This window comes from Aeromonas ichthyocola (assembly GCF_046087985.1).
Taxonomy (GTDB): Bacteria; Pseudomonadota; Gammaproteobacteria; order Enterobacterales; family Aeromonadaceae; genus Aeromonas; species Aeromonas rivipollensis.
This window is the reverse complement of sequence record NZ_JBJSWH010000003.1, coordinates 512,595-569,101: the sequence shown is the minus strand read 5'-3', so window position 1 is coordinate 569,101 and position 56,507 is coordinate 512,595. Positions and strand designations below refer to the sequence as shown.

Below are 56,507 nucleotides of genomic sequence, written 5' to 3'. Positions count from 1 at the left end.
GGCTCGCGCACAATGCGGGCCAACACGGGGCGGCAGGGCCGTTTCCATCATGTGAGGAGGATGAAATGAGAGTCAGTGAACTGGCATCGCGGGGGGGCGTGAACTGGCTGATGCCCCCGGCGCGGCGCTTCTACGGGGTCATGATCTGCCTGCTGCTGGCGAGCCTGGGCACTGTGGTGGCCGCGCTCTTGCTGGGGTATCCCGAGATGGGGCTGCTGCCCTGGGTCGGTCTGGTGTTTGGCGGCATAGTGCTGGTGATGATGGTGTTGCCGCGCAACTGGCAGCGCTGGCGGTTGGCGGAGCTCGCCTGGGACGACCATCACCTCTATCTGCTCAATGGTGGCGAAGACAGGGCCCTGGCCCTGCCGAGGGCGGCATTGGTGGGCATAGAGCGGGATCGCAAGGTGGGGCACGACGGTCAGTGGCTCGACTTCAGCCTGGATCTGGGACTGGATGGGGAAACCCTGGCAGACGCCACTGCCTTGCTGGGGCTGACCCGGGAAGGCACCCATGAGGTGGCCCCCGGTGTCTATCGCTTTGGTTTTAAACGGGCCTGGCACAGCCGCCGCGCCCTGAGCAGCTTGTTGGCCGTGCTGCAACCAGTCTGACTATTTTCTCGACAATTTATCGCAAAGCTCAGATACTCCCTCTGATTCGAATTGATCTTTCCTGCTCCGATAGTCCAAGAGATCAACGACTTGGGCCTCGAGGCAGGGAGTGCCACGGCATGATGCCATGGCTGGTCCGGCAGGGGGGTTGTGCCCTTACTCCAGGTCGGTGGATGCATAGAGAAGGCACCTTGAATCGAGAGTGGATGGCATGAAGATTTACGTAGGTAATCTGTCGTACCGGATGACGGCCGACGAACTGACAAATGTGTTCAGCCAATTTGGGCAGGTAGACAAGGTCGATATCATCATCGATCGCGATACCGGTCAGTCCAAGGGGTTTGGCTTCATTGAAATGCCTGTCAACGGGGATGCCGAGAAGGCCATCGCCGAGTTGCACGGCACCGAAATAGGTGGCCGGACCATCACAGTCAACCAGGCCAAACCGAAGACAGATGCACCTCGTGGTCGCCCCCAGCGCCATCGTTGAATCGTCTCGATAACGAGAAACGGCATGGAGCAATCCATGCCGTTTTTGTTTGCCTCGCGCTCAGTGGCGGGATCAGGGCACATCGTAACCCAGGGCGGCCTTGCGGATGCGGAACCACTGCTGACGGTTGAGCTGGATGGACTCGGCCGCCACGGCGGCGGCGATCCGCTCCCGCTTGCCCGAGCCGATGAGCGGCAGCGGCTGGCTCGGCAGCATCATCACCCAGGCGTAGACCACCTGCTCTATGTGCTGAGCGCCCACTTCATGGCGGATCTGCTCGAGCTCGGCCCGCAGCGGGGCATAGGCGGGATCGTTGAACAGCCGTCCGCCACCGAGGCAGGACCAGGCCATGGGTTTGATGCCCAGTTGCTGGCACTGATCCAGGGCGCCATCCAGCGTTCCTTCCTGGTGCAGCGGCGAGATCTCCAGCTGGTTGGTGACCAGGGGGAAGGGCAGGCGGGATTGCAGCAGCGCGAACTGGTGGGGCGTGAAGTTGGAGACACCGGCGTGCTTGATCTTGCCCGCCTGCTTGAGACTGATGAAGGCCTCGGCCACCTCGTCGGCATTCATCAAGGGATCCGGGCGGTGGATCAGCAGCAGATCCAGGTGATCGGTGCCGAGCTTTTGCAAGGAAGCCTCGGCGCTGGCGACGATGTGGCCCTTGCTGGTGTTGTAGTGATTGAGGGCGTGTTCCGGCTTGGCGGTGAGGGCGATGCCGCACTTGCTGACAAGCTCCATCCGGCTGCGCAGGGAGGGCTCCAGACGCAGGGCCTGGCCGAAGGCCTCCTCGCACTGGTAACCGCCGTAGATGTCGGCGTGATCTATGGTGGTGACCCCGAGATCCAGGTGGTATTTCATCAGATCCAGCAGGGCGGCCGGGGAGAGTTGCCACTCCATCAGGCGCCAGTAGCCCATGATGAGGCGGGAGAAGGTGGGGCCTTGATGGTGCAGGGCAAGACGGGATACGGACATGGTGACTCCTCTACGGATAAAGAGACGGACAAATAAAGGCAGAATCAATGCTGCCAGCATCTTGGTCTCTTCTGGCGGACAAGGCAATAATGCCCCCCTCGCGAATTCGAACTATGGTTCTGACCGACACAGGGGCCCGGGCGCAGAGACGGGCCAAAAAGACGATGGAGGGGTTGTGATGGAAGGATTTGCCGCCAGGCTGCAGAGCCTGATCGGGGAGGGCAGCGTCAGCGCCTTCGCCCGCAAGGTGGGGCTGAGTGAGGCCCTGATCCGCAAGTATCTGAAAGGGGCCGAGCCCGGTCTTGGCAAGGCGAACCAGATCGCCATGGGGGCCAACTGCTCCCTGGAGTGGCTCGCCACCGGCTGCGGTTACCTCTATCGCCAGGCCGAGGTGGTGGACAGGGACGCGCTGGCGGCGGCGGGGGCGCTGGTGCAGGAGACGCTCCCCGGCCAGCCGCTGCCGGACGAGCAGCATCTGGTGACCCTGCTCGCCTATTACCAGTTCCTGCGCAGCCACAAGCAGGCGGACGGTTTTCTGGATCTGGCGCGGGCGCGGGAGTTCGGCCGCCATCTGGCAGAGGCCTGAGGCCGCCGGGGTCCCCGGCAGGGCGCCATTCTTCTGATACCCTCTAAGCAATGGACAAATCCAAGGACACACAGATGAGTTATCTGATCCTGGGCAGTGGCGGATTGGGGGGGGGCCTGGCCCACGAACTCGCCAGCCGTGGCGAAGAGTGGTTGCTGGCGGGCAGGCAGTTGCCAAAAGGGCTGGATCCCGCCTGCTATTTCCCGTTGCAGGAGGTGGACCCGCTCTCCTTCGAGGCCCTGTTCACCCTCTATGACGCCACCACATTGCCGAGGGTGGTGATCAACACCATAGGTCTGCTGCACGATCTCAATCACATGCCGGAGCGGCGGGTGGAAGAGGTGAGCCCCCAGTGGCTTGGGGAGAGCCTGCAGGCCAATGCCTGGCCCCACCTGGCCCTAGGGGCCAGCCTGAGCCGGCTCATGACCCCCGAGAGCCAGCTGTGGCTCTGCTCTCTCTCGGATCTGGCGGGCAGCCTGGGGACGGGCAACCTGGAGGCCGTCGGGCGCTACAGCTACCGGATGAGCAAGGCGGCCCTCAACATGGGGGCCAGGATCCTGGCCGCCGAGTGGGCCGAGCGCTTCCCCGGCGCCGGTGTCATCACGGTTCACCCCGGGCTCATGGACACCCCCATGCAGCAACCCTTCCGGCAGGGGCTTGACCCGGCCCTGTTGCAGGATCCCGCCCTGGTGGCGCCGCAGTTGCTGGATCTCCTGGCCTCGCTGACCCAGGCGCACTCCGGCCGTTTCGTGGACTTGCATGGCCAGCCGCTGCCCTGGTGAGCCGCCGGGCTCACATTCCCGCCCCCCATCCCTTGCCAGCATGATGCCGGCTGGTTAATGTCATGCTCCTGCATCAGGAGGATGACATGCGCTATATCGATTTACGAAGTGATACCGTGACCCAACCCACGGAAGCCATGCGCCAGAGCATGCTGCATGCCGAGGTGGGAGATGATGTCTACGGGGAAGATCCCAGCATCAATGCGCTCGAGCACAAAGGTGCCGAACTGCTGGGCAAAGAGGCGGCCCTGTTCGTGCCATCCGGCACCATGTCCAACCTGCTGGCGATGATGAGCCACTGCCAGCGCGGGGAAGGGGCCGTGCTGGGTTCTGCCTCCCACATCTATCGCTACGAGGCGCAGGGCTCTGCCGTGCTGGGCTCGGTGGCCCTGCAGTCTGTCCCCACGCAGGCCGACGGTACCCTGGCCCTGAGCGACGTGCGGGCCGCCATTGCCCCCGATGACGCCCACTTCGTCCAGACCCGGCTGGTGTGCCTTGAAAATACCCACAATGGCAAGGTGCTGCCGCTGCATTACCTGCGCGAGATGCGCGACTTTGTGGATGAGCACGGCTTGCTGCTGCACCTGGACGGGGCCCGCCTCTTCAATGCGGTGGTGGCGAGCGGCGAGCCGGTCGCGGCGATAGCGGCCCCCTTCGACAGCATCTCCGTCTGCCTCTCCAAGGGGCTGGGGGCGCCGGTCGGTTCATTGCTGGTGGGCTCCCATGGCTTTATCGCGCGGGCCAGACGGCTGCGCAAGATGCTGGGGGGCGGCATGCGTCAGGGGGGGATCCTGGCCCAGGCCGCCCTGTTTGCCCTGGATCAGCACGTCACCCGGCTGGCGGACGATCATCGCCGCGCCAGGCGCCTGGCTGAGGGGCTGGCCCCCTTGCCCGGCATAGCGCTCAATATGGAAGAGGTGCAGACCAATATGGTGTTCCTGCGCTTGACTCAGGGGGATCCCGCCACCTTGCTCGGCTTCATGAAGGAGCGCGGCATCCTCTTCTCCGGCTATGGAGAGCTGAGGCTGGTGACCCATCTGCAGATCACCGATGACGACATCGACGAGGTGATAGATGCCTTCACCGAGTTTCTGAACGGCTGAGTCTGATCGGCATGAAGCGAAGAAGGGCGCCTGATGGCGCCCTTCTTGTGTCTCTGTACCGAAGAATCACCCCTGGCGCTGGCCCGTGATCAGCATGGCCTCGTCGGTGGCGTCGTAGATCATGATGGCCAGATGGGTGACCTCGCCGCCAAAATCGGCCAGGGGCACCAGGGTCAGGTTCTGGTACATGTGGGGTGCCGAGCCCGTGATGGGGCGATAGTTGGAGAAGCGCAACAGATAGGGGCGCTGCTCCCAGGTGCTGAAGGCGCGGTTGTTGAGCTTGAACACCATGTTCGCCTTGCGTTCCAGCCAGGCGCGGTCAACGTCGGGGAAGAGATCGAACAGCACCTGATCGCGCACCTCGCCGGCCAGTCGGCCGCTGTGGCTCTCCATGAAGCCGTTCCATACCTGAACCCGGTAGCCCTTGTCGAGCACGACCAGCCCCACATCCAGGTTCTGGACTATGTTCATCAGCCAATGAAATTCCCGGATTTCCATGGTCACTCCTGGTGCCTGAGTCTATGTTGTTGATGCTGCAAGGTGCTGATTGGCAACCGTTAAAGCATATGCATGATCTTGTTGTTCATGGTGGCGATGGAGTCTTCGGTGAACAGCAGCAGCAGGTCGCACTGCACCGCATACCCCTGCACCCGGTAGTTGATCTCGATGGCCAGGGTGCGGCGCCAGCGGCTCTGGTTGGTGCGAATGAGATCCCTAATGGGTCTGTGCTGACCGAGCACCACGGGATGGCCCTGGCTGAAGGGGGTGTCGAGCTGGTTGGCATAGCCGCGCAGGAAGGCCCCGATCAAGACGTTGGCGGTATCCATCAGCAGTTCCAGTTCGGCGTTGTGATCCAGCACCCCCTGATGGTTCATCAGGCGTGCCAGATCCTGGAAGCTGGCATCGTGAAACAGCAGGAGCGCCTCGCCGGCGATACCGGCCCCGATGAACCCCTGGCAGACGGCGGAGAGGGTATCCGACTCGGCGGCGGCCGAGAGGGCCATGTGCAGCTCGGAGACCTCCAGCACGTTGACGTTGGGGATGGGCAGCAGCACGAAGGCATCCAGCAGGCGAGCCAGCAGATCGGCCCCCTGGCCCATGGCGACGTTGGCGAGCTCCTGATAGACATCCCGCAGCTCTGGGGTGAACTGGATGGTGCTCTCGAGGGGGGCGTGACCGGGGACGGCAAGGGCGGGTGCGGCGGCCGGGTGGGGCGCCGCTTGCCACAAGCCGTGGCGGCTGAGCAGGGCGAGCAGGCTCTCCGGTGAGGCCGGTTTCTTGATGAAATCGAGGGCCCCGAGGGCCATGACGCGGGCGTGGGCTTCCGGCTGGATGTCACCGGAGACCACTATCACCTTGCTGCGCAGCCCCTCGCGCTTGAGGGTCTCCAGCACGCCATAGCCGTCCATTTCTGGCATGGTCAGATCGAGAAAGATCAGATCGCCGTGGCCCATCAGGATCTGCTCAACCCCTTCCAAGCCGTCAGCGGCCTGGTGCAGGGTGACATTCCAGCCGGCAGGCAGGGCGCGCATCAACTGCTTGCGAGCGAACCCCGAGTCATCACATATCAATACATTCATAGTGTTAGCCGACCTGTGCAACGAGGATTGCGCTAAGTGTGGGCGATCAACCGTCAGATGCAACGGGCAGCGGCATGGCCGGCAAAAATTGATCGTCCCGCTGATGATGGCGATAGCGTGCGGAGTATTTCTCGACGAAATCGGCAAACATCTTAACACGCAACGGGGTGAACTGGGGCTGGCAATGGAGCATGTAGAAGGGGCGCTTGCCCGACTGCCAGTCCGGCAGCACGGCGACCAGCTGCTCATCTTGCAGGAAGGGGTGCACATAGTGCAGGGGGGCATTGACGATGCCGAGGTGGCGCCGGGCTGCCCGCACGGCGGCCTGGGTCTGGTTGACGTTCAGGCGCGGTGTCCGCTTGACCTGCACCGTCTGCTGGTCCCGCCCACTCAGCTGCCAGTGCTGGTGGGGCCAGCAGTAGATGAGATCGTGCTCTTCCAGCTGCGCCGGGTGGGAGGGGATGCCCATCTTCTCCAGATAGAGAGGGGAGGCAAACAGGCCGTACTCGATGTAACCGAGGCAGAGGGCATTGGGCAGGGTCTGGGAGAGCTCGCCGTTGAAAAACACCAGATCCCTGTCCTGATCACAGAGGGGGGCGTGATCGTTGGTCTGGCTGATGTCGAACTGCACCCCGGGATAGCGCAGACCAAAGTCAGCCAGCATGTCGACCAGTATGGTATTGGAGAGGGCGATGGGCGCGGCGAGGCGGATGAGGCCGCTGATGTCCCTCTCCTGGCCCTGGATCTCGCCGGTCGCCTGCTCGATTTCGGCCAGCGGCGTGCACAGGCGCTCGTAATAGCGCAGCCCCTCGTCGGTGAGGCGCAGCTTGCGGGTGGATCTGTGCAGCAAGGCGCACCCGAGCTGTTCTTCCAGTTGTGAAATGCGTCGACTGATGGTGCCGGTCGGCATGCCCAGCGCGGCGGCGGCGTGGGAGAAACCGCCCTCTTGCACCACCTTGACGAACAGATAGAACTCTTCGATGTACTTCATAAGCGGCTTAGGGGGTGTTTGTAACAAGCCCGTGACCTTATGAAGAGTCGCCAGGCTTGGCAAGCGCAATCCGGCGTTTAATTGATCTGGATTAGATTCGACTCGCGCTGGTACTGATTGAGCAAATGGACGAAGTCGGCGGGGGGGCGGTCCAGGCTGTTGTCCGGCACCAGGAGATCATAACCCAGCAGATCCCGCAGTCTGGCCATGCGGTTGCCCAGCATGGCGATCACCCCATCGTATTGCTGGCCTGAGGGGGAGCGAAAGCGGCTCTCCTCCAGCAGCCCCTCGCCCAGCAGCCCGCTGCCGCAGCCTCCGGTGAGGCAGTCGGGGCGCTCGCTGCTGATGGCCTGCAACAGCACGGCGCGCTGCTCGGTCAGCAGGCGAACGGCCAGCCTGGGTGTGATCAGCGTCAAAAAATCGTCGTAATCCTTAATCTTCAAACCTATGTAGGGCAGGGGCACCAGATCCCACCCTAAATGGATACGTGGTTGGTCAATTCGCTGAATATTTCTCCATTTCAGGATCCAGCCACCGTACTTATGGTGATATTGCAGACAATCCTGACACAGGGAGAGACTAAAATGAGGCTCAGCCAGTTTCAGCGCCCCGACAAGAATTGTCATCAGACCAGTCAGCAGGAGGAAGATGACCGGCATTAATAGTTGTTCAGGAAAGAAAAAAAGTATAAAAATCATAGCAATGGTTATGACCATGCCCAACAATACCAGTGTGAGCCCATTTCTTCTGACCATGGGGATCACATGTAGCGTTTTCATATGATTTCGGCCCTTTTTCACCTGCCTGTTTCCAGATTATGGGTCGGAACGGATTTTGTACCAGCACGGACGCCTTTGCCAAAAACGGGCCCTGGCTGGTTCTGCCATGAGCTTTCAGCATGAATCATCACGCAACATGAATACGCTAGACGAACGCCTGCTTACCGCGATGGACGTGCTCCATACGCCCATCTGGGTCTATGACATCCAGCGTCACCACATTTACTGGGCCAATGGCTCCGCCCTGGGGTTGTGGGAGGCGAGCTCCCTGGCCGAGCTGCAATCCCGCGACTTCTCGGCCGACATGGCCGCCGCCATCGATCTGCTGTTGCAGCGTTATCTCGGTGATTTTCAACAGGATCGCAGTTACAACGAGTGGTGGACCCTCTCCCCCAAGGGGGTCAAGAAGCAGGTCTATCTGCGCCTCTCCGGCATCCAGCTCGCCGGGCGCCAGATGATGATGACGGAGGCGGTCATCGATGCCGACACCCTCTATCAGGAGTCCTCCCTCGCCACCGGCGATACCCTGGCCTGCCTGTTCGACAACGAGGGGGCACTCGAGAGCGGCAACCACCACTTCGACATGTGTTTCGGCACCGGCATCACCCGGCTGGCCCAGGTCTTCTCCGGTGACGATGAGGCCTTCTACACCCGGCTCTCCCGGGTGGGGGAGGTGGTGGCCGAGGGGGAGTGCCGGACCCAGAAGGGGATGCGCTGGTTCCAGTATCAGTTCCGCCACATCCAGCAGGGTGCGCGGATCTTGCTGACCATGCGGGACATCACGGATCGCAAGCTCGAGGAGCTCGAACACCGTCACCTGGCCTGGCACGACTCCCTCACCGGCCTGCTCAATCGCTATGGCCTGATGAAGTCCCTCGAGGCCTATTGCGGCCTGGGGGGGCGCTTTGCCCTGGTGTTCATGGACCTGGACAACTTCAAGCTGGTCAATGACAACTATGGCCACAAGGCGGGGGATCGCCTGCTGGAGCGGGTGGCCGGCCGGCTCAAGCAGATCTGCCCGCGGGATGTGGAGCTGGCGCGCCTCGGCGGGGACGAGTTCACCGCCCTGGTGCCCCTCAGTCAGGCCAGCGAGCGGGCGCAGGAGGTGGCTGATCTCATGCTCTCCCAGATGAGCAAACCGCTGCAGCTGAGCGGGGTGCCTGAGGTCACCATAGGCGGCAGCATCGGCATCGCCATCTATCCGGACGACGCGGACGACGGGGACAACCTCATCACCCGTGCCGACATGGCCATGTACCAGGCCAAGCAGATGGGGCGCCTGCGTTGGCAGCGCTTCACCCCCAGCATGCAGCAGAGCCTGCACCGCAAGCTGACCCTGAAGCAGTTTCTGGCCAAGGCCGTCGGCAGGGGGGAGCTGAGCCTGCGCTATCAACCCCAGGTGGACGTGGCCCAGGGGAAGCTCATCGGCCTGGAGGCCCTGCTGCGCTGGTACAACCCCGTGCTTGGGCACGTCTCGCCGGCGGAGTTCATCCCGCTTGCCGAAGAGATGGGGCTCATTCGTGAAATAGGGAGCTGGGTGCTCGCCACCGCCTTGGCCCAGATGGGGGAGTGGCAGCGCCAATGGCAGGTGCGGGTGCCGGTGTCGGTCAACCTCTCCGGCTTCCAGCTCTCCGCCTCCCTGCCGGGACAGGTGGCGCAGCAGCTCAGGGAGTCCGAGGTCGAGGCGGGCCTGCTGACGCTGGAGCTGACCGAAACCGTGCTGATGCTGGACATGAAGGGTTGCATCGAGATCCTCGACGCCCTGAGCGAGCAGGGGATCAAGATCGCCATCGACGACTTTGGCACCGGCTACTCCTCCCTGGCCTACCTCAACCGTCTGCCCATCGACACCATCAAGCTGGATCGCTCCTTCGTGGTGGGGCTGAACCTGCCGGTGATCCGGGCCACCGTGGCCATGGCCACCAGTCTGGGGCTCGGGATCCTGGCGGAAGGGGTGGAGGACGAGCACGAGCTGGCGGCCCTGCGGGCCCAGGGCTGCCACGTCTTCCAGGGCTTCCTGTTCAGCCCCCCCATGACCCCGGAGGAGGTGGCGGCGGCAGGCTTCGGGATCCGGTGCAAGCTTGGTCACTATCCGCTGATCGGCGGCTGAGCCCGCCGCTGACAATGTGCGGCATGTCCCATTTCAGGAGCGCGACATGCCAAATTAAACATAATTAATCGAATTTTTGTCTCATATCATGGGATTCATTAGACGTTATCGCTAGTATGCGCGCTCATTCCTTGGTAATGGAGTATCACCATAATGAGTCAAGCCGCAGTGAACGAGCGTCCGGCCAGTCCCAATGGCTGGTTGAACCGCTTCCTGAACGGGGTCGAGAAGGCGGGTAACAAGCTGCCGGATCCCGCCATGTTGTTCCTCTATGCCTTGCTGATCGTCTGGGTCGGCTCCTGGATAGGCTCCCAGTTCTCCTTCGATCTGGTCAATCCCCGCACCGGGGAGGCCGTGGTGGTCAACAACCTGTTGACCGGGGCAGGGCTGGCCGAGTTTCTCGCCAGCATGGTCACCACCTTCACCGGCTTTGCGCCGCTCGGCATAGTGCTGGTGGCCATGCTGGGGGTCGGGGTGGCCGAGCAGTCCGGCTTCATCAACACCGGCCTGAAGAAGTTGCTCAAGGTGACGCCGGCGCGCTTCCTGACCCCCATGCTGATCCTGGTGGCCATCGTCAGCCATACCGCGGCAGATGCGGGCTATGTGCTGGTGATCCCCATCGGCGGCATCATCTTCCACGCGGCGGGCCGTCACCCGCTGGCGGGCATAGCTGCCGCCTTTGCCGGGGTCTCCGGCGGCTTTGCCGCCAACTTCCTGCCCTCCGGCGGGGATGCCCTGCTGCAGGGGTTCACTCAGTCGGCGGCCCAGCTGCTCGACCCCGACTACATGGTCAACACCCTGTGCAACATCATCTTCACCGGCGCCTCCTCCCTGCTGATCATCTGCGTGGGCTGGTTTGTCACCGAGAAGATAGTGGAGCCGCGCCTCAAGCAGGTGCCCCTCAACGAGGATCTGGAGAGTGCCGACGAGATGGGGCGCTACAGCGCGCAGGAGAGCCGGGCCTTCAACTGGGCCGGGTTTGCCATGCTGGCGGCCGTGGTGCTGCTGGGGCTGGCCCTGTCCCCGGACGACTCGCCGATGCGGGCACCGGATGGATCGCTCACTACCTTCGCGGCACCCGTGATGAAGTCCATAGTGCCCCTCATCTTCCTGCTCTTCATCCTGCCCGGCATCGTATACGGCTTCGTGGCGGGGAGCTTCAAGAGCGGCAAGGATGTGATCGATGCCATGTCGGCCACCATGAACAAGATGGGCTCCTACATGGTGATGGCCTTCTTCTGTGCCCTCTTCATCAAGGCGTTCGGTGACTCCAACCTGGGAACCCTGCTGGCCCTCTCCGGCGCCGAGGTGCTCCACGCCCTGGCGCTGCCGGGGGAGGTGACCATAGTCGGCATGATACTGCTCACCGCCAGCGTCAACCTGGTGGTGGGCTCGGCCTCGGCCAAGTGGGCCCTCATCAGCCCCATCCTGGTGCCCATGCTGATGGCGGTGGGGATCTCCCCCGAGCTGACCCAGGCGGCCTATCGGGTGGGGGATTCCGCCTCCAACATCATCACCCCGCTGATGGTGTTCTTCCCCCTGGTGGTGGTCTATTGCCAGCAGTATGTGAAGAGCACCGGCATCGGCACCCTGGTCTCCATGATGCTGCCCTACTCCCTGGCCTTCCTGGTGAGCTGGACCTGCTTCCTGCTGCTCTACTGGGCGCTGGGCTTCCCGCTCGGGCTGCAGGCCCCCTATGTGTATCCTGCCCCTTGAGGGTGTGCGAGGGAGCCTTGGGCTCCCTCGTTTTTTTCGCTATGGTGTGACCTCATTTTGGAGGTGCCATGAATCAGACCATCGATCTTATCCTTTCCCATCGCTCCATTCGTCAGTTCACTGCCGAGCCGATCGCCCCGCAGCAGCTGGATGCCATTCTCGCCGCCGCCCAGTCCGCCTCAACCTCGAGCTTCATGCAGGTGACCAGCATTGTGCGGGTGACTGCGACCCGAGGCGCGTCAGCAGTTGGCCATGCTGGCGGGCAATCAGCCCTATGTGGTGCAGGCGGCCGAGTTTCTGGTGTTCTGCGCCGATTACCATCGTCACAGCCAGATCGTGCCCGAGGCCCAGACCGGCTATGCGGAGCAGTTGCTGATCGGTGCCATCGACGGCGCCCTGATGGCGCAAAACGCCTTGCTGGCGGCCCAGTCGCTGGGGCTGGGCGGGGTCTATATCGGCGGCATTCGCAACCATCCGGCCGAGGTGAGCGAACTGCTCGGCTTGCCCCATCAGGTGATCCCGCTGTTTGGCCTCTGCCTTGGTCATCCTGCCCAGCAGCCGGAGCAGAAACCCCGTCTGCCCAAGGGATTGGTGGTGCATCAGGAGCGCTACCAGCACGAGCTGGATCGCGACCTGCTGGCCCGGTACGATCAGCAGATCGCGGACTACTATCAGGCCCGCAGCAGCAACAACAAGCAGCAGACCTGGAGCGGCCAGATCCGCGCCATTCTGGGCAAGGAGTCCCGCCCTTTCATGCTGGGCTTCCTGCAATCGCGGGGCTTTAACCTCAAGTAATGGCGCTGATGGGCGATACTATGGTGAGGTGACCGTCATGGTCATCATCCCCTGATCCTGCAATCTCTCCCTGAGACCGGGGGCACAGCTTGGTGACAAATCGTGGGCAAGGGGGGATCTGCAGGCTACCTTAAGTGGGTAAGCTGTTGTAGGATCACGCAATTGGATAGGAACAGGGGTTTGGACATCCTATGATTTTAACTTTGGTATTGCTGTCTATTGGCGCACTCCTGTTTTTGGTTATCGCCTATAACGTGGTGCAGCAATATAAGCAGAAGGCAGAGGCGGACAAGCGTCACGCCGTTGCCAGACACAAGACGGTGGCCGACGAGACCGAAGAGGTGCTGCTGAACGTCAATCTGGTGCCTTTTTCCAAGAACATGGTGTTGCTGTTGCAGCACCGGATCCTCGATGCCTATCGCGCCATCGCCCAGGTCATGCCGAACCCCCAGGTCAAGCAGCGCATCATCGACGTCCAGACCCAGATCAAGAACGTGCAGGAGAACTACAGCAGTCAGGACGAGGGGCACTTCAAGACCCCGGAGTCCGACCGTCAGGCGATCCAGATGCTGCAGCTGGCCAAGAAGATGCGGGCCGTGCTGCGGGTCGAGCACAACAAGGGCAAGATAGATCCTCAGGGGTTCGCCCAGGAGGATCGCCGCCTCGAGCTGATGCAGCTCAAGATCAACATCGCCAACCTGATCAAGCGGGCCATGGATGCCCAGATCCAGGGGCAGTACGGCACCTGCCGTCAGCTCTATACCAAGGGGCTCGGCGCCCTGGCGAGCGTGGGCGACAAGGATCCCTATCTGCTGGCCCGTGAAGAAGATATGCGGCAGGGGCTCAAGGAGCTTGAAGAGCTGCAGCAGCAAAACAGCGCGCAGGATCTGCAAAACATCAAGGACAAGGAAGCCGACGAGCTCGATGTCCTGTTTCAACCCAAGAAGAAATGGTAAGCATGTCCATTCACTCGATTCCACACTGGGGCCAATGGCCCCATTTGTTTCTCAGCTGCTGGCCGAACTGGCCGCCACTGGCGTCATAATTTCACAGCCAACGGTCGATCACCTCTGTTATCGGGCAGGCTACCCTGCAGGAGTACCGCGCGCTATGTGCTGTGCTGGCTGAGGCAGGCACCTTGCTGGTGGAGGGTATGATTGGCGGACGTCCCATCGCCACTTATCAGTTGCATCAGCCGCTGTTGGCTGGCGAGGTGCAGGTACCCTGTATCGAGCTGGCTGCACCGAAACCGGGTCGCGTCCATCAGGCGGGGCTGGAACATATCGAGCTGGTGGTCGCCTTCGCTGCAAGATCTGGTAGCGCGCTATCCCGAGCTGCCATTCAAAACCGGCAACATGCAGGATACCCGCAACCCGATATCGGCCTGATGTTGCCCTCCGGACAGATCAAGTTTCACCTGCGCTCGCTGGCTGAGGTGATCGCCGAAGAGGTGGCGACCGGCGCTGTGGTCGCGGTGCCTGCGGATTATTTCGATCAGGAGTGATCCTGCTCGCAAATGCGGTGCGAGCCTGACAGGCTCTTGAATAACGCAGCAAAAGGGGTCACCGGTGTGACCCCTTTTGTTATCTGGCGGTGCTTGGTTGCGAGAGCGCCATCTGCTCGTGGGTGACCCTGTTTGGGCTGAGCCTTTTACCCGTGTGGTGGGGTTGCTGGGCGGGCAGTGGCGATTGGCTTCGCTGCTTGAGACGGCCGAGCCAGAGGCTCAAGCCCGCTGTCAGGATGAGGACCAGTTCAATCCCCATGACCAGACCGCCCAGCTCACCCTGCTCCCAGAAGGGATGCAGGTAAAGCCCCCCCAGACTGGCTCCCAGATAGTAGGCCACCAGATAGAGGGAGGAGGCGAGGGCGCGGTTGTGTTCGACATGATGACCGACCCAGGCACTGGCGCAGGCGTGTGCCAGGAAAAAGCCGAAGCTGGAGATCAGCAAGCCACTCAGGCATCCCAGCAGACTACCCAGCAGCAGCCACAGGCTCCCGATAGCCATCAGGGCGATCCCCACTAGCAGCATCCGTTGTGCCCCCCAGCGGTTGGCAAAGCGGCCGCTCAAGGAGGAGGCCACCGTCCCCGAGAGATAGGTGAGAAACAGCATGCCGAGCCACTGGGTGGGCAGGGAGAAGGGGGGCTTGGCCAGCAGGAAGGTGAGGTAGCTGAACTGGTTCAAAAAACACCATAAAGTTGAGTCCCCCGATAAGGTAAGCCCCTACCAGCAAGGGATTGGTCAGGTGTTGCTGCAAGGCGCGAGCAAATTGGCCGCGAACGGGGGCGCTCGCCACAAAGCGGGTCTGATGGGGCAGCAGCCAGAAGACCAGCGGCAGCAGCAAGACAGGCTGATCACACCAATCCCCAGAAAGGTATGCTGCCAGTCGCCAAACCAGCCTGCCAGCAGGCCGCCGACCACCCGACCGGCAATGCCACCGAGGGAGTTGGCGGCAATATCGACCCCCACCGCCGAGAGCAGCGCCCGTTTGCTGAACTCTTCCCCATATAGGCAATCGCGGTCGCGGGCAGCCCTGCCAGCAGCGCCCCTGCAGGATGCGTAGCAGCAGCAGGGAGCCAAACTGCTCAACCAGCGGGATTAACAGTGAGAGCAGGATCGCCAGGGTGAGTGTCCCCAGCATGACCTGCCGACGGCCATGGCGATCCGCCAGTCTGGCGCAGATCAGCAGGGAGGCGGCGAGGCCTGCAGTGCATCCTGCCAGGGTCCAGCTGGCCGAGAGGGCGTTGACCGAGAAGACCTCGGCAATCAGGGGTAACAGGGGATGGGTCTGGTAGAGGTTCAGAAACACCAGAAAAGAGCCCAGGCTGAGGGCCAGGGTTGCACGTATCCACTCGCGACTTCCAACTTCAATCATTGCGTATTGTCCTGACTACTTTTGGTCAGGGTAGAGTCCTTGCGGTTATAAATATAATATATTTAAGTTATCCATCTCATAAGATGAATTGATACATGGATCTGAAACAGCTCACCTATCTGCTGGCGGTCAGGGATGCCGGCTCATTTACCAAGGCAGCCAACAGCTGCACGTGGCGCAACCGGCCATCAGCATGGCCATCGCCAAACTGGAGCAGCAGCTCGAATTGCGGCTGTTTGATCGACAGGACCGGGCGGTACGGCTCACCCCGGAGGGAGAGGTGCTCTGTCGCCATGCCGAGCGTCTGTTGCTGCAGATGCATCAGGCCGAGGCCGAGATGGCCGAGCTCAAGGGGCTGGAGCGGGGGGAGGTGCGGATCGGGATCCCCTACATGATGGGCTCCTACTATTTCCCCCCTCGTCTGATGGCCTTCAAGCATCGCTACCCCGGCCTCAAGATCCGGGTCGAAGAGGCCGGCACCCGCGAGCTGCTCAGCCGGATGGTGGATGGCTCCCTCGATCTGGCCATTCTCATCACCAGTGACTCTGCCGCCCGCCATCGAGGGGGCCATCTGCTGAGCGAAGAGATGTTGATGGTGGTGGGGGACGAGCACCCCTGCGCGGCGCATCAGCCGTCACCCTCTCGCAGTTCTTTGCTCAGGAGTTGGCGCTGTTTCGCCGTGGCTTTTATCACCGGGAGCATATGGAGGCGCTGGCCCAGAGCCTGGGCGTTGAACCCGATATCGCCTTCGAGAGCAATCTTATCCCTCTGCTCAAAGCGGTGGTGCGGCAAGGCTTTGCGGTGACCACCTTCTTGCGGATGGTGCTGGAAGAGGAGCCGGATCTGAGTGGAGTGCCCTTCGACCCGCCCATCTACCTCGATCTCTGTGTGGCGTGGCGGCGTGGCGATCCGCTCTCCATGGCCAACCGTGCCTTGCGTGATTTTCTACACAAGGAGCCCCCTGCTCATTGCTGAAGGCGGTGGGTGCGAGGGCTACACCATGAAATTGCAGCAATTGCGCTATATCGTCGTGACCACAGGCTGAATCTTCCCACCGCGCATGGCGCTGCGGAGGAGGAGACTGGGGATCGCTTCGAGCGCAGCGGCAAACACTTGACCCAAATCACCCCCATAGGTCGGGATCCCCTGCTTGCCACCATCAAGGTAATGGCCAGGCAGCATGTGCATCCGCCCATCTTCCAAGCCCGTTATATTCTGCCTGCCATCCTCAAGGGTTTTATGCGTGGCCTGGCGGGGAGTGCGGCGCAGTGCCGCGTAGCCTCTGGCGCTGCCATGGCCAACCGGGCGCTGCGGGATTTCCCCTGCTGGCACAGGCCAAGCATCCGTTGGCCAGCAGTCAGCCCCCGGCCGAACTGGTGGAGTTTGCGCTGGTGACTGACGGTGCCTTGATGGACAAGCAATAAGGCAGCAAGCGATGTGCTCAAGACCTATGTCACAAATGGCAACGCCTCCCGATGGCGATCTGGTGCGTTGGCTACCAGGCGGTGTGGCCGCTATCGGGTTGCGCAGAGGGGCATTTTTATGTGGCTATCTCTACGATCTGATAGAACGTCTCGCGCCGCAATTGACCCACGAGCGGGTCGAGGCACTGGCGAAGAGCTTGAAGGGGCCAATTTGACCGTACCACAGCGATAGCTAGGGTTGATGTGTGGTCATCCCATTCCCAATGGGAGGCGTTTGACTATCTGGTATTCGTCACTTCTTGAACAGGTGATCCAGCTTGTTCGCCTTGGTGGAGAGATAGAACTCGTTGTGGGGATTGCGACCCTCCTGCAGGGGGACGCGCTCGGCCACCGGAATGCCAAAGGATTCCATCGCCTTCAGCTTGCGCGGGTTGTTGGTCATCAGGCGCAGGCTCTTGACCTCCAAGGCCTTCAGCATATCGGCACAGATGGTGTAATCGCGCATGTCGGCGGCAAAGCCCAGTGCCACGTTGGCCTCGACGGTGTCGGCGCCCTGATCCTGCAGATGATAGGCACGGATCTTGTTGAGCAGGCCTATGCCACGGCCTTCCTGGCGGACATACAGCAAGACGCCGCGACCGGCCTTGGCGATCTTCTCCATGGCGGCTTGTAGCTGGAAGCCGCAGTCGCAACGCAGGCTGAACAGGGCGTCCCCGGTCAGACATTCGGAATGAATTCGGCCCAGTACGGGTTCACCGTCCGCGATATCGCCCATCACCAGTGCGGCGTGATCCTTGCCTGTACCGGTTTCCTGAAAGCCAACTAGCGTGAAGGTGCCCCAGGGGGTTGGCAACTTGGATTTAGCCACCAGGCTAATGCTGCTCATAGGGTTGCTCCTGACTACAACTGCTTAAAAAAGGCGGCCAGTTTAGCGCGCCTTGTCCATAACAACCATAAGAACAAAACCTTGCAGGAGGGATGGTTTACCGGATTGGTCATAATAGGCGCAATCGCGACGACTTTTGCGCAATTGTGCGCCCTGACAACTGCCAGCGCCGGTGCATTCGGGTATAATCGGCGCCCATTACCCCATCCCGCCAGGGATGTGTGCAACCAGTCAACACGCCGAGTGCGCAGGAGAAAAGTTATGCCTCAGATGGCCCCCGTGATGACAATTGATGGCCCGAGTGGAGCCGGTAAGGGCACCCTGTGCCAGCTGTTGGCAGAGAAACTGGGATGGCACCTGCTCGACTCCGGTGCCATCTACCGGGTGCTGGCGCTGGCGGCCTTGCACCACGATGTGGAGCTCGACGCCGAAGCCGCTCTGGTGCCCCTGGCCGCCAATCTGGACGTGCAGTTCCAGGTCGACGGCGGACAGGTCAAGGTGGTGCTGGAAGGGGAGGATGTCTCCCGTACCATCCGCTCCCAGGAAGTGAGCGATGCCGCCAGCAAGGTCGCCGTCTTCCCCCGCGTGCGCGAGGCGCTGCTGCGCCGCCAGCGTGCCTTCCGCCAGTTGCCGGGCCTCATTGCCGATGGCCGCGATATGGGGACTGTGGTTTTCCCCGAGGCCGAGGTGAAGATTTTCCTCGATGCCAGCGCGGAAGAGCGGGCGCAGCGCCGCTATAAGCAGTTGCAAGATAAGGGCTTTGATGTTAACTTTGAGCGTCTTTTAACCGAGATTCGGGAACGTGACGATCGCGACAGAAATCGCGCCGTTGCCCCCCTGAAACCCGCGGAAGATGCTCTTGTGGTAGACTCAACGTCTATGACCATAGATGACGTACTGGCAACGGTGCTCGCCTATGCGGAGCAACAACTTGGTGATGTCAGCACCAGCTGATGTCAGTCGTCTGCACCATGGATGGCGCAGATAATTTAAAACAACCCCGCTTGTGCCGGATTGCGAGTGGATGTTTCATTTGTGACACAAACAATGATCGAATCTTTTGCTCAACTCTTTGAAGAGTCCCTGAACGCCGTTGAAACCCGTCAAGGTTCCATCGTCAAGGGTACCGTCGTTGCTATCGAGAACGGTTTTGTACTGGTTGACGCCGGTCTGAAATCCGAGTCTGCCATTCCTGCTGAAGAGTTCAAGAACGCCCTGGGCGAACTGGAAATCAACGTAGGCGACACCGTTGACGTGGCTCTGGACTCTATCGAAGATGGTTTCGGCGAAACCAAGCTGTCCCGCGAAAAAGCCAAGCGCCACGAAGCCTGGCTGCAGCTTGAGAAGGCATACGAAGAGCAAGCTACCGTTATCGGTATCATCAACGGCAAGGTCAAGGGTGGTTTCACCGTTGAGCTGAACGGCATCCGTGCCTTCCTGCCGGGTTCTCTGGTTGACGTGCGTCCGATCCGTGACACCGCTCACCTGGAAAACAAAGAACTCGAGTTCAAGGTCATCAAGCTGGACCAGAAGCGCAACAACGTTGTCGTTTCCCGTCGTGCCGTGATCGAAACCGAGAACACCTCCGAGCGCGAAAGCCTGCTGGCCAACCTGCAAGAAGGTCAAGAAGTTAAGGGTATCGTCAAGAACCTGACCGACTACGGTGCATTCGTAGATCTGGGCGGTGTTGACGGCCTGCTGCACATCACCGACATGGCGTGGAAGCGTGTTAAGCATCCTTCCGAAATCGTCAACGTTGGCGACGAGATCGCAGTCAAGGTTCTGAAGTTCGACCGCGAGCGTACCCGTGTATCCCTGGGTCTGAAGCAGCTGGGCGAAGATCCCTGGGTTGCTATCGCCAAGCGTTACCCGGAGACCACCCGTCTGTCTGGCCGCGTGACCAACCTGACCGACTACGGCTGCTTCGTTGAAATCGAAGAAGGCGTTGAAGGCCTGGTACACGTATCCGAGATGGATTGGACCAACAAGAACATCCACCCGTCCAAGGTTGTTAACGTTGGCGACGTGGTTGACGTGATGGTTCTGGACATCGACGAAGAGCGTCGTCGTATCTCCCTGGGTCTGAAGCAGTGCAAGTCCAACCCGTGGCAGCTGTTTGCCGAAACTCACGCCAAGGGCGACCGTGTTTCCGGCAAGATCAAGTCCATCACTGACTTCGGTATCTTCATCGGTCTGGACGGCGGCATCGACGGCCTGGTTCACCTGTCTGACATCTCCTGGAACAACCAGGGCGAAGAAGCAGTACGTGAATTCAAGAAGGGCGACGAAATCGAAGCCGTTGTTCTGCAAGTGGACCCGGAGCGCGAGCGCATCTCCCTGGGTGTCAAGCAGATCGAAGAAGACCCGTTCAACAAGTACCTGTCTGACAACAAGAAAGGTGCTATCGTGAAGGGTAAGGTTACCGAGGTTGATGCCAAGGGTGCCGTGATCGAACTGGCTGACGGCGTGGAAGGCTACCTGCGTGCCTCCGACGCTGCTCGTGACCGTGTAGAAGACGCCACTCTGGTGCTGTCTGTCGGTGACGAAGTTGAAGCCAAATTCATGGGTGTTGATCGCAAGAACCGTACCGTAAGCCTGTCTGTCCGTGCCAAGGACGAGGCTGACGAGCGTGTTGCCATCGACAGCCTGAACCAACAAGAAGAAGTTGTGTTCAGCAATGCCATGATGGAAGCGTTCAAAGCCGCCAAGGGTGAGTAATCCTTGATGCAAGAAAAGGGCGGCTTCACGCCGCCCTTTTTTATCTTGGCATAATGAAAATTGCATGTGATCGGGGAAGGAGATTTAACCTTATGACCAAATCAGATCTCATCGAACAATTGGCTGCCAGCCGCATGCATATGCCGGCCAAAGATGTCGAAGCCGCCATCAAGGAGATCCTTGAGCAGATGGCATCGACCTTGCAAAACGGCGACCGGATTGAAATCCGAGGATTTGGAAGTTTCTCACTGCACTATCGTGCGCCCCGCGTGGGTCGCAACCCCAAGACTGGGGACAAGGTTGAACTGACCGGGAAATATGTCCCGCATTTCAAGCCTGGTAAAGAGTTGCGCGAACGCGTGAACATCATCGAATAATGCAGAAAATGGCATACCTGGGTATGCCTTTTTTATTTTTACGTCTTTAGATATGTCATTTGTCAGGTTTCTCGCAGTCTTTTCCCATTCGCTCTAGAGTCTGCCTGTGATTTTAAGGATAATCAGTCTCTCATTAGCTACAGACAGGGAGATCTTATGAAGCGTATCTTGGCCCTCATCCCATTGGTGCTGGTGTTTGTTCTGACCCTCGCCATCGGCTCGCAAAATGGCCAGCTGGTGCAGTTCAACTATCTCATCGCCCAGGGGGAGTTCCCCCTCTCCATGCTGCTGGGGTTCTTCTTTGCCGGTGGCTTCCTGTTGGGCTGGCTGGTGTTCGGTCTGCTCTTCCTGCGCTTGAAACTGCAAAACCGCACCCTCAGTCGCACCATGCGTCGTCAATCCCGTGAGTTGGAGCTAGCCCGGTCGCCAGCCAAGGAATAATGTCCCTCGATGCTTGAACTGCTTTTCCTGCTGTTGCCGATTGCCGCCGGTTATGGCTGGTACATGGGACGCAGGAGTGTTCGCCAGGACACCCAGCAACAGAGTAACCAGTTTTCCCGCCAGTACGTGGCGGGCCTCAACTATTTGCTGTCTGACGAGTCGGACAAGGCGGTGGATCTCTTCATCCAGCTGCTGGAAGTCGACAGCGAAACCATCGAAACCCATCTCTCCCTCGGCAACCTGTTTCGTCAGCGGGGCGAGGTCGATCGCGCCATCAAGATCCACCAGAACCTGGTCGCCCGCCAGCTGACCCGGGAGCAGCGTCAGCTCGCGCTGCAGGAGCTGGCCCGGGATTTCCTGGCTGCCGGCCTGCTGGATCGGGCCGAAGCGCTCTGGAAGGAGCTGTGCGAAGACAGCGACTTTGAAGAGACGGCGCTGGCGCAGTTGCTCATCATCCATCAACAGCTGCGCGACTGGGACAAGGCCATCGAGGTCGCCATTCGTCTGCAGAAATTCCAGGGCAAGAAGCTGGCGGAGCCCATCTCCCATTTCTATTGCGAGCAGGCGGAGAGCGCCTTGCGCGACGGTGACAAAGGGGAGGGGCTGGCCAAGCTCAAACGGGCGCTCAGTATCAATCCGGCATGTGCCCGGGCCAGTTTGCGCCTCGCTGAGCTCGCCATGGCAGAGAGGGAGTATGAGCAGGCCAGCAAGGAGCTGCTGCGGGTGTTCGAGCAGGATATCGACTTTTGCCTCCGAGGCAATGCCCAAATTGCTCGAGTGCTATCAGCAGTTGGGGCGCACGCCTGCGTTGATCCCGCTGCTTGAGAAGGCGGTGGAAGATCACGCCGGTGTCAGCGTGACCCTGGCCCTTGCCAAGCTGGTTGAAGAGCGTGATGGCCTGAGCCAGGCCCGTTCGCTGGTGTTGCGTCAGCTGCGTCGTCATCCCTCGATGAAAGGTTTTTACCAGTTGGTGGGTTTTCAGTTGGCCAGTGCGGAGGAGGGGCCTGCCAAGGAGAGCCTCGAGCTTCTGCAACAGCTGGTCGGCGAGCAGATCAAAATCAAGTCAACCCACAAGTGTCGGCAGTGCGGCTTTGCCACTCACTCGTTGTTCTGGCAATGCCCGTCTTGTCGCCAGTGGGGTTCCATCAAGCCGATCCGTGGTCTGGACGGTGAATAACAAGCAATAGGATGTGACATGCAAGACCCCAAAGTACTGGTCGCGCTGGATTATCAGCACGAAGCCGATGCCTTCGCCTTCATTGAACAGATCTCTCCGGCCGAGTGCCGCCTCAAGGTGGGCAAGGAGATGTTTACCCTGTTTGGCCCCCAGTTCGTACGTCAGCTGGTGGCCAAGGGCTTCGAGGTGTTCCTGGATCTGAAGTTTCACGACATTCCCAACACGGTTGCCAAGGCCGTGGCGGCGAGTGCCGAGCTCGGTGTCTGGATGGTCAACGTGCATGCCAGTGGTGGTGAGCGGATGATGCGTGCCGCCAAAGAGGCGCTACTGCCTTATGGCGACAAGGCCCCCCTGCTTATCGGCGTGACCGTGCTGACCAGCATGGAGCAGTCCGACATGAGCCCTCTTGGTCTGGATGTGAGCCCTGCCGAGCAGGTGATCCGGCTGGCTACCTTGACCAAGGCATCCGGCTTGGATGGGGTTGTCTGCTCTGCCAACGAGGCCCATGAGCTTAAAGCCTTGCTGGGTGATGAGTTCAAGCTGGTGACCCGGGTATTCGCCCGACCGGTTCAGCGGCCGGGGATCAGCGCCGGGTGATGACACCGAAAGCGGCGGTCGAGGCGGGGTCCGATTATCTGGTTATCGGTCGCCCCATTACGCAGGCTGCCGATCCGGCCGCCATGCTGGCCAGCATCAATGCCGAGCTGGCTGGTGCGTAACAGGCTCACTCAGTGATACGCGGTGCAGGCCGAGTAACAGGCCTGCACCGGCCCCTTATAAGATGAGAGCCGATGTGTACCCGGGCATTGATCAGGGTGGATATCGGGCTCTCTCCTGCGTTGTAGAAGTCCATCGCCAGCTTGAGCCCCATCCCTGCCAACAGTAGCCAGCCCGAATGCGGCGTCCGTGGCGGATATCCTGCATTGCCCCCCAGACAAACAGACCATGCAGCGAGCCGGATAGTCCCATGTACCACTGGGTCTGCGGGCACCACCACCAGATCCCCAAGCCCACTGCCAGCCAGAGCAGCAACATCAGCAGCGGCAGGCGAGCCCCACCCAGATAGTCGCGAAACAGGCTATAGAGGATGGCGAGGCCGCCCAGGTTGAGCAGCAGGTGCCACAGATTGGTATGGGCCAGATTGCCTGTTATGATGCGCCACCCTTCGCCCTGGGCGATCAGGGCGCGATCGAAGGAGAGCTGAAGATTGGGAACGGTAAAGAAGAGTAGCAAGCAGTGACGAGCGAAAGCGTGATAACCCAGAGCAATCCAGATTTGTCTGACAACATGAAACAGTCCAACGACAAGAACAGTCGATACTGTACACGCTGTACCCGAGCCCTCAAAGCCTGCCTGTGTGATTATATCCAGCAGGTGCCAATCACACGCCCCTCCATATCCTGCAGCACCCCAACGAGGTGGCACATCCCAAGGGGACTGCGGCGCTGCTGGCGGCCTCTTTGCAACAGTGCGAGATCCATGTGGGGGAGGACTTTTCCCGCGATGAGTGGCTCAATGCCCTGCTCGCCGACCCCAAGGTGCAGTGCTATCTGCTGTGGCCTGATGAAGAGGCTCAGACCGATCTTCGCCAACAGCGAGGAGCCGTGAGCCTCTGGCAAAGAGGTGCACTTTATCCTGCTCGACGGCACCTGGCGCAAGGCCTATCGCATGTTGCACAGCAACCCGGCCCTGCTGGCTTGCCCGCATCGGCATTGGCACCATGGCGGGGCAATATTCCATTCGCAAGAAACCCTTTCCCGATGCCCTCTCGACCCTGGAGGCGGGCTATCACCTCTTTATCCCGGTGGGAGGGGAGGCCGGAGCGCTATGCGCCTTTGCTGACCCTGTTCAATCGGTTGAACCCAGTGGCAGGACTTTGCCGAAGGCCGCCGCGCGTGACAATTCAAGGAGTTATCAAGATGAAAAAAGCCGTCGTGGTATTCAGTGGTGGTCAGGACAGTACCACCTGCCTGGTGCAAGCCCAGGCCCTCTATGATGAAGTGCACGCCATCACCTTCGACTATGGCCAGCGTCATCGGGAAGAGATCGAGACAGCTCGTCGTCTGGCGGGGCTGCTCGGGATTGCCGCCCACAAGGTGATGGATGTGACCATGCTGGGTGAGCTGGCCGTCTCGGCCCTGACCCGGGACGACATCCCGGTCAGCGGTGAGCTGCAGGACAACGGCCTGCCCAACACCTTCGTGCCGGGCCGCAACATACTGTTTCTGACCCTGGCGGCCATCTATGCCTATCAGGTCGGTGCCGACACCCTGATCACCGGGGTGTGCGAGACCGACTTCTCCGGTTATCCCGATTGCCGCGACGACTTCGTCAAGGCCCTCAATCAGGCGGTGTCGCTGGGGCTGGATCGCGCCATTCGCTTCGAGACCCCCCTGATGTGGCTCGACAAGGCGGAAACCTGGGCGCTGGCGGATCACTATGGCCACCTCGAGACGGTGCGCCAGCAGACCCTCACCTGCTACAACGGTATCCAGGGGGATGGCTGCGGCACTTGCCCCGCCTGCGAGCTGCGCAGCCGCGGCCTGCAGCGCTATCTGGGCGACAAGGTGGGCATCATGGCCAGCTTGCGCGAGAAAACCGGATTGTGATCCTGCCTCTTTCCCGGGTTTGGGGTATAATCCGCGCCTTTTGCAGCAAGCCGTGACCGAGATGCACTACCCAATCAACGAGATCTTCCAGACCATCCAGGGGGAGGGCGTCTTCACCGGCGTGCCCGCCATCTTCGTTCGCCTGCAAGGTTGCCCGGTGGGCTGCCCCTGGTGCGACACCCGCCATACCTGGGTGGTGGATCCTGCCCGTGAGGTGTGCAGCCGCGAGGTGCTCGACCGATCCAACGAGTCCGATGGCTGGAGCAAGATGAGCACGGAGGAGATCCTGGGGAGCTTCGAGACCCTGGGTTACCGGGCGCGCCATGTGGTGTTGACCGGTGGCGAGCCCTGTCTCTACGATCTGCACGAACTCTCGTCGGCCCTGCTGGCGGCGGGATATCAGGTGCAGATCGAAACCAGTGGTACCAGCGAGATCCTGACCCACGCGCAGACCTGGGTCACAGTCTCCCCCAAGATTGGCATGAAGGGGGGCCTGCCTGTGCTGGTATCGGCTTTGGAGCGGGCCAACGAGATCAAGCATCCGGTGGCCACCGAGCGCCATATCGAGGAGCTCGACGCCCTGCTGGCCACGGCCAGCCTGCGTCCCGACGTGGTGATAGCATTGCAGCCCATCAGCCAGAAGCCCAGGGCCACCGAGCTGGCCATGGCGACCTGCATCGCCCGTAATTGGCGGCTCTCCATCCAGACCCATAAATATCTGAATATCGATTGATATGGACAGACTCTCCGATGAGCGGGTATTGCTCACCCTGGCGGGCAAGATGCCCTACGGTAAATATCAGGGGCGACGCATCATAGATATTCCAGAGCCCTATCTGGTATGGATGGCGCGCAGCGGTTTTCCGGCTGGCGCATTGGGCCAAACCCTGGCACTGGCGTACGAGATAAAACTCAATGGACTCGAATCCATGATTATTCCCATTATTAACAGGATGTCAGAATGAGAATATATACCCGGCAAGGGGACAAGGGCCTCACGCGGCTGGCTGATGGCTCCTCCCTTGCAAAAGATGACAGGCGGGTCGAGACCTATGGCGCCATTGACGAGCTCAATTCCCAGATAGGTCTGCTGATGGCCGAAATACCCGAGAATGAGCCGGCATTATTGGCTGAACTCATATTGCTGCAGCAAGAGCTGTTTGATTTGGGCGGGGAGCTGGCATTTTCCAGCGAGGCGCAAAATGCTTCCCTGTGGCAGGTCAATGAGGCCTGGACGGCGCGGCTGGAGCAACAGATTGACGCCTACAGCGCCCAGTTGCCGGTATTGCGCAATTTCATCCTGCCGAGCGGATCACGGGCGGCGGCGCAAGCCCATGTGGTGCGCACCCTGACCCGTCGCTGCGAGCGGCTGCTGCTCGGCCTGAGCCGGGAAGAGCAGGTGAACCCGGCTATCCTGCCTTATCTGAACAGGCTAAGTGACTGGTTTTTCACGGTGGCCAGATACTTGCTGATCTCTGCCGGCACCCCGGAAGTGCTCTGGGTCAAGGCGGCAGACAGGCGCTGAAACGCCCGGCACTGACACAATAAAAAACCTCGCATGGCGAGGTTTTTTATTGGGCGGGACTGTGCTTCAGATCAGATGGCAAAGTCTTCCACGGATTTGCCTTCGGCCACGGCCTTGGCAATGGCGGAGGGCATGCGGCCCTGGCCGGTCCAGGTTTTTTCCACGCCATTGTCCAGATAACGATATTTGGCGGGGCGGGGGGCACGTTTGCCTTTGCTGGCCTTGGTGCTTTCGGTGGTAACTGTGCCCACCAATTCAGCAGGATCTATCCCCGCGGCTTTCAACATTTCGGCGTATTCGGCAATTTTCTTCTGATGTTCTTCACGGGCCTGGCGTTCGGCAGATTCATCCTGCTGGCGCTCGGCGACCACCTCGGACAATTTCTGCAGTCCCTCTTCCAGTTGCTCCAGGGACAAATCGCGGCAGGCTGCGCGCAGACTACGGATATTCAGCAGAATTTTCAAAAATTCGTTCATATTGGCTACCACGCGAGCAGAAATATTAATGGGAAGGGCTGGTTTTTCGATAATTTATAGGGGGATTTGGCATCAAGTCAAGTCTGCCAAAATAATTAATTAGGCAGATAAATAAAGTCCGGCAATTATTCACGACGCCCGATTTATTCTCTTTGCAGCGGGTTCATTTCCGAATGAGTGCCGAGTAGATGAAAATATCGACCATGTCGTATTTTATGAACCATTTGACTACCATTTTTCCGCTTTTCGCCACACAAGCCTTGAAATTTAATCAAAAAACTTGCTATCACCCGGTGGCTCGATAAAATGTGCCGCGAATACCTTTAAGTAGAGGCGCGCTGCCTATGAGTAACCGAGCGGAGGGTGATGCCTGCGATGCTCGATGAAAGGAGTCGGCGCCGAAGTGACCAGGCCATCATACCGGGTTGCTGGTTCTGCATCGAACAGGTGCAGGACTGCCATAGTCATCCACTATGGAGCGCTACCTGAAGGGGCTGAGGAGTATGCCCGCCCTGGGTTTTGTTTCTTTGATCCTCTCGGTAGATCTCCACCTGTTGTCTTTAGGTGCAAAGAGATCATGGACATCGTTCATTACGCCGACTCCGGTTGGTCCGTCGTTCCCCCCTTGTTGGCCGTCGCCCTTGCGATCATCACCCGCCGCGTCCTGGTGTCGCTGGGGGTTGGTATTGTGGCCGGCAGTCTGTTGCTAAACCAGTTCTCCCCCCTCGATTCCCTGCATTACATGTTGAACACCGTGCTCAAGATCTTCTGGGTCGACGGTGCGATCAACCGGGACAACGTCAACATGATCCTGTTCATGTTGCTGCTGGGGGGCCTCATCAGCCTGATGAGCGTTTCCGGGGCGACCCGGGCCTTCGCCGAGTGGGCGGCGCGCCGCGCCAAGACCCGCAAGGGGGCCAAGGCCCTCACCGGCATGATGGTCTTCGCCTTCTTCATCGATGACTTCTTCCACAGTCTGTCGGTGGGGGCCATCTGCCGTCCGGTCACCGATCGCTTCCAGATCTCCCGTGCCAAGCTGGCCTATCTGCTGGACTCCACCGCGGCGCCGGTCTGCGTGCTGATGCCCATCTCCTCCTGGGGCGCTTACATCATCGCCCTGGTGGGCGGCATAATGGCGGCCCATGGCCTGACCGAGCAGAGCCCCATCTCCGCCTTCGTCGAGATGATCCCGATGAACCTCTATGCGGTCTTCACCCTGATCATGGTGCTGGTGGTGATCGCCTTCCAGCTCGACATCGGCTCCATGCGTCAACACGAACAGTGGGCGCTGGAAGGCAAGCTGTGGGATGAGTCCAAGGGCCGTCCCATCGGCCTGGACATGGAGTCTCCGGAGGAGAGCAATGGCGGCATGATCGACATGGTGCTGCCGATCCTGACCCTGACCCTGGCGACCGTCTACTTCATGATAGATTCCGGCGCCGCCGTGCTGGTCGGCAAAGGCCTGCCGTTCAGCGTGCTCGGCTCGTTCGAGAATACCAATGTCGGCTCCTCCCTGGTCTATGGCGCCCTGTGCAGCCTGGTGGTCTCCATCGGTCTGGCCATGCGCCTCAAGCTGGGTGCCAAGAACTGGATGAAGGCGGCCCCCCAGGGGATCATGGCCATGCTGCCCGCCATCAACATACTGCTGTTCGCCTGGACCATAGGCGCCGTGGTGCGCGACGTGGAGACCGGCAAGTACCTGGCCTCCATGGCCAACGGCAACCTGCCGATCGAAGTGCTGCCGGCAGTGGTCTTCATCCTCTCCTGTGCCATGGCCTTTGCCACGGGGACCAGCTGGGGCACCTTCGGTATCATGCTGCCGCTCGCCGGTGACATGGCAGCCGCCAGCGACATCAGCCTGATGCTGCCGATGCTGGCTGCCGTGCTGGCGGGCTCTGTGTTCGGTGATCACAGCTCGCCCATCTCCAGCACCAGCATCCTGTCGGCCACAGGTGCCGGCTGCCATCACATCGATCACGTGATGACCCAGCTGCCCTATGCGCTCGCCATCGCCTTCGGTGCCGCCCTCGGTTACCTGGTGATGGGGATGATGCACTCTGTGCTGGCGGGTTTCACCGTCAGCGGGCTCTGGTTCATCATCTTCTCCGGTTACCATTTGCGTAAAGCGCGGCTCCAGCGAGACCTGGCGGTTGCATAAATAAAACAAGGGGCCCACGGGCCCCTTGGTTTTGGCAGGGGCTTTGGTTAGCATGCGCCCCATAAATTCAGTTTCGGAACAGTACCATGGCTTCACTGCACTACAAATTTGCCACCATGAACTCGGGCAAGTCGACCCAGCTCATCCAGGCGCATTTCAACTATCTGGAGCGCGGCATGAATCCGCTGGCCATGACGCCGGTCATCGACGACCGCTTCGGGGTCGGGGTGATCCGCGCCAGAGTGGGTCTGGAGCTGAAAGTGGAAGTGTTCAGTGACAGCTGCGATCTGTTCGAGATGGTCAAGGCGCGCCACGGCGAGAAGAAGATCGATGTGTTCATCGTCGACGAGGCGCAGTTCCTGACCCGCGAGCAGGTGTATCAGCTGGCCCGTATCGTCGATGAGCTCAAGATCCCGGTCATGGCCTACGGCCTCAAGACAGATTTTCGCGGCGAGCTGTTCCCCGGCTCCTACCACCTGCTCTGTCTGGCCGACAAGTTCGAGGAACTCAAGAGCATCTGCTGGTGTGGCAACAAGGCACACATGAACTCCCGGGTGAACGAAGCCGGGTTGGTAATGCGTGACGGCGAGCAGGTGGAGATAGGGGGCAACGACCGCTATGTGTCGCTCTGCCGCAAGCACTATCTGGAAGGGCGGGCTTACAAGTAAGCCACAGCATGAAGAAGGGCGCCTCACGGGTGCCCTTTTTTGTCGACGAAGGGCTCAGTCTATCTCTATGTCCACCGGCGCTATGATGGGGTCGGCCACCGGCAGGCGGTGGAACAGCTGGCGAAAATGCTGCTGTACCCGGCCGATGTCGATGAGCGACATGCCGGAGGCGAAGCCGAACCAGACGTAGAGGCCGGTGAGATCGCGAAACATGGGGGGCAGGTAGCGGGGGGCATCGATGAGCCCCTCCAGATAGTGCTGATAGAGTACAGGGATGTCGTCCAGGGTCACCTTGCCGACGAACAGCATGGGCAGGATCTCCGGCACCCCTTCCAGCACGGCGCTGCGGATGAAGTTGACCGTCTCCACATAGCCTCTCACGTAGGAGAGATCCTTGGTGAAGCAGGCGCCTCCCTCGACCATGCCGCCCCTAAACACCCGCTGGGTGATCTTGTAGGCATCGTGCTCGCTGGCCCCCTTCTCGACGAAGTGGCGGAACACCTCGATGAAGTCGGCGCCGCGCTCCGCCATGTCGATGGCCATCACCCGATCCGAGATGCGCTTGGCCCTGTCCGGGAAGGAGCTGAAGGTGAGGGTCTCGATGAGCACAGCCAGCCCCTCCTGGCAGGCGGTGATGCGCGGCGAGCCGGCACCCAGCCAGGTGGCATAGGATTGCTGGCGGCCGTTGAGGGTGGTGCCGACGTGCACCCAGCCCTCGTGCACCTCCAATACCTGCAAGTCCAGCTCGGAGAAGCGGGCGTGGGAGCTCAGCTTGATGTAATCCCCCCCGGCGGCGGCATCGGAGACGATGCCATCGCTCAGCTTGACCTGCACTGTGCCGTCGCTGAAGTAGTTCGACAGCTTGCCCTGCAGTTTGGCCACCGCGGCTTCCCCCTCGAACTCCTTGGGGTAGGGGCGCACCAGATGGCGGGCGCCAGGCAGGGAGAAGATGTCGCACAGCCGGGCTCCCAGCTCTTTCAGGGTCTTGCGATCCCCGCGCAGGTGATCGCTCGCCGAGCCGTAGAGCAACTGGCTGTAGCGCTGAAAGTCCGGCTGCCCGCGCTGGCGCAGCATCTCGATCACCACCATGTACTGATCCACCGTCTCTTGCAGTATCCGGCCAAGATCATCCTGCGGCCCCAGCTTTCTGCGGATCCTGTCCCTCAGCTCCTTGAGCTCCAGGTATTTGTTGCGGGGATCGAAATCGAGGGGGAGGGCCTGATAGAAGTCGGCATCGATGGCGGGCAGCGCTCGTCCGCCCTTGGCAAGAAACTCGGTCTGCAGGTGGCGGGGCCACTTGATGGCATCCAGGATGCGAATGGGTTTTTGCAGGGCGAGCAGTTCATCCGAGAGGGATTTCAGATGCAGGCGATACTTTTCTTGGATGGTCATCGGGCCTTCTGTGGAGGCGAGTGCGGTACGAGAATGGCTGAGTATATGCATAGCGCTTGCCAAAAAGAAGCGAGACCAGGAGTGATCCCGCCTGTGCGCTTTTGGTTGTCGGAAAATTGGTTTAGACTGCGCCCCTTGATCCTTATTGTGTTCGTGAAAATGATGAATATCCCCAGCTCTGAAATGATAATGCGTTGGCTGCAGCAGGCCCGGATCGAGCACTATGTGTGCGATCAGTGCCACGGCATCCACATGGTCTCCCTGCAGTCCGTCGAGGGCATCCAGGAGAGCCGGATCTTCGTGGAAGAGGAAGGGTTGCTGTTTTCATCCGAGCTGGAGGTACGCCCCTCATCGCTGCTGCCCCTGGTGGCCGAGCTGGGTCGTCTCAACATGCAATACCCGTCCCTCAAGGTGTTCCTCGACATCATAGATGACAACCTGCCGCGCCTCGTCGTGGGCCACACCGTCTTCACCAAGGCGGGTCTCTCCGTCGAGCAGTTCCTGCTGTTCGTCGAGAGCACCACGGCTGCGACCCATGAAGTGGTTTCCGAATGTGAACGCCTCGGCTTCCTCAATCTGCCGGAGATCCAGGTCGCACCGGAATCTGTGCACTGAGTTGCGCGTTTAATGTGCGAACGGTTCGCGGCAGCCAAAAAGCCGTTGACGCCGGCGGGGCTTTCCCCTAAATTACGCCCCGTTCCGGCGCAATAGCTCCGCGAATGTCGTGTTGGCTGAACACGTTAAACCACAGACCAAAATTTGGTGATGTGCCCAAGTGGCTGCCAGCCGATGAAATCGGCAAGAAAGCACGCAGCGCGTGCTACGCAAGCCGCAGGCAGATGACTGAAACAATTTGGTGAGGTGTCCGAGTGGCTGAAGGAGCACGCCTGGAAAGTGTGTATACGGCAACGTATCGAGGGTTCGAATCCCTCCCTCACCGCCAAATAAAGTAAAAGGGCCTGTCGCAAGACAGGCCCTTTTACTTTATCCGGTGATGGGCGGCTCGGTTCTAACCCTGGTTCGACAAGGGGGCAGGACAGCCCCCTTGGACAGCCGCAGGCTGCCCGCAGGGCGAGCGCCAGGGATGGCGCGAGTCAATCCCGACCCACCGCCAAATTGAAAACCGACCTCAGGGTCGGTTTTTTGCATCTGGTGGCGCAGCAAAAACTGATGCCCATGGAGGGAGGGTGAGAACCCTCGCCGGGTTCGAGCAGAGCAGCTTGGTGCGATGAACGGCCAACGGCCGCCCCGAAGGGGTGAGCCACGTATCGAGGGTTCGAATCATCCCCTCCCTCACCGCCAAATAAAGTAAAAGGGCCTGTCGCAAGACAGGCCCTTTTACTTTATCCGGTGATGGGCGGCTCGGTTCTAACCCTGGTTCGACAAGGGGACATGATGGTCCGGTTAAATCCAGACCCGCCGCCAACATAAAAACCCGACCTCATGGTCGGGTTTTTGTCTTGTGGTGCCCGGTCATCTCTCACGCATTTCCCTTGAAGCAGGCCTGGCGGCATGCAGGGAGTGAGCCTCAGGCGAGATCGAAGCGATCCAGGTTCATCACCTTGGTCCAGGCCGCCACGAAGTCCTTCACGAACTTCTCTTTCCCGTCCGCACTGGCATACACCTCGGCCAGCGCCCGCAACTGGGAGTTAGAGCCGAACAGCAGATCGACGCGGGTGCCGGTCCACTTGACCTTGCCCGTCTTGCGATCACTCCCCTCGTAGATGCCCTTGGCTCCTGCCGCCGGTTTCCACTCAGTGCCCATGTCGAGCAGGTTGACGAAGAAGTCGTTGGAGAGGGCCCCCGGCGTTGCGGTAAACACCCCGTGGCAGTTGCCGGTGTTGGTGCCGAGCACGCGCATGCCACCGATCAGCACCGTCATCTCGGGGGCGCTGAGAGTCAGCAACTGGGCCTTGTCCACCAGCATGGCTTCCGAGAGCTCTGCGTAGTCACCGCCCAGATAGTTGCGAAAACCGTCGGCGAGGGGTTCGAGCACGGCAAAGGAGTCGACATCCGTCTGCGCCTGGGAGGCGTCCATGCGGCCCGGTGCGAAGGGCACAGTCACAGTGACGCCCGCCAGTTTGGCCGCCTGCTCGACACCGACGCCGCCGGCCAGCACGATCAGATCGGCGAGGGATACCTGTTTGCCACCGGTGGCTGAGGCGTTGAACCCCTGCTGGATGCCTTCTAGGGTCTTGAGCACCTTGGCCAGCTGTGCCGGTTGGTTGGCTGCCCACTCTTTTTGCGGGGCTAGCCGGATGCGCGCCCCGTTGGCGCCGCCCCGCTTGTCAGAGCCGCGGAAGGTGGCGGCAGAGGCCCAGGCGGTCGATGCCAGCTCGGCGACGGTCAGGGAGGAGGCGAGGATCTTCTCCTTGAGGACGGCCAGGTCCTTGTCATCGACCAGGGGGTGATTGACGGCGGGGATGGGGTCTTGCCAGATCAGCTCCTCGCTGGGCACTTCCGGCCCCAGGTAGCGTGCGATGGGGCCCATGTCCCTGTGGGTCAGCTTGTACCAGGCGCGGGCAAAGGCATCGGCGAAGGCCTGGGGATCCTCGTAGAAGTGGCGGGAGATCTTGCCGAATGCTGGATCAAAGCGCAGGGTCAGGTCGGTGGTCAGCATGGTCGGCTTGTGGAACTTGCCCGGGATATGCGCATCGGGAATGATCTCCGGTGCATCCTTGGCCACCCACTGTTTGGCGCCCGCCGGTGACTTGGTCAGCTCCCATTCGTACTTGAACAGGTTCTCGAAGAAGTTGTTGCTCCACAGGGCAGGGGTCTTGGTCCAGGTCACCTCGAGACCGCTGGAGACGGTATCTTTGCCATGGCCGCTGCCATAGTCGCTCATCCAGCCCAGGCCCTGGGCTTCGAGGGGCGCAGCCTCCGGCTCGGGCCCCTTGTGGGACTCGGGGGCGGCGCCGTGGGCCTTGCCGAAGGTGTGGCCACCGGCAATGAGGGCGACCGTCTCTTCGTCATTCATGGCCATGCGGCCGAAGGTGGAGCGGATGTCTTTGGCTGCCTCCATGTAGTCGCCGCTGGCATTGGGGCCTTCGGGGTTGACGTAGATCAGCCCCATATGGGTGGCCCCAAAGGGTGCCGCGAGCTCACGATCGCCCTTGACCCGATCGGGGTCGACCCCGAGCCAGGCTATTTCATCACCCCAGTTGACGTCCTGATCCGGCTCCCACACATCCGGGCGGCCGCCACCAAATCCGAAGGTTCTAAAGCCCATGGACTCCAGCGCGACGTTGCCGGCGAGGATCAGCAGATCGGCCCAGGAAATCTTGTTGCCGTACTTCTGCTTGATGGGCCAGAGCAGGCGGCGGGACTTGTCGATGTTGACGTTGTCGGGCCAGCTGTTGAGGGGGGCGAAGCGTTGTTGGCCACGACCGCCACCGCCACGACCATCCGTGATGCGATAGGTGCCTGCGGCGTGCCAGGTCATGCGGATGAACTGGGGACCGTAGTGACCGAAGTCCGCCGGCCACCACTCCTGGGAGTCTGTCATCAGCTTGACCAGGTCTTTCTTGAGTGCCTTGTAGTCGAGGCTGTTGAATGCCTCGGCATAGTTGAAATCTTTGTCCATGGGATCGGAGCTGGGGGAATGCTGGTGCAGCAGATCCAGCCGCAACTGATTCGGCCACCAATCACGATTGGTTCTGCCGACGCCGGCGGTGTGGTTGAAGGGGCATTTGCTTTCTTCACTCATCTCAGTCTCTCCTTGGAGGGCATGTACATTGCTGACAACTTAGTATGGGAAGATTTCCACTGCGCTGTGTGGGGTCATGGCAGGGGAGCCGTCTGCTGTTGATCGGGTCCTTATCAATAACTCCTTTATTTTCAATTCATTGCGTTATTGTGCAGTGAGCTGATTACGAAAAGATGAATCACGACCATCTAGTTTAACAATCTATTTACGTTCTGCCTGTCTTCTCCTGGTGTCAGGCGCGGCGGCCACGCGTGATAGCGCTGCCTGGGCGCGAGGGGTTGCTCGCCCTTGATGAGGGAAGCTGGCAAGGCATTTGTCTGGTTTTTATCCATATCACGGCCATCAGCATTTAAGCTTGCGCTGCATCATGGTGAGCAGGGATACAGCTGGGGGCCGTGATGGCTCCGATCATTTCTGTGATCCGGCCGGGCGATGTGGCAACGCGGCGGGCTGGCGTGACGCTGACCGACCAGCAAAGAGACAAGCGTGAGGGAGCAGGGGGAACAAAGAGAATATAAGAGGAAGCAGAGCGCTCGGGGCAGGCGGTGAGTCTGGAACGCAGGCACAAAAAAACCGGCGCAGGGCCGGTTTTGATGAGGGCATCAGATGCCCGGTTCATGGCAAGTCAGGCTTGCCCCTGTCGGCTTGATCCAGCACGAACAGACAATAATGGGGTGGCTGATGGGGCTCGAACCCACGACAACCGGAATCACAATCCGGGACTCTACCAACTGAGCTACAGCCACCACTGAAATCTGCCCTCAATGCTCCTCTTCGAGGGAAGAGTCACATTAATGGCGCGCCCTGCAGGATTCGAACCTGCGACCCACGGCTTAGAAGGCCGTTGCTCTATCCGACTGAGCTAAGGGCGCTCTGTATCGAGCCGTCAAAAGACGTCTCGATGAACCTGGTCGGTGATAAAGGATTCGAACCTTTGACCCTCTGGTCCCAAACCAGATGCGCTACCGGGCTGCGCTAATCACCGAAATCTCATCGTCCAGCATACCGGGGGCGGTACGACTGGGCAACGGGCGGGCATCATACCCAAGCGTCAAAGTCAGCGTCAATGACTTTTTCCGCCAGTAAATTCAAATGCCTACTTATTGCCCGCCAGGCGAGAGCCGCTAACACCTGCGCCAAAAAAATGCGACAATGCGCGGCAGTTGAACACATGGTGAGTGAAGAACGATGTCTGCCAAAATCATTGATGGAAAACAGGTTGCGCAAACGATTCGCAATCAGGTCGCCGAACAAGTCCAACAGCGGTTGGCACTGGGCAAGCGGGCACCGGGTCTGGCGGTGATCCTGGTGGGGCTGGATCCGGCGTCCCAGGTCTATGTGGGCAGCAAGCGTCGTGCCTGTGAAGAGGTGGGGTTTGTCTCCCGCTCCTATGATCTCAGCGCCAATGCGACCCAGGAAGAGTTGCTGGCCCTGATCGACCGGCTCAATGAGGATGCGGAGGTGGACGGCATCCTGGTGCAACTGCCCCTGCCGGCTCATTGCGACACCACCCAGGTGCTGGAGCGCATTCGTCCCGACAAGGATGTGGATGGTTTCCACCCCTACAACGTGGGTCGTCTGGCCCAGCGCATCCCGGCGCTGCGTCCCTGCACCCCCAAGGGGATCATGACCCTGATCGAGGCGACCGGCGTCAAGACCCACGGTCTGCATGCTGTGGTGGTCGGTGCCTCCAACATAGTCGGGCGCCCGATGACGCTGGAGCTGCTGCTGGCGGGTTGCACCACCACGACCTGCCATCGCTTCACCCAGGATCTGGAGGCCCAGGTGCGCCGTGCCGATCTGCTGGTGGTGGCGGTGGGCAAGCCGAACTTCATCCCGGGGGAGTGGGTCAAGCCCGGCGCCCTGGTGATCGACGTGGGGATCAACCGCCTGGCCGACGGCTCCCTGGTGGGGGACGTGGAGTTTGAGACGGCGCGCAATCACGCCGCCTTCATCACCCCTGTTCCCGGTGGCGTGGGACCCATGACGGTGGCCAGCCTGATGGAGAACACCCTGAGCGCCTGCCAGGATTATCACGACGCCTGAGCAGGGCCCCTTCCCGCACTAGGGAATGGATGAGAGAAAGGGAAGGCCTGGCCTTCCCTTTTTTATTGCTGGTCGGACGTGATGCTCTGCCGAGGCGATTGGGCAGAGGCGGCCTTGTCAGATCAGGGCCAGCGCCGCCGCCAGATCGGCGATGAGATCATCGGCGTCTTCCACTCCGATGCTGAAGCGGATGAGATCGTCGTTGACCCCGGCCGCGAGGCGGCTCGCCTCGTCCATGGCGGCGTGGGTGGTGCTGGCCGGATGGCAGGCCAGGCTCTCGAGATCCCCGAGGCTCACCGCCTGCACGAACAGCTGCAGGTTGTCGAGCAGGGTGGCGCAGCGCGCGAAGCCCCCTTCCAGCTCTATGCTCACCATGCCGCCAAAGCCGCTGGCGAAGGCGCCAAGGGCGTCGTGGCCCGGGTGGCTGGCGAGCCCCGGATAGATCACCTTCTTCACCGCCGGGTGGGCGGCGAGGAAGTCTGCCACCTTCTGGGCATTGTGCAGGTGGGCATCCATGCGCAGGGGCAGGGTCTTGACACCGCGCTGCAGCAGGTAGGCCTCCTGTGGCCCAATGGGGGAGCCTATGTGCTTGAGGGCCACGGTGCGTACCGACTTCATCAGCGCGTGGGAGCCGGCCACCACACCGGCGATGATGTCGCCGTGGCCGCCCAGGTACTTGGTGCCGCTGTGCATCACCAGATCGATGCCCAGCTCCAGCGGGCGCAGCAGATAGGGGGTGAGGAAGGTATTGTCGCAGACGCTGATGGCACCGACCTTGCGGGCCGCTTCCACCACTACCCGGGGATCCACCACCTTGAGGGTGGGGTTGGTCAGGGTCTCGAACAGGATCACCTTGGTGGCGGGGTTGATGTTGGCCAGCAGATCCTGATCGCTGTCGTAACCTGTGATGGTGATGCCGGCCCGGCTGAAGGTCTGCTTGAGAAACGCATCGGTGCCGCCGTAGAGGGGGCCGACATATGCCACTTCATCTCCGCTGCTGGCCAGGGCATAGAGGATGGCGCTCACCGCCGCCATGCCGCTCGCCACCACCAGCGCCTCGTCGGCGCCCTCAAGGGCCGCCAGCTTCAGCTCCAGTTCGGCGGTGGTGGGGTTGCCGAAGCGGCTGTAGATAAAGCCCGGGGCCTGGCCTGCAAAGCGCTCCTTGCCCGCCTGGGCATTGACGTAGCTGAAGGTGCTGCTCTGGTAGAGCGGTGTGGTGAGGGCGCCGGTCTGGGGATCGATCCGCTGGCCGCTGTGCACGCTCATGGTCTTGAATTTCATCGTTTTGCTCCGTGGTCGCCAGGCTATGGCGTTGTTGTTCTGGTGTGGAAATCTGTGGAGGGGGCCTCACTGGCGCCCCTCTCCTGTGGTCGGGATGGCGGCTTGTTGCCATCCCCCTTGATGGCGTCAGGCCGGTACCGGCTCCTGCGCTACCCTGTGTTGCTGAGCATAGTGGCGCGCCGCCACATCGGGATGAGAGCGCAGCCTGCCCTTGAGCACGTTCTCCCCCACCTGATAGAAGAGGGGGTTGGTCGGGTCGCTCTCGGGCCCTTGTGCCTGCGCCGCCAGCTCGGGGGAGAGTGACAGCAGCGGCACTGTGGCATCGAGTCTCGCCGCCATGAAGAAGGCGCAGGAGAGACGCGAGACTCCGGGGGGCGGGCTCTGCACCCGGTGCAGGGTCGCCTTGAGGTAGCCGTTGGAGGCAAGCTCCAGCAGCTCGCCTATGTTGACCACCAGGGCGCCGGGCAGGGGCGGTGCGGAAATCCAGCCGTGCGCCGTCTCCACCTCTAGCCCCGAGTGATCGTCCTGCATCACCAGGGTCAGGTAGCCGGGATCCTTGTGGGCGCCGACCCCCTGGCCGCTGCCTCCCGCTTCCCGTCCCGGGTAGTGAATGAGCTTCATGTGCTGATAGGGGGCACCCTGGATGCTCTCGTCGAACACCCCGGCCGGTTGCTCCAGCACCTCGGCAAAGGCGGCGAGCAGGGTGAGGGTGATATCGCTCAGCCGCTCCTGCCAGTCCAGCAGTTGCGTCTTCATCTCGGGCAGGGCCGTGGGCCACTGGTTGGGGCCTGTGAGCCGCTGCCAGGGTTTGCCGGTCTGCGCCAGGGGGAGGGCCTGCTCCTCGTTCATGATGTCGAACTGCTCCCGCCTGTCCGGCCGCTCCCGGGTGAGCTCGGCCCCCACCAGGTTGTAGCCACGAAAGTGGGGGGAGTGCACCATCTGCACCGCCAGCTTCTCCTGCAGGGGCAGGGCGAAGAAGCGGGCCGCCAGCGCCAGTGTCTCCCGTTGCTCCGCCTCGCTCAGACCATGGCCTGTCAGATAGAAGAAGCCGATGTCGCGGGCCGCCCGGCCAAGCTTGGCCAGCATCTGGCGACGCTCCTCGGGGGTGCCATTGATCGCGGCATAGTCGATGATGGGCAGTGATGAATGTTCCATGTGCATCTCCTCACTTGCCGGATGTCGGGTGCAGTCCCGAGGCTCCGGTACAAAGACGGCGGTGTGGTTCGTGGCAGGAGTCGGGGTCCGTGGCTCACGATGGCACCATTTGGGTTGAGGGGGATGCTACTGTTCGGGGTTATAAGGTGGAAGCAACAAAATATTCTTAGTTATATACAAAAGTCGAAATAGAATTCGATCCCTTTGGGGCAGCCTGTCGATTGCACGGAGAAAATGCGCCCCTGCCGATCGCCTTGCCCCTGAATCCTCCTGGGGTCAGGGGCAGGGAAGGCGCAGTACCCGTGGGAGGCGAATGAACAAAGGGGAGGCATCAGCCTCCCCTTTGTTGGTGGGGCGCAGAGGATTGAGGGCTAGCGCCCGCTCGGTGCGCCCCGGTCAGCCTCTTCAGTAACCCAGGGTGAAGCGCTGGCGCAGGTGAGCCGGTTGTTCCGCTTCGTTGAGCACAGCGTTCGCCAGATCCCCGACCGTGATCCCGGCAGGCTTGTCGCCGCTAAAGAGCACCTGATCGCCCCCGAGACGGTAGCCGCCGCGCTTCTCGCCGGGTTCGAGGAACACCGGCGGGGAGACGAAACGCCAGTCGAGGGCGGCTTCGCGGCGCAGGGCGGTGAGACCGTCGCGGGCCGCAAGCGCCCCTTGCTTCCACTCGGCCGGGAAGTCCGGGGTATCCACCAGCTGCACGCCGGGGGCTATCTCCAGGCTGCCGGCACCACCGACCACCAGCAACCAGCTGTGGGCGGCTTTGGCTGCCTCGACTATGGCGCTGGCGCCCTTGAGGTACTGGTCGTAGATGTCCGGTGCACTCCAGCCCGGGTTGTAGGCGCTGATCACCCTATCCTGCCCCCTGAGCACGTCGGCCAGCGCCTGCGGGTCCTGGGCATCTACCGCCACTGTGGTGATCTGCGGGTGGGGGGCGACTTTGCTTGTGTCGCGAACTATGGCGGTGACGCTGTGGCCACGGCTGACGGCCTCATTGAGGATGGCTGAACCGACAAAACCGCTGGCACCTATGAGGGCAATTTTCATGGAGACGTCTCCTTCACTGTGGGAATGAGGCTATCCTACGCCCCCGGATGTGATTTAATAATCACCTGTAAATTGCATTCACTTGTAAGCTGGATTTAATAATGGATCAGCTCAGACGTTACGCCATCTTCGCCGCTGTGGTGGAGGCGGGCACCATGACGGGGGCCGCCAAGGCCCTCGGCATGACCCCCTCCGCGGTCAGCCAGCATATAGGCCAGCTAGAGAGCCTGCTCGGTCTCACCCTGCTCCATCGCTCCACCCGCCGCCTCAGCCTGACCGAGGCGGGGGAGGTGGTGTGGCAGGGGTGCCAGTCTCTGCAACAGACCCTCAACCAGACCGAGCTGCGCCTCTCGGAAGTGCGCGACAGCCTGCTCGGGGAGGTGCGGATCACCGCGCCCGTGGGCATGGCGGGCCAGCCGCTGGCGCTGGCCTTGTCACCCCTGTTGCAGGCTCATGCGGGACTCTGTATCCAGATCATCGCCGACGACGAGAAGCGGGATCTCATTGCCGAGCGCATCGACGTGGCGCTGCGGGTCGGCACCCTGCCGGACTCCACCCTGGTGGCCCGCAAGCTGGGCCAGACCCGGATGCTGCTGTGCGCCGCCCCCGCCTACCTGGCGCGCAAGGGGACGCCGCGCACCCCCGCCGATCTGGCGACTCACGACTGGCTCAGTGGCGACATGCTGGGGAGTGGCTTGCTGCTCCTTGACGAGCGAGGGGGCGAGCACAGGGTGAGGTTCAAACCCAGGGTGCTCTGCAACAACGTCCTGCCCCTGCGCCAGTTTGCCCTGGCGGGGCAGGGGATCTCCCTGCAACCCGAGGGGGAGGTTGGCGAGGATCTCGCCCAGGGCCGCCTGCTGGAACTGCTGCCAGGCTTTCGGGTGCCGCCCATGGAGATCCACGCCATCACTCCCCAGCGGGAGATCCCCGAGAAGGTGCGGCGGGTGATCACCGCCCTGCGCAGCCATTTCGCCGAGCCAGGGGGGACGGCGCGCCCCTTGTAGCACCGACCAAAAGCAGAGGGCAGCCCGTTGGCTGCCCCCTGTGGGCCCCGCTTGTCCCGCGCTACTTCATATAGAGGCCGCCGTTGATGGCCAGGGTCTCCCCTGTGATATAGGCCCCCGCTTCGCTGGCGAGGAAGGCCACGGCGGCGGCTATCTCCTCGGGTTTGGCGAGGCGGCGCATGGGGATGTCGGCCTTGATGCTGTCGAGGATGTCGGTGCGGATCGCCGCCACCATGGGGGTGGCGGTGTAGCCGGGGGCGATGGCGTTGACCGTGACCCCGAAGAGGGCCCCTTCCGCCGCCAGCGCCTTGGTGAAGCCCAGCATGCCCGCCTTGGCCGCCGAGTAGTTGACCTGACCGAACTGCCCCTTCTGGCCGTTGACCGAGGAGATGTTGATGATGCGGGCATCGCGCTGCTCGCACATGGCGTCGAACAGCGGCTGGGTCACGTTGTAGAGGCTGCACAGGTTGGTGTGGATCACCTCGAACCACTGATCTGGCGCCATCCGCTTGAAGGCGCCATCTCGGGTGATGCCAGCGTTGTTGACCAGCACGTCCACCCGGCCCTCCTCCTGCAACAGGCGGCCCAGGGTCTCGCGGCACATGGCGGTGTCGGCCACGTCCAGCGCCAGCAGCCGCACCTTATCCTGGTGATAGCCCTGCTCTGCGTACCAGTCGTGGGCCGCCACGCTGTTGACGCTGGAGTGGGTGGCGATGATGCGATACCCCTGGGCCAGCAAGGCGGTGGTGATGGCGGATCCGATGCCGCCCCGGGCTCCGGTGATCAAGGCAATCTTCTTCATCTTGGCTCTCCCTGCATATCACGAGTTGAACTGTGCCCCTGGGGGCAATTGACAACATTGTTTGCAAACAATGTGGCAGGGAAAGGCGTCACTTTTGTGACAGGGGGGCGCCTGGGGGAGGGGGCTCGCGAGGGGAAGCCGGGCCGGCAGCGGCCAGACGCCGGGGTTGCCGGGGCCGCACAAGGCTTGCCCCCGGCACGGCGGCCATGTTTAATGTGGCCACTTGGGCGAATGCGCCCCTTCGCCGGCACAGAGCCCGACCACAGCATGACAAGCTCCCTCGCTTTCCCAGACCCGGCGCCACGGACGCGCCCCCATTTCACCCGCATCGAGCGAGTGCTCGACTACATTCACGCCCACCTGGATCAACCCCTGTCGCTGGAGCAGCTGGCCGAGCAGAGCTGCTGGTCGCGCTGGCAGTTGCAGCGGGTCTTCTTGCACGAGACCGGCCAGACGGTGGCCCACTATGTGCGCGAGTTGAAGCTGAGCCTGGCGGCGGAGGCGCTGCTCTCGAGCCGTCAGCGGGTGCTGGATCTGGCGCTGAACCACGGTTTTGGCTCGGAAGTCAGCTTCAGCCGGGCCTTCAAGCAGCACTTTGGCTGCTCCCCCCTGGCCTATCGCAAGCGGGGCCTGCGGCTGGGGCTACGTACCCCCCTGGTTCGGGTCCCCATGTCCCTGGCCAGTCCCCCCAGACTGGTGCAGGTGCGGGTGGAGAGCCGGCCTGGGTTCACCCTGCACGGCGTCAGGGGGGAGATCCGGGGCCTCTTTGCGAAGGCGCCCGATTTTCAGCAGACGGTGCCCGCCATCTGGGGCGCCTGGCGCGAGGCGGGGGGACGCCTGTCCTCCAGCGAGCTGATAGGGGTGGTGGACGTGTCGGGGGCGGGGGAGCGGCTGCCTTACTGGGCCGGGGTGGCGGCAGAGGAGGGGAGTGAGCCGGGCCCAGGGCTGGCGCGCCTCAGGGTACCGGCACAGGAGTACGCCGTGCTCAGCCACCTGGGCCCCATCGATACGCTTGGGCAGTGCCTCAACTGGTTCATCCTGCACTGGCTGCCCTCTTCCAGCTATCGCGGGCTGGATGGCTTCGAGCTGGAGCGCTATGCCCCGGGCTTTGACGGCCAGCAGCCCGATGCTTCCATGGAGTACTGGCTGCCCATAGCGCCCCGCTAGGCTCGGCAACGGGACCCCTCATGCCGCCTGCATGATCTCAGGCGGCCAGCCCCGTCAGCCCGCAGGGTGAACCCGATTCTTGCCCGCCTCCTTGGCCTGATAGAGTGCCCGATCGACCCTTGCTATCAGCTGCGCGGCCGATTCATGGCGCCACTGCCCCAGTCCCGCCGAGAAGGTCACCACCAGCCCGGCCTCTCGCCATTGACGCTGCAGGACTCGCAGGCGCCAGCGCTCCAGCAGGGCCAGTGCCTGGGCCTCGTCTTCCCCCGGGATCAGGATGGCCAGCTCCTCCCCGCCGTACCGGTAGAGCCTGGCCAGGCCGTCGGCCACCGTCACGCCTTCCTGCGCCACGGCCTGGAGGACGCTGTCGCCCACCAGGTGCCCCAGCTGGTCGTTGATGGACTTGAAGTTGTCCAGATCTATCATGCCGAGGGAGAAGGGACGGCCGTCAGCCAGATGGCTGGCCAGATCCTGATCGAAGCTGCGGCGATTGAAGAGGCCGGTCAGGGCATCCGTGTTGGAGGCGGCGACGGCCTCCTGCATCTGGTGATGGGCGCTTTGGATCTCCTGGCGCAGCAGCTCTCCGGGCTTGCTCATGTCGATGCGGCCGACGCGCATCAGGGCGATGATCTCGACGATCATCTTGTTGATGGCATGGCGCAGTGAGCCCCAGCAGAGCAGGCAGATCAGCAGGCAGCCCGCCACGGCGATCTGCAACTGATAGGATTCGCTGTGGCTGGCCTCCTTGAACTCGGCGTCGCTGACGGTGTAGATGGCGAACCAGTCCGGGTTGGAGAAGGCGTAGTAGTAGACATGGGTCTGGTGCTCGGCGTCATAGAGATGGTCGGCCCCGTTGGTCATCTGTGCGATGAGCCGTGGCGCCAGCTGGCGGTGAAACAGGTTGCCCACATTGGCGTGCAGCAGGGTGTCGCCGGTACGGGCGATGAGATAGAACTCCCCCTTGAGGGGGCTCTTGAGCAGGCGCAGGGGGTGGCTCATCTGCTCGAGATCTAGCTCCATGGCCAGGGTGCCGAGGGGAAAGCCCTCCCTGTCGACTATGGGCCGGGAGACGGAAATGGTCCGCTGCTGGTCAATCCTGCTGGCGTAGTGGTCCGTGTAGCTGACGAAGAGGGGGCGGGAGGTAGCGGATTTGAACCAGGGCCGCTCCCTGGCATCAAAGCCCGCCTCGACCGGCAGGTGGGGGACAGAGTTGAAACGCCCCTGCTGATCGGCGACCAGGATGCTTTTCACATAGGGGGTGAGGGACAACGTTTGCATCAGGGTCATGCGAAGGGGGGCGTGCCCGTTGCCGAGGAAGGCCTGCAGGGCGGGCTTGTCAATAAAGCTGCCGGTCTCGTTGAGGACGTGCTCCAGCGGCTTGAATTGCAACGCGATGAACTGGGTCGCCATGTTGTGCACGAACATGGCGGCCACCTTGTGATACTTCACCTCGGCCGCACGCTGGATGCTGCAGCTGACCCCCACCAGGGCGGTGAGCAGGGTCAGCACTATCACGGCGAAGGAGACGTGGAGCTGGGTGTGACAGTGCAGATCTTTATTGATGATGTCATTCATTGGCGTGATCGTTTGGCCTCGTATCGTCTCAAACAGGACTGATAAAAGGGGCCGCATACTATCGCCATCCCTGTCGGCAGGGCTTGACCCGGATCAAGGGTGTGGATGAAAAAAGAGCAAAAACTCTAAAATGAAGGCCGGATGCGAGGGCTGATCCGGCCCGGTTCGGCCAGCAGGGCAGGGGGCCTTGAGGCCACCCCGGTGAAAGCGCATCCAGACCCGCCCCGGGCAGTACCCTCTCCATTTGGCTTCCCCTGCACTCTAATTCATTCGCCACGCAGTCAGATGGCGCCCTTCTCTCCCCCTTTCTTTGTCACTGACCCGCCAACATGCCCCAAATTGTTAATTCCGGGGCAATTTAGAACAATAAAATGCAAATGATATTTGTTACTATTCACATGCAGTAGGCAGTCGAGGATCAGATGCAACTTGTTCACCCCCCATTGACCGTGGTCGCCGCGACCATCTCCACCCTGTTGGCAGGCTCTGTGCTGGCCGCCGCGCCCACCAGCCAGGACGCGGCGCTGGCCGACGAGACCCTGACGGTGCTGGGTCAGACCTATCGCAACACCGCGACCAAGACCCGGCTCGACCCCATAGAGACGCCCCAGGCGATCTCGGTAGTGGACAGCGAGACCCTGGAACAGCGTGGCGTGAGCTCGGTGAGCGAGGCGCTGCGCTACGTGCCCGGGGTCAATACCGAGCTGCGCGGCGGGGCGGTCAACCGGCTGGATCTGTTCAACATCCGCGGCTTTGACAACTACCAGAACTTCTACGACGGCCTCTTGCTGCAGTACAACGAGTGGAACCTGCAACCCCAGATAGATCCCGTGGCCATAGAGCAGCTGGAGGTGTTCAAGGGGCCGACTTCGGTGCTCTATGGCAGCATGCCGCCCGGTGGCATGGTCAACCTGATCGCCAAGCGCCCGCAGCGCGAGAGCAATCACAGTGTGAGTGTGGCGACCGGCACCGGCACCCTCAAGGAGATGACCCTCGACAGCACCGGGGCCATCAACGATCAGCTCGCCTACCGTGTGGTGGGGCTGGCCCGCCAGAAGGAGGGTCAGGCGGTGACCTCGGAGGAGGAGCGCTACGTCTTTGCGCCCTCCCTGGACTGGCAGCTCGGCGAGCGCACCCTGCTGAACCTCAACCTCTACTACCAGAAGGATCCCGAAGCCGGCATCTATACCACTGTGCCGGCCAGCGGCTCGGTCAAGAGCAACCCCCTGGGGCAGCTTGGCAGCGATACCTTCCTTGGCGACCAGAACTGGAACGAGTACAACCGGGATGTGACCCTGCTCGGCTACAAGCTGAGCCACGACTTCAACGGGAACTGGCAGGTGCTGCAAAACGCCCGCTACATGGATGCCTCCGCCTATCAGCGCAACACCTACAACGCGGCCCTGGCGGCGGACAACCGCACCCTGGCACGCAACGCTTATTTGACCGACGAGGCGTCAAAGGGCTTTGTCATCGACAACCAGCTGGCGGGCAAGGTGATGACGGGGCCGGCCCAGCACAACCTGTTGCTCGGGGTCGATTACCAATATCTGGATGCGCGTATCCTCTATCAGGACACCCTCGACTACTCTGCCCCCGCCATCGACATCTTCAACCCGGACCACAACCAGATCCGGCCGGATGCCCTGGCCTTCTCCTATGAGGATCGCAAGACCATCCGTCAGTCCCAGACCGGCGTCTATCTGCAGGATCAGGTGCGCCTCGACCGGCTGGTGGCCATAGGCGGCGCCCGCTACGACAGCTACCGGATGGACACCGACAGCCGCGGTCTCTACCTGGGGGCCGCCAGCCAGTCCCTGGCCCAAATCGATCAGGATAACCTCTCCTTCCGCTTCGGCGCCCTCTACGAGCTCGACTACGGCTTGTTGCCCTATGTGAGCTATGCCGAGAGCTTCGAGCCGGTACCGGGGGCGGACAAGAGCGGCAAGGCGTTCGATCCCTCTACCGGCCACCAGTGGGAGGGGGGGCTCAAGTTCCTCTCCGAGGACATGAGCAAGACGGCCACGATCTCGGCGTTCCATATCACCAAGGAGAACGCCCTGGTGACGGATCCGGACAACGTCTACGGGCCCAAGCTGCAGACCGGCGAAATCGTCTCCAAGGGGATAGAGCTGGAAGGGCGCGCCGATCTCACCAGCCGGTTGGATCTGGCGCTGAGCTATACCCGCCAGGACATGGAGATCACCCGCGACACCACAGACTTGCAGGGCAAGACCCCGGTCTGGGTGCCCAAGCAGATGGCCTCGCTCTGGAGCAACTACCAGGCGGGCGGCAGCCTGGAGGGGATGCGGGTCGGCGCCGGCCTGCGCTACGTGGGGGAGGCCCAGCTCGATGCCGCCAACACCGACACAGTGCCGGATTATCTGCTGATGGACATGTCCGCCTCCTATGATCTCGCCGCCCTCAGCGCGAGCCTGAAGGGGGTGGGGGCATCCCTTAGCGCCAGCAACCTGTTTAACAAGACCTACTACTCCTGCTACGACCAGAACAACTGCTGGTTCGGGGCTGAGCGCAATGTGGAGGCTCGACTCAAATACGTATTCTGACCTTGCGCCCCGGACCTGCGCCGGGGCATGCCCCCTCTGCGGGTCCCGATGGCCGCCAGCACGCCCTGCCTCGCGGCCTCGGCACCCTGGCGGTGCACAGCCAGCATACCCTGCTGGCGGATCACGACGCCCTGTTTGCGGCGGCGGCCGGGCTCATCCCCTCCCTCAAGGGACGGCTGGCGGGGGAGTCCTCCGCGCTGCTGACGGCGCTCCCTCATGGCGCCCCGAACGAGGTCGCGGCTGCCCTGCATGGCCACTGGCAGCAGACGCACCCGGAGGCGGGGGCGGCCTACTGGTTGACCCGCAGCTGGGGCATGCTCTGCTGGCAGTCCATCTATCTCGCCATGGTTGCCGTCTATCGGGTGGGGGCGGTGCCCGCCCTGGATCGGATGGGGCAGGGCTATCAGGAGGGGCTGGTGTCCGGCTTCAGCCTGCCGGCGGAGCCCATGATCAAGGGGGAGGTGAAAATTCTGATCAAGACGGCGGGTGAGCGGTTGCAGGCCCACTGGCAGGAATTGTTCGCACTGCTTGGAGAGGTGCAGCGGCTACGCCCCGGCTTCGTGCGCCCGCTCCTGGCGGACGATCTGCTGGCGGCCCTGGTGCGGGTGCCGGATTTCTTCGGGGAGATAAGCCCAGAGGTGGTCCAAGCCCATGCGCCGCTCTGGCTCGCCGCCTGCGGCCTGCCCGCCGGGCATCTGGCGGGCTGGCGTCCGGCCTCGCTCCCCCAGGATGAGGCTTTTCCTGGCTATGTGCGCCAGCGCTGCTGCCTGCACTACAGGCGAGGAGATGGGGAGCTTTGTGGCAACTGCCCGAGACGGCAGGGAGCCGCCAGCTGCGGCGAGGGATCCTGAGGCGCCAGAGAGCTGGCACATGGAAAAGAAAGCGTGAGCGCCGCCCCTAGGGGCGGCTTTTTCATGCCCTTTACTGCTCGGCCATCTGGGTGCGAATGCGCTCGAACAGGCTCTGCAGGCAGGCCTGATCCCGATCGGCGGCCCGCACGGCCCCGTACATATGGCGGCGGATCCCGCTGCCCAGGGCGCGCGCCTCGAGCAAGCCCTGGCGCACGAACTCCTCGCTGGCCCAGCGCGGCAGGGCGGCGACACCGAGCCCGGCGGCGGCCATCTGCAACATGACCGAGGTGTTGTCCACCGGCTTGCAGCGGGCGGGTTCCACCCCGGCGGGTTGCAGGAAGCGACTGAACACGTCCATGCGGGCCCGCTCCACCGGGTAGACCAGCAGCACCTCCTGCTTGAGATCCTCCGGGGTTATCTTGGTCTGGTGACAGAGGGGGTGATCGGGCGCCATCACCAGGGTGAGATCGAAGGCGAACAGCGGTTCGAAGTGGAGATCCCCGCGGGCCTGCACGTCCGAGGTGAGCAGCAAGTCGAGCTGACCACCGAGCAGGGCGCTGATGGCATCGAAGCCGGGCACCGACTCCACCTCCAGCGCCACCCCGGGCCACTGGCGGCGAAAGCCCGGCAACAGCGGCAGCAGCCACTGGATGCAGCTGTGGCAATCCAGCGCCAGGTGCAGCCTGCCCGCATCGCCGCTGTGCAGGGCCAGCAGCTGGCGCTCGGTCTGGGCCAGGGCGGGCAGCACCTGACGGGCCAGGGCCAGCAGATGCTGGCCGGCCGCCGTCAGCACCAGGGGGCGGCTCTTGCGCAGATAAAGCTCCAGGTTGAGGCGGGTCTCCAGCTCTTTCAACTGGTGGGAGAGGGCGGACTGGGTGAGGTTGAGGCAGAGGGCCGCCCCCGCCAGTGAACCCTGCTCGGCCAGGGCGCTGATGGTCCTTCAGGTGCTTGAGATCTATGCCCGCGTTGGTGTTCTGATGGCTGGTCGATGGTTGGGCACACCCATGGCACTGCTCCTTTGTGCGTCAGTTGAGGATTTCTTGAGAGCCAGTTGAAGAGGATTCAATAGCCAAGGCAACCTTATCTCGTCACTCTAGATGTGTAAACATCTGGATGGCTAAATCATCCAGTTTCCCATCAGATGAATGAGCATAAGGAATTGGACCTATGACACGAGCACACACCCTGGGCTTCCCCCGTATCGGCGCCAAGCGCGAGTTGAAATTTGCCCTGGAATCCTACTGGCGCGGCGAGACCACCCAGGCCGAGCTGGTCGCCGTGGGCAAGAGCCTGCGGGAGCGCCACTGGCAGGCCCAGCGCACCGCCGGGGTCAACCTGCTGCCGGTGGGCGACTTCGCCTGGTACGACCAAGTGCTCGGCACCAGTTTGCTGGTGGACGCCGTGCCTGCCCGTCACCGCCATGTTGTCGATGGTAAGAGCGACACCGATCTCGATACCCTGTTCCGTGTTGCCCGTGGCCGTGCGCCCACCGGCCCCGCTGCCGCCGCTGCCGAGATGACCAAGTGGTTCAACACCAACTATCACTACCTGGTGCCCGAGTTCAGCCGCGACCAGCGCTTCAAGCTGGGCTGGAGCCAACTCTTTGAAGAGGTCGAAGAGGCCAAGGCGCTGGGGCTGCCGGTCAAGGCGGTGCTGCTGGGCCCGGTCTCCTACCTCTGGCTAGGCAAGGAGAAAGAGAGCGGCTTCTCCCGCCTCGAGCTGCTCGACCGCCTGCTGATCGTCTATCAGGAGATCCTGGCGAAACTGGCATCCCAGGGAGTGGAATGGGTGCAGATTGACGAGCCGGCCCTGGCCCTGGACCTGCCGGACGAGTGGCGCCTGGCCTACCTCAACGCCTACGAGCGCCTGAGCGGTCCCTGCAAGCTGCTGCTCACCACCTATTTCGGTTCGGTGGCCCATCAGCGCGACATCATCACCAGCCTGAAGGTGGATGGCCTGCACCTGGATCTGGTGGCGGCCCCCGAGCAGCTCGAGACCCTGGTCCCGCATCTGCCGGCCCAGTGGGTGCTTTCCGCTGGCGTCATCAACGGCCGCAACGTCTGGCGTGCCAACCTGGGCAAGCTGGCACCGACGCTGAAAGCATTGAAAGCCAAGCTCGGCGAGCGCCTCTGGGTGGCCTCTTCCTGCTCCCTGCTGCACAGCCCGGTGGACTTGACCCTGGAGCATGAACTGGATCCCCAGACCCGCAGCTGGTTCGCCTTCGCCCTGCAAAAGTGCTACGAGCTGGGGCTGCTCTCCGACTACCTGGACGGAGGGGATCTGGACAAGATCAGCGCCTACAGCCAGCCCATCGTGGATCGGGAGTCCGACAGTCGGGTCCACAAGCGTGCGGTGCAGTCCCGTCTGGCCAGCCTCACCAACAGCGATTTTGACCGCCAGAGCGCCTATCCGGTGCGCGCCGAGGCCCAGCGCACCGATCTCAAGCTGCCGCTCTTGCCCACCACCACCATAGGCTCCTTCCCGCAGACCTCCGACATCCGGTTGCTGCGCCAGGAGTGGCGGGCCGGTCGCATCGACGACGCAGCTTACGAGGCGGGCATTCAGGCCCAGATCAAGGACGCCATTGAACGCCAGGAAGCCATAGGGCTGGACGTGCTGGTGCACGGCGAGGCCGAGCGCAACGACATGGTGGAGTATTTCGGCGAGCTGCTGGACGGCTTTGCCATCACCCGCTTCGGCTGGGTGCAGAGCTATGGCTCCCGCTGCGTCAAGCCGCCGGTGATCACCCGGGATATTGACCGCCCGACCCCCATGACGCTGGCGTGGACCAAGTTTGCTCAGAGCCTGACCGACAAACCGGTCAAGGGCATGCTGACCGGGCCCGTGACCATCCTCTGCTGGTCCTTCCCCCGGGAAGACGTGAGCCGCGAGCAGTCCGCCCTGCAAATCGGCCTGGCCATTCGCGACGAGGTGGCAGGTCTCGAAGCCGCCGGCATCAAGATCATCCAGATTGACGAACCGGCGATCCGCGAGGGCCTGCCCCTGCGCAAGCAGGATCATCAGGCTTACCTGGATTGGGCGGTGCGCGCCTTCCGCCTGAGCGCCAGCCCAGTGGTGGACAGCACCCAGATCCACACCCACATGTGTTACAGCGACTTCAACCTCATCATAGAGGCGGTGGCGGCGCTGGACGCGGACGTGATCACCATAGAGACGAGCCGCAGCCAGATGCAGTTGCTCGAGGCGTTCGAGCGCTTCAACTACCCCAACGAGATTGGGCCGGGCGTCTACGACATCCACTCGCCGAACGTGCCGAGCCAGGGCTGGATTGAAGACCTGATCCGCAAGGCGGCCAGACAGATCCCGGCCGAGCGGCTCTGGGTCAACCCGGACTGCGGCCTCAAGACCCGCGGCTGGGAAGAGACCACGGCTGCCCTCAAGGTGATGGTCGATGCGACCCGGGCGCTGCGAGCCGAACTGGCCTGAGCTGCCTCTTACCGCTCGGCAGACAACGCAAGAGCACTGAGATAACGACAGAGGGAAGGCGCAGGCCTTCCCTCTTTTTTGCATGAGGGCCTTAAGCCCCTCAGGGGGTAAGCAGCAGGGGGACACCGGTTTGCGGGTATGGTGCTGGGCTTTGCGGCCTGTGCCACCCCTGCGATGGCACCTCCCGCGCCAGCGCCTCGGCCAGCCAGTACCCGTCGAGGGGGATGGCATTGCGATCCTCGATCACCAGATTGAGGTGCTGGGCGCCGAGGCAGCCGTAGCGCGCCGGGTCTGTCTGGGTGAAGAGGCCGAGGCAGGGCACGCCGCTCGCGGCAGCCAGATGCAGGGGACCTGTGTCGCAACTGACGAAGAGGGCGAGGCCACGGGTGAAGCGGGCCAGCTCGCTCATGCTGGCCAGGGATAGGTGCAAATCCCCCAGCAGGGGTTGGGGGGAAGCCGGATCTTCGAGCTGGATCAGCAGGGCATCGGGACTGTGGCGGCGCAGATCCCCGAGCAGTCTCCGCCACTGGGTGGCGGAGAGCCCCTTGCCCTTGCGGGCGCCGGTGAAGAAGCCGATGAGGGGACGGCCCGGGTGGGCCCGCCGCAACGCGGCCAGCGGCGGGCAGGGGACCTGAATCGCGCTGCCAAGCTCAATCTGCTCCGCCGGGTTGCCATGGCGACCGAGCAGTTGCAGGGGCTGGTGGGCGTAGTGGCAGCCACTGTCGGGGCGGAGGGGCTGATCGAACAGGGCATCCCCCTTGGCGTCGTCAAAGCCGATCTTCTCGCCGGCCCGCACCCAGGCGGCGACCATGTGATCCGTGCTGGAGGCGAAGGGCACATAAACGCTGTCATAGCGCCGCTGGCGCAGGCGCCACAGCACCGCCAGGGCGCCGATCAGCTGCTTGCCCTGCAAGCGGACCCGATGGATGGCCCCCAGTTGCAGATCGGCGAGAAAGGGGAGCAAGGGGCCGCCGCTGCACACCAGCTCGATCTCGGCTGTGGGGTGATCCCGTCTCAGCCGCTGCAGGAAGGGCAGCAGGAAGAGGTTGTTGCCGATGCGGTTGGTGCTGCGAATGACCAGGATCCGCCGGGGCGCCTGAGGTGATGAGGGCAGGCGGCCCCGTCCGGCCAGCCAGGCGAGGGTGGCCCGCTCCAGCCCGGCGGTCCAGCTGCGGCGCTGGCCATCGAAGCGGCGCAGGGCATCTCTGAGAGTCTTCATAGCGTTTGGCTCCGTTCATGAGGATGGCAGCAAGGTGACAGCCGACCCTTAAGCCCGCGTTAAGAGGGAGGAAAAAGTGCCGTGGAGCCGGTGGCGGCAGGATCAGCTGGCGATAAGCCGGGTGGTCAACCCCTGGCGGGCTGGTATTGGACCGGGGTTACTGGCTAGAATTGCGCATTTGAAATAAATGTTATCGTCTTCGGGAGCAGGATGCAGTTCAGGGATTTTTTGCCGGTATCGACCAATACCAGCCTCAAAGAGAGTTGTTACGGCGCCCTCGGCGCCTTCGTCGGATTGCTGGGCACCGCCTGGCTGTGCCAGTGGGGGCTGGGGCTGGAGGTGCACTGGCTGATCGCCCCCATGGGGGCCTCCGCCGTGCTGCTGTTTGCCGCCCCGGCGAGCCCCCTGGCCCAGCCCTGGTCCATCCTGGTGGGCAACGGGGTCTCGGCCCTGATGGGGGTGCTGAGTGCCAGCCTGGTGCCGGACATGGCCCTCGCCTCGGCCCTGGCGGTGATGCTGGCCATCGCCGCCATGTTCCTCACCCGCAGCCTGCACCCGCCCGGCGGGGCCGTGGCCCTGACCGCCGTCATCGGCGGCGAGGGGATCCGGGCGCTGGGGGTGGGTTATGTGCTGCTGCCTGTGCTGCTCAACTCCCTGCTGTTGCTGAGCCTGGGGCTGCTCTACAACCGCGCCCTGGGGCGCCGTTATCCCAATGGCGGCAAGGTGGCGCCCAATCGTCACCAGACGGCGGATCCCCAGCCGAGCGCCCGGCTCGCCACCCAGGACATCGACTTTGCCCTGGACAAGCACGGGGAGCTGCTCGACATCAGCCGCCAGGATCTGCAGGAGTTGCTGCAGGAGGCCCAGCTACACGCCCTGCGGGGGCGAGTGGGCACGGTGCGCTGTCAGGATGTGATGTCGCGGGATCTGGTGGTCAGCTCCCCAGAGGCCTCAGCCATGGCGGCCTGGGATCTGCTCTCTCACCATCAGATCAAGGCGCTGCCGGTGGTGGACGAAGAGGACCGATTGGCGGGCATCATCACCCTGCATGATCTGATGATCGACAGGGAGAGCCGCCAGCCCAGGGGGTGGGAGGCGCTCGAGCAATTGCGGGTGGCGGATCTGATGACCCGGGAGGTACGGACGGCGCGGCGCTACCAACCCCTCTACGATCTGGTAGAAGCCTTCTCCGACGGGGGCTTGCACCACATGCCTGTGGTGGAAGGAGAGCGGCTGGTGGGCATCATCACCCAGTCCGACATGGTGGCGGCCCTGTTCACCCTGGCCCTGCAACCCGGGCAGGCGGAGGAGGCGCCCGCCTGCGAGCCATAAGAAGCGGGCCCCTTGCGGGGCCCGTTTTGTTCAGGGTTTGGGGTAGACGGTCTCCCCCATGAAGACCGTCTGCTCGACCCGGGTCTGTGCAATCTGCTCCGGCGTGCCGGCCTTGACCAGGGCGAACAGGTCCCGGTCCAGCACGATGAAGTCCGCCGACTTGCCCGCCTCGATGGAGCCGGTGATGTCCCCCTGGCGGACCGCCCTGGCGCCGTTGATGGTGTAGGCGGCCAGCATCTCGGCAAGGGAGGTGCGCTGACTGGCCCTGAAGTCGTCGCCGCTGCCGGCCGCCTTCACTATGCCGGCGGCCATGTTCTCGAACGGGCGCGGGTCCCGGCTGTCCACCGGGGCGTCGCTGCCCGCCACCAGCACGGCGCCAGCCTGGCGCGAACTCTCGACCGGGTAGAGGGCGTCATGGAGATAGCCCATGGGGTCGTAGATGGCTTCGCTCAGGGACTGTCCCACCCTGGTTGGCTGGATGAAGGGGCTGACCAGCATGTCGTAGGCAAGCTGGGGCGTGGTCCAGGCATAGGTGAAGGTGAGGTAGAGGCCAAGTTCGCCGAGGCGTTTCTGATCGTCCGGGTGCACCACCTGCAGGTGGGCCAGGGTGTGGGGGATGCCGCTCTCCCCGTTGCTGGCGCGGGCCGCCTCCAGGGCATCGAGGGCCACCCGGGTGCTGCGATCGCCGATGCTGTGCATGTGGATGCCAAACCCGGCCCCATCCAGCGCGGTGACGTAGCGCGTCAGATCCGCCTCCTTGTAGTTGACTATGCCGTTGCTGCCCGCATCTTCGCTGTCCGCTGTGATGCTCACCTCGCCGCTGTCGGGATCCAGGGCCAGATGGGGACTGTGGTAGTTCTCCAGCATGCCGGCATTGGGCAGGAAGGGGGGGCTGGTGAAGGGATCCCCCTCCAGCACGCCGTCGAGGAAGATCTTGACCGCATCGGCCTTGATCAGGGGGTTGCCTGCGAAGGCGTCACGCACCTGGTTCGCCTTGGCCAGGTGCCCGTCGATGTCCAGCTTGCCGCTGTAGTCATCCTGGTTGAAGCAGGTGGCGGCGGTGACGCGCATGTGCAGCAGATCCTGGTCCTGCATCTTGAGCATCCGCTCCCGGATGAAGTCGTTGGCGCAGGCATCCTGCACCCCCGTGATGCCGCGGGACGCCATCAGCTCGGAGATGGCGGGGAGTATCTTGTCATACTGGGCCTCCGCCTGTTCCCCCTCCGCGCTCAGCACCCCGGTGTCGGGGACTGCAATGGCGCTGCGGGCCGCGTCCCGGATCACGCCGGTTGCCAGATCCACATAGGGGATGAAGGCCTCGAACACGCCGCCCGGGGCCAGGGTGGTGGCATTGAAGCCGACCACATTGCCGTCTTCGTCCTGTGCCAGCGCCAGCGCCTGTGAGTTGTAGCCGCCGGCATGGCCGTCGACCCCGGCCAGCATCACGGGGTTGTTCGGCGCCGCCGCATCCAGGGCCGCCAGCAGGGTGGCATGGGTGGCGGTGGGGGTGTTGCCGTCATAGGGCGACCACTGGTTGACCACCAGCCAGTCCCCGGGGGCCGGGGCGTAGCGGGGCAGGCACTCGCTGACCTTGGCCGCGAGCTGATCCAGGTTGACGCTCTGGCCGTCCAGATCGCACATGTCGAGCGCAACCGTGCCGAGCAGGTGGATGTGGTTGTCGTGCAGGCCGGGCAGCACCATCCTCCCTTGCAGATCCACCACCTGGGTCGCACTGTTCTTCAAGGCCTCGGCCCCCTCGCGTGAGCCCACGTAAGTGAACTTGCCCCCTTGCACCACCATGGCCTCGGCCTGGCTGCGTTGCCCATCCTGGGTGTGGATCTTGCCGTTGAGATAGAGGGTGTTGCCGGGCGGCGGCTCACTGCTGTCCTGCTGGCAGCCGAGCAGGCCGCTCACCAGCAGGGCGATGGCGCCCAGCCTGAGATTGGGGTGTTTGCTATCCATAGCGCGCTCTCCTTGGGTTAATTGCAGTTTTTACTGCAGATATGAGCACTTATGGTTATTGCAGCTATTCTGAAAAATGCCAGTGATTGCTGCACTTTTTTTGACTTGTGTT

The 56,507-nt window shown here is 62.2% G+C and carries 43 protein-coding genes, 4 tRNA genes, 9 pseudogenes and 1 riboswitch; of the genes and pseudogenes, 34 read left to right on the top strand and 22 right to left on the bottom strand.

From position 1 onward, the window contains the following. Positions 1-65 precede the first annotated feature (65 nt). Together ACF2JD_RS11470 and ACF2JD_RS11465 are read left to right on the top strand one after the other, a co-directional pair. On the top strand, positions 66-608 hold the full coding sequence (locus ACF2JD_RS11470) for a hypothetical protein (protein WP_163147528.1): 543 nt from the start codon (positions 66-68) through the stop codon (positions 606-608). Positions 609-819: 211 nt separating this feature from the next. Then, positions 820-1,098, top strand: coding sequence for an RNA recognition motif domain-containing protein (locus tag ACF2JD_RS11465; RefSeq protein WP_081805676.1), 279 nt, complete (start codon positions 820-822; stop codon positions 1,096-1,098). A gap of 72 nt (positions 1,099-1,170) precedes the next feature. Here the strand turns inward: ACF2JD_RS11465 and ACF2JD_RS11460 are convergent, their stop codons facing one another. Beyond that, positions 1,171-2,070 carry an aldo/keto reductase gene (locus ACF2JD_RS11460; protein ID WP_234675830.1) on the bottom strand — a complete coding sequence of 300 codons (900 nt, stop codon included), beginning with the start codon at positions 2,068-2,070 and terminating at the stop codon, positions 1,171-1,173. Positions 2,071-2,248: 178 nt separating this feature from the next. On the opposite strand from ACF2JD_RS11460, the gene ACF2JD_RS11455 reads away from it, so the two are divergent. The 3 genes from ACF2JD_RS11455 (at position 2,249) to ltaE (ending at position 4,541) form a co-directional block, all read left to right on the top strand. After that, entirely contained in the window at positions 2,249-2,656 is a 408-nt protein-coding gene (locus tag ACF2JD_RS11455; protein WP_111913373.1) for an XRE family transcriptional regulator, read from the top strand. A 74-nt stretch (positions 2,657-2,730) separates the two neighbouring features. Then, entirely contained in the window at positions 2,731-3,438 is a 708-nt protein-coding gene (locus tag ACF2JD_RS11450; protein ID WP_440987445.1) for a short-chain dehydrogenase, read from the top strand. A gap of 86 nt (positions 3,439-3,524) precedes the next feature. Beyond that, positions 3,525-4,541, top strand: coding sequence for a low-specificity L-threonine aldolase (gene ltaE / locus ACF2JD_RS11445; RefSeq protein ID WP_106887927.1), 1,017 nt, complete (start codon positions 3,525-3,527; stop codon positions 4,539-4,541). Positions 4,542-4,607: 66 nt separating this feature from the next. On the opposite strand, the gene ACF2JD_RS11440 is transcribed toward ltaE, so the two are convergent. The 4 genes from ACF2JD_RS11440 to ACF2JD_RS11425 all read right to left on the bottom strand — a co-directional run bounded on the left by ACF2JD_RS11440 (position 4,608) and on the right by ACF2JD_RS11425 (position 7,891). Next, a complete protein-coding gene (locus ACF2JD_RS11440; protein ID WP_042650276.1) occupies positions 4,608-5,039 on the bottom strand; it encodes a PAS domain-containing protein in 432 nt (143 codons plus the stop codon). Positions 5,040-5,098: 59 nt separating this feature from the next. After that, positions 5,099-6,121 carry a response regulator gene (locus ACF2JD_RS11435; protein ID WP_289977219.1) on the bottom strand — a complete coding sequence of 341 codons (1,023 nt, stop codon included), beginning with the start codon at positions 6,119-6,121 and terminating at the stop codon, positions 5,099-5,101. 46 nt (positions 6,122-6,167) lie between these two features. Then, on the bottom strand, positions 6,168-7,112 hold the full coding sequence (locus ACF2JD_RS11430; RefSeq protein WP_440987444.1) for a LysR substrate-binding domain-containing protein: 945 nt from the start codon (positions 7,110-7,112) through the stop codon (positions 6,168-6,170). A gap of 77 nt (positions 7,113-7,189) precedes the next feature. Further along, positions 7,190-7,891: a DUF2982 domain-containing protein gene (locus ACF2JD_RS11425; RefSeq protein WP_111913365.1), complete on the bottom strand. Its 702-nt coding sequence runs from the start codon at positions 7,889-7,891 to the stop codon at positions 7,190-7,192. A 169-nt stretch (positions 7,892-8,060) separates the two neighbouring features. On the opposite strand from ACF2JD_RS11425, the gene ACF2JD_RS11420 reads away from it, so the two are divergent. The 5 genes and pseudogenes from ACF2JD_RS11420 (at position 8,061) to ACF2JD_RS11400 (ending at position 14,016) form a co-directional block, all read left to right on the top strand. Then, positions 8,061-10,001 carry a putative bifunctional diguanylate cyclase/phosphodiesterase gene (locus ACF2JD_RS11420; RefSeq protein ID WP_290071022.1) on the top strand — a complete coding sequence of 647 codons (1,941 nt, stop codon included), beginning with the start codon at positions 8,061-8,063 and terminating at the stop codon, positions 9,999-10,001. Between the two features lie 153 nt (positions 10,002-10,154). Then, the gene (locus ACF2JD_RS11415; protein ID WP_042650274.1) at positions 10,155-11,717 is read left to right on the top strand and encodes an AbgT family transporter; all 1,563 of its coding nucleotides are present in this window, start codon (positions 10,155-10,157) and stop codon (positions 11,715-11,717) included. A 68-nt stretch (positions 11,718-11,785) separates the two neighbouring features. Then, a pseudogene (gene nfsA, locus ACF2JD_RS11410) lies at positions 11,786-12,512 on the top strand (oxygen-insensitive NADPH nitroreductase). 191 nt (positions 12,513-12,703) lie between these two features. Next, positions 12,704-13,468, top strand: a complete 765-nt coding sequence (locus tag ACF2JD_RS11405) for a DNA repair protein (RefSeq protein WP_440987443.1) — start codon at positions 12,704-12,706, stop codon at positions 13,466-13,468. Between the two features lie 34 nt (positions 13,469-13,502). Then, positions 13,503-14,016, top strand: a pseudogene (locus ACF2JD_RS11400) (VOC family protein). 178 nt (positions 14,017-14,194) lie between these two features. Here ACF2JD_RS11400 and ACF2JD_RS11395 read toward each other — a convergent pair. Beyond that, positions 14,195-15,386 (bottom strand): annotated as a pseudogene (locus tag ACF2JD_RS11395) (MFS transporter); the annotation flags it as partial. Positions 15,387-15,579: 193 nt separating this feature from the next. On the opposite strand from ACF2JD_RS11395, the pseudogene ACF2JD_RS11390 reads away from it, so the two are divergent. Continuing rightward, a pseudogene (locus ACF2JD_RS11390) lies at positions 15,580-16,361 on the top strand (LysR family transcriptional regulator). Between the two features lie 293 nt (positions 16,362-16,654). Beyond that, positions 16,655-16,810, top strand: a complete 156-nt coding sequence (locus ACF2JD_RS11385; RefSeq protein ID WP_440987442.1) for a hypothetical protein — start codon at positions 16,655-16,657, stop codon at positions 16,808-16,810. Positions 16,811-17,102: 292 nt separating this feature from the next. Here the strand turns inward: ACF2JD_RS11385 and ribA are convergent, their stop codons facing one another. Then, positions 17,103-17,696: a GTP cyclohydrolase II gene (gene ribA / locus ACF2JD_RS11380; protein ID WP_106886607.1), complete on the bottom strand. Its 594-nt coding sequence runs from the start codon at positions 17,694-17,696 to the stop codon at positions 17,103-17,105. 261 nt (positions 17,697-17,957) lie between these two features. Between ribA and cmk the strand changes: the two genes are divergently transcribed. From cmk to pyrF, 6 genes and pseudogenes are all read left to right on the top strand, one after another. Then, positions 17,958-18,650, top strand: a complete 693-nt coding sequence (gene cmk, locus ACF2JD_RS11375; protein WP_042649706.1) for a (d)CMP kinase — start codon at positions 17,958-17,960, stop codon at positions 18,648-18,650. 93 nt (positions 18,651-18,743) lie between these two features. Continuing rightward, a complete protein-coding gene (gene rpsA / locus ACF2JD_RS11370) occupies positions 18,744-20,414 on the top strand; it encodes a 30S ribosomal protein S1 (protein WP_005327816.1) in 1,671 nt (556 codons plus the stop codon). Positions 20,415-20,506: 92 nt separating this feature from the next. Next, positions 20,507-20,791, top strand: a complete 285-nt coding sequence (gene ihfB / locus ACF2JD_RS11365) for an integration host factor subunit beta (RefSeq protein ID WP_005299934.1) — start codon at positions 20,507-20,509, stop codon at positions 20,789-20,791. Positions 20,792-20,947: 156 nt separating this feature from the next. Continuing rightward, complete coding sequence (locus tag ACF2JD_RS11360; protein ID WP_290029775.1) at positions 20,948-21,232, top strand: LapA family protein; 285 nt, start codon at positions 20,948-20,950, stop codon at positions 21,230-21,232. Between the two features lie 9 nt (positions 21,233-21,241). Continuing rightward, positions 21,242-22,409 (top strand): annotated as a pseudogene (gene lapB / locus ACF2JD_RS11355) (lipopolysaccharide assembly protein LapB). 18 nt (positions 22,410-22,427) lie between these two features. After that, positions 22,428-23,128 (top strand): annotated as a pseudogene (gene pyrF / locus ACF2JD_RS11350) (orotidine-5'-phosphate decarboxylase). On the opposite strand, the pseudogene rrtA reads toward pyrF, so the two are convergent. Continuing rightward, positions 23,103-23,698, bottom strand: a pseudogene (gene rrtA, locus ACF2JD_RS11345) (rhombosortase). The pseudogenes pyrF and rrtA overlap by 26 nt on opposite strands. Between rrtA and ACF2JD_RS11340 the strand changes: the two are divergent. The 5 genes and pseudogenes from ACF2JD_RS11340 to ACF2JD_RS11320 all read left to right on the top strand — a co-directional run bounded on the left by ACF2JD_RS11340 (position 23,697) and on the right by ACF2JD_RS11320 (position 26,543). Further along, positions 23,697-24,308 (top strand): annotated as a pseudogene (locus ACF2JD_RS11340) (tRNA-uridine aminocarboxypropyltransferase). The pseudogenes rrtA and ACF2JD_RS11340 sit on opposite strands and share 2 nt — an antisense overlap. A 20-nt stretch (positions 24,309-24,328) precedes the next feature. Beyond that, positions 24,329-25,018, top strand: a complete 690-nt coding sequence (gene queC, locus ACF2JD_RS11335; protein WP_440987441.1) for a 7-cyano-7-deazaguanine synthase QueC — start codon at positions 24,329-24,331, stop codon at positions 25,016-25,018. A gap of 61 nt (positions 25,019-25,079) precedes the next feature. Further along, complete coding sequence (queE, locus tag ACF2JD_RS11330) at positions 25,080-25,751, top strand: 7-carboxy-7-deazaguanine synthase QueE (RefSeq protein WP_393936974.1); 672 nt, start codon at positions 25,080-25,082, stop codon at positions 25,749-25,751. Position 25,752: 1 nt separating this feature from the next. Continuing rightward, the gene (locus tag ACF2JD_RS11325; RefSeq protein WP_005327834.1) at positions 25,753-25,983 is read left to right on the top strand and encodes a DUF3820 family protein; all 231 of its coding nucleotides are present in this window, start codon (positions 25,753-25,755) and stop codon (positions 25,981-25,983) included. Beyond that, positions 25,980-26,543, top strand: a complete 564-nt coding sequence (locus ACF2JD_RS11320; protein WP_139745568.1) for a cob(I)yrinic acid a,c-diamide adenosyltransferase — start codon at positions 25,980-25,982, stop codon at positions 26,541-26,543. Before ACF2JD_RS11325 ends, ACF2JD_RS11320 begins: the two co-directional genes overlap by 4 nt. Before the next feature lie 71 nt (positions 26,544-26,614). On the opposite strand, the gene ACF2JD_RS11315 is transcribed toward ACF2JD_RS11320, so the two are convergent. Further along, entirely contained in the window at positions 26,615-27,019 is a 405-nt protein-coding gene (locus ACF2JD_RS11315; RefSeq protein WP_226172597.1) for an H-NS family histone-like protein, read from the bottom strand. A gap of 320 nt (positions 27,020-27,339) precedes the next feature. Continuing rightward, positions 27,340-27,511: riboswitch (Lysine riboswitch) on the top strand. Between the two features lie 85 nt (positions 27,512-27,596). Between ACF2JD_RS11315 and ACF2JD_RS11310 the strand changes: the two genes are divergently transcribed. Together ACF2JD_RS11310 and ACF2JD_RS11305 are read left to right on the top strand one after the other, a co-directional pair. Beyond that, positions 27,597-29,177, top strand: coding sequence for a Na+/H+ antiporter NhaC family protein (locus tag ACF2JD_RS11310; RefSeq protein WP_440987440.1), 1,581 nt, complete (start codon positions 27,597-27,599; stop codon positions 29,175-29,177). An 86-nt stretch (positions 29,178-29,263) separates the two neighbouring features. After that, positions 29,264-29,845 (top strand): thymidine kinase, encoded by a 582-nt coding sequence (locus tag ACF2JD_RS11305; RefSeq protein WP_106886613.1) that lies wholly within the window; start codon positions 29,264-29,266, stop codon positions 29,843-29,845. A gap of 54 nt (positions 29,846-29,899) precedes the next feature. On the opposite strand, the gene ACF2JD_RS11300 is transcribed toward ACF2JD_RS11305, so the two are convergent. Further along, positions 29,900-31,237, bottom strand: a complete 1,338-nt coding sequence (locus tag ACF2JD_RS11300; RefSeq protein ID WP_163137843.1) for a flavohemoglobin expression-modulating QEGLA motif protein — start codon at positions 31,235-31,237, stop codon at positions 29,900-29,902. 159 nt (positions 31,238-31,396) lie between these two features. Between ACF2JD_RS11300 and ACF2JD_RS11295 the strand changes: the two genes are divergently transcribed. Both ACF2JD_RS11295 and ACF2JD_RS11290 read left to right on the top strand, forming a co-directional pair. Next, the gene (locus ACF2JD_RS11295) at positions 31,397-31,852 is read left to right on the top strand and encodes a type III secretion system chaperone family protein (protein WP_161507131.1); all 456 of its coding nucleotides are present in this window, start codon (positions 31,397-31,399) and stop codon (positions 31,850-31,852) included. 240 nt (positions 31,853-32,092) lie between these two features. Further along, positions 32,093-32,180 (top strand) — tRNA-Ser (locus ACF2JD_RS11290). A gap of 585 nt (positions 32,181-32,765) precedes the next feature. Here the strand turns inward: ACF2JD_RS11290 and katG are convergent. The 4 genes from katG to ACF2JD_RS11270 form a co-directional block, all read right to left on the bottom strand. Beyond that, the gene (gene katG / locus ACF2JD_RS11285) at positions 32,766-34,943 is read right to left on the bottom strand and encodes a catalase/peroxidase HPI (RefSeq protein ID WP_440987439.1); all 2,178 of its coding nucleotides are present in this window, start codon (positions 34,941-34,943) and stop codon (positions 32,766-32,768) included. 670 nt (positions 34,944-35,613) lie between these two features. Next, positions 35,614-35,689 (bottom strand) — tRNA-His (locus ACF2JD_RS11280). Positions 35,690-35,738: 49 nt separating this feature from the next. Further along, positions 35,739-35,815: transfer RNA gene (locus ACF2JD_RS11275), tRNA-Arg, on the bottom strand. 36 nt (positions 35,816-35,851) lie between these two features. After that, positions 35,852-35,928 (bottom strand) — tRNA-Pro (locus ACF2JD_RS11270). A 203-nt stretch (positions 35,929-36,131) separates the two neighbouring features. On the opposite strand from ACF2JD_RS11270, the gene folD reads away from it, so the two are divergent. Then, entirely contained in the window at positions 36,132-36,989 is an 858-nt protein-coding gene (folD, locus tag ACF2JD_RS11265; protein WP_005326697.1) for a bifunctional methylenetetrahydrofolate dehydrogenase/methenyltetrahydrofolate cyclohydrolase FolD, read from the top strand. A gap of 117 nt (positions 36,990-37,106) precedes the next feature. Here the strand turns inward: folD and ACF2JD_RS11260 are convergent, their stop codons facing one another. The 3 genes from ACF2JD_RS11260 to ACF2JD_RS11250 form a co-directional block, all read right to left on the bottom strand. After that, positions 37,107-38,270 (bottom strand): aminotransferase class I/II-fold pyridoxal phosphate-dependent enzyme, encoded by a 1,164-nt coding sequence (locus ACF2JD_RS11260; RefSeq protein ID WP_440987438.1) that lies wholly within the window; start codon positions 38,268-38,270, stop codon positions 37,107-37,109. A gap of 126 nt (positions 38,271-38,396) precedes the next feature. Continuing rightward, a complete protein-coding gene (locus tag ACF2JD_RS11255; RefSeq protein WP_440987437.1) occupies positions 38,397-39,425 on the bottom strand; it encodes a 2-oxoglutarate and iron-dependent oxygenase domain-containing protein in 1,029 nt (342 codons plus the stop codon). Positions 39,426-39,830: 405 nt separating this feature from the next. Then, a complete protein-coding gene (locus tag ACF2JD_RS11250; RefSeq protein ID WP_440987436.1) occupies positions 39,831-40,469 on the bottom strand; it encodes an NAD(P)H-binding protein in 639 nt (212 codons plus the stop codon). Between the two features lie 101 nt (positions 40,470-40,570). On the opposite strand from ACF2JD_RS11250, the gene ACF2JD_RS11245 reads away from it, so the two are divergent. Beyond that, the gene (locus tag ACF2JD_RS11245; RefSeq protein WP_440987435.1) at positions 40,571-41,473 is read left to right on the top strand and encodes a LysR substrate-binding domain-containing protein; all 903 of its coding nucleotides are present in this window, start codon (positions 40,571-40,573) and stop codon (positions 41,471-41,473) included. Between the two features lie 61 nt (positions 41,474-41,534). Here ACF2JD_RS11245 and ACF2JD_RS11240 read toward each other — a convergent pair whose 3' ends face one another. Beyond that, positions 41,535-42,275 (bottom strand): SDR family oxidoreductase, encoded by a 741-nt coding sequence (locus tag ACF2JD_RS11240; protein WP_440987434.1) that lies wholly within the window; start codon positions 42,273-42,275, stop codon positions 41,535-41,537. A 186-nt stretch (positions 42,276-42,461) separates the two neighbouring features. On the opposite strand from ACF2JD_RS11240, the gene ACF2JD_RS11235 reads away from it, so the two are divergent. Further along, entirely contained in the window at positions 42,462-43,442 is a 981-nt protein-coding gene (locus tag ACF2JD_RS11235; RefSeq protein ID WP_440987523.1) for a helix-turn-helix domain-containing protein, read from the top strand. 54 nt (positions 43,443-43,496) lie between these two features. Here ACF2JD_RS11235 and ACF2JD_RS11230 read toward each other — a convergent pair whose 3' ends face one another. Next, positions 43,497-45,017, bottom strand: a complete 1,521-nt coding sequence (locus tag ACF2JD_RS11230; RefSeq protein WP_440987433.1) for a diguanylate cyclase domain-containing protein — start codon at positions 45,015-45,017, stop codon at positions 43,497-43,499. Positions 45,018-45,439: 422 nt separating this feature from the next. Between ACF2JD_RS11230 and ACF2JD_RS11225 the strand changes: the two genes are divergently transcribed. Then, entirely contained in the window at positions 45,440-47,584 is a 2,145-nt protein-coding gene (locus tag ACF2JD_RS11225) for a TonB-dependent siderophore receptor (RefSeq protein ID WP_440987432.1), read from the top strand. A 65-nt stretch (positions 47,585-47,649) separates the two neighbouring features. Continuing rightward, positions 47,650-48,435, top strand: a complete 786-nt coding sequence (locus ACF2JD_RS11220; RefSeq protein WP_440987522.1) for a siderophore ferric iron reductase — start codon at positions 47,650-47,652, stop codon at positions 48,433-48,435. Between the two features lie 70 nt (positions 48,436-48,505). Here ACF2JD_RS11220 and ACF2JD_RS11215 read toward each other — a convergent pair. Continuing rightward, positions 48,506-49,394, bottom strand: a pseudogene (locus ACF2JD_RS11215) (LysR substrate-binding domain-containing protein). Positions 49,395-49,602: 208 nt separating this feature from the next. Here ACF2JD_RS11215 and metE point away from each other — a divergent pair. After that, a complete protein-coding gene (metE, locus tag ACF2JD_RS11210) occupies positions 49,603-51,882 on the top strand; it encodes a 5-methyltetrahydropteroyltriglutamate--homocysteine S-methyltransferase (protein WP_440987431.1) in 2,280 nt (759 codons plus the stop codon). A 100-nt stretch (positions 51,883-51,982) separates the two neighbouring features. Here the strand turns inward: metE and ACF2JD_RS11205 are convergent, their stop codons facing one another. Continuing rightward, positions 51,983-53,101: a glycosyltransferase family 9 protein gene (locus tag ACF2JD_RS11205; RefSeq protein ID WP_440987430.1), complete on the bottom strand. Its 1,119-nt coding sequence runs from the start codon at positions 53,099-53,101 to the stop codon at positions 51,983-51,985. A gap of 210 nt (positions 53,102-53,311) precedes the next feature. Between ACF2JD_RS11205 and ACF2JD_RS11200 the strand changes: the two genes are divergently transcribed. After that, positions 53,312-54,433 (top strand): HPP family protein, encoded by a 1,122-nt coding sequence (locus ACF2JD_RS11200; RefSeq protein WP_440987429.1) that lies wholly within the window; start codon positions 53,312-53,314, stop codon positions 54,431-54,433. Between the two features lie 30 nt (positions 54,434-54,463). Here ACF2JD_RS11200 and ACF2JD_RS11195 read toward each other — a convergent pair whose 3' ends face one another. Then, a complete protein-coding gene (locus ACF2JD_RS11195) occupies positions 54,464-56,395 on the bottom strand; it encodes an amidohydrolase family protein (protein ID WP_440987428.1) in 1,932 nt (643 codons plus the stop codon). Positions 56,396-56,507: the final 112 nt, after the last annotated feature.

What these genes read in the sequence shown, in the direction of transcription:
- ACF2JD_RS11360 (WP_290029775.1), top strand. Translation starts at nt 20,948, where the DNA reads ATGAAGCGTATCTTGGCCCTCATCCCATTGGTGCTGGTGTTTGTTCTG.
- ACF2JD_RS11425 (WP_111913365.1), bottom strand. Translation starts at nt 7,891, where the DNA reads ATGAAAACGCTACATGTGATCCCCATGGTCAGAAGAAATGGGCTCACA.
- ACF2JD_RS11440 (WP_042650276.1), bottom strand. Translation starts at nt 5,039, where the DNA reads ATGGAAATCCGGGAATTTCATTGGCTGATGAACATAGTCCAGAACCTG.
- folD (WP_005326697.1), top strand. Translation starts at nt 36,132, where the DNA reads ATGTCTGCCAAAATCATTGATGGAAAACAGGTTGCGCAAACGATTCGC.
- katG (WP_440987439.1), bottom strand. Translation starts at nt 34,943, where the DNA reads ATGAGTGAAGAAAGCAAATGCCCCTTCAACCACACCGCCGGCGTCGGC.
- metE (WP_440987431.1), top strand. Translation starts at nt 49,603, where the DNA reads ATGACACGAGCACACACCCTGGGCTTCCCCCGTATCGGCGCCAAGCGC.
- ACF2JD_RS11415 (WP_042650274.1), top strand. Translation starts at nt 10,155, where the DNA reads ATGAGTCAAGCCGCAGTGAACGAGCGTCCGGCCAGTCCCAATGGCTGG.
- ACF2JD_RS11435 (WP_289977219.1), bottom strand. Translation starts at nt 6,121, where the DNA reads ATGAATGTATTGATATGTGATGACTCGGGGTTCGCTCGCAAGCAGTTG.
- ACF2JD_RS11315 (WP_226172597.1), bottom strand. Translation starts at nt 27,019, where the DNA reads ATGAACGAATTTTTGAAAATTCTGCTGAATATCCGTAGTCTGCGCGCA.
- ltaE (WP_106887927.1), top strand. Translation starts at nt 3,525, where the DNA reads ATGCGCTATATCGATTTACGAAGTGATACCGTGACCCAACCCACGGAA.
- ACF2JD_RS11300 (WP_163137843.1), bottom strand. Translation starts at nt 31,237, where the DNA reads ATGACCATCCAAGAAAAGTATCGCCTGCATCTGAAATCCCTCTCGGAT.
- ACF2JD_RS11455 (WP_111913373.1), top strand. Translation starts at nt 2,249, where the DNA reads ATGGAAGGATTTGCCGCCAGGCTGCAGAGCCTGATCGGGGAGGGCAGC.
- ACF2JD_RS11260 (WP_440987438.1), bottom strand. Translation starts at nt 38,270, where the DNA reads ATGAAATTCAAGACCATGAGCGTGCACAGCGGCCAGCGGATCGATCCC.
- ACF2JD_RS11205 (WP_440987430.1), bottom strand. Translation starts at nt 53,101, where the DNA reads ATGAAGACTCTCAGAGATGCCCTGCGCCGCTTCGATGGCCAGCGCCGC.
- ACF2JD_RS11305 (WP_106886613.1), top strand. Translation starts at nt 29,264, where the DNA reads ATGGCTTCACTGCACTACAAATTTGCCACCATGAACTCGGGCAAGTCG.
- ACF2JD_RS11465 (WP_081805676.1), top strand. Translation starts at nt 820, where the DNA reads ATGAAGATTTACGTAGGTAATCTGTCGTACCGGATGACGGCCGACGAA.
- ACF2JD_RS11450 (WP_440987445.1), top strand. Translation starts at nt 2,731, where the DNA reads ATGAGTTATCTGATCCTGGGCAGTGGCGGATTGGGGGGGGGCCTGGCC.
- ACF2JD_RS11195 (WP_440987428.1), bottom strand. Translation starts at nt 56,395, where the DNA reads ATGGATAGCAAACACCCCAATCTCAGGCTGGGCGCCATCGCCCTGCTG.
- ACF2JD_RS11420 (WP_290071022.1), top strand. Translation starts at nt 8,061, where the DNA reads ATGGACGTGCTCCATACGCCCATCTGGGTCTATGACATCCAGCGTCAC.
- ACF2JD_RS11250 (WP_440987436.1), bottom strand. Translation starts at nt 40,469, where the DNA reads ATGAAAATTGCCCTCATAGGTGCCAGCGGTTTTGTCGGTTCAGCCATC.
- queE (WP_393936974.1), top strand. Translation starts at nt 25,080, where the DNA reads ATGCACTACCCAATCAACGAGATCTTCCAGACCATCCAGGGGGAGGGC.
- ACF2JD_RS11470 (WP_163147528.1), top strand. Translation starts at nt 66, where the DNA reads ATGAGAGTCAGTGAACTGGCATCGCGGGGGGGCGTGAACTGGCTGATG.
- ACF2JD_RS11295 (WP_161507131.1), top strand. Translation starts at nt 31,397, where the DNA reads ATGATGAATATCCCCAGCTCTGAAATGATAATGCGTTGGCTGCAGCAG.
- ACF2JD_RS11200 (WP_440987429.1), top strand. Translation starts at nt 53,312, where the DNA reads ATGCAGTTCAGGGATTTTTTGCCGGTATCGACCAATACCAGCCTCAAA.
- ACF2JD_RS11405 (WP_440987443.1), top strand. Translation starts at nt 12,704, where the DNA reads ATGATTTTAACTTTGGTATTGCTGTCTATTGGCGCACTCCTGTTTTTG.
- ACF2JD_RS11255 (WP_440987437.1), bottom strand. Translation starts at nt 39,425, where the DNA reads ATGGAACATTCATCACTGCCCATCATCGACTATGCCGCGATCAATGGC.
- rpsA (WP_005327816.1), top strand. Translation starts at nt 18,744, where the DNA reads ATGATCGAATCTTTTGCTCAACTCTTTGAAGAGTCCCTGAACGCCGTT.
- ihfB (WP_005299934.1), top strand. Translation starts at nt 20,507, where the DNA reads ATGACCAAATCAGATCTCATCGAACAATTGGCTGCCAGCCGCATGCAT.
- ACF2JD_RS11430 (WP_440987444.1), bottom strand. Translation starts at nt 7,112, where the DNA reads ATGAAGTACATCGAAGAGTTCTATCTGTTCGTCAAGGTGGTGCAAGAG.
- ACF2JD_RS11310 (WP_440987440.1), top strand. Translation starts at nt 27,597, where the DNA reads ATGGACATCGTTCATTACGCCGACTCCGGTTGGTCCGTCGTTCCCCCC.
- ACF2JD_RS11240 (WP_440987434.1), bottom strand. Translation starts at nt 42,275, where the DNA reads ATGAAGAAGATTGCCTTGATCACCGGAGCCCGGGGCGGCATCGGATCC.
- ACF2JD_RS11325 (WP_005327834.1), top strand. Translation starts at nt 25,753, where the DNA reads ATGGACAGACTCTCCGATGAGCGGGTATTGCTCACCCTGGCGGGCAAG.
- ACF2JD_RS11245 (WP_440987435.1), top strand. Translation starts at nt 40,571, where the DNA reads ATGGATCAGCTCAGACGTTACGCCATCTTCGCCGCTGTGGTGGAGGCG.
- ACF2JD_RS11225 (WP_440987432.1), top strand. Translation starts at nt 45,440, where the DNA reads ATGCAACTTGTTCACCCCCCATTGACCGTGGTCGCCGCGACCATCTCC.
- ACF2JD_RS11230 (WP_440987433.1), bottom strand. Translation starts at nt 45,017, where the DNA reads ATGAATGACATCATCAATAAAGATCTGCACTGTCACACCCAGCTCCAC.
- ACF2JD_RS11460 (WP_234675830.1), bottom strand. Translation starts at nt 2,070, where the DNA reads ATGTCCGTATCCCGTCTTGCCCTGCACCATCAAGGCCCCACCTTCTCC.
- ribA (WP_106886607.1), bottom strand. Translation starts at nt 17,696, where the DNA reads ATGAGCAGCATTAGCCTGGTGGCTAAATCCAAGTTGCCAACCCCCTGG.
- queC (WP_440987441.1), top strand. Translation starts at nt 24,329, where the DNA reads ATGAAAAAAGCCGTCGTGGTATTCAGTGGTGGTCAGGACAGTACCACC.
- ACF2JD_RS11320 (WP_139745568.1), top strand. Translation starts at nt 25,980, where the DNA reads ATGAGAATATATACCCGGCAAGGGGACAAGGGCCTCACGCGGCTGGCT.
- cmk (WP_042649706.1), top strand. Translation starts at nt 17,958, where the DNA reads ATGCCTCAGATGGCCCCCGTGATGACAATTGATGGCCCGAGTGGAGCC.